Annotated in this window: 45 protein-coding genes and 6 pseudogenes (1 of these 51 running past the window's edge); 22 read left to right on the top strand and 29 right to left on the bottom strand. The window is 69.4% G+C overall.

From position 1 onward, the window contains the following. On the bottom strand, positions 1–215 hold the 5' end (the start) of the coding sequence (locus ACFY04_RS37090; protein WP_389124108.1) for a hypothetical protein. Its footprint begins 727 nt before the window's first position; the window shows 215 of its 942 coding nt (coding positions 1–215); the start codon lies at positions 213–215; the stop codon falls past the left edge of the window. Between the two features lie 93 nt (positions 216–308). On the opposite strand from ACFY04_RS37090, the gene ACFY04_RS37085 reads away from it, so the two are divergent. The 4 genes from ACFY04_RS37085 to ACFY04_RS37070 all read left to right on the top strand — a co-directional run bounded on the left by ACFY04_RS37085 (position 309) and on the right by ACFY04_RS37070 (position 6,425). After that, positions 309–1,745, top strand: a complete 1,437-nt coding sequence (locus ACFY04_RS37085) for a purine-cytosine permease family protein (RefSeq protein ID WP_389124105.1) — start codon at positions 309–311, stop codon at positions 1,743–1,745. A gap of 97 nt (positions 1,746–1,842) precedes the next feature. Then, positions 1,843–3,846 carry a hypothetical protein gene (locus tag ACFY04_RS37080; RefSeq protein WP_389124102.1) on the top strand — a complete coding sequence of 668 codons (2,004 nt, stop codon included), beginning with the start codon at positions 1,843–1,845 and terminating at the stop codon, positions 3,844–3,846. Positions 3,847–4,278: 432 nt separating this feature from the next. After that, complete coding sequence (locus ACFY04_RS37075; protein WP_389124099.1) at positions 4,279–5,328, top strand: GRAS family protein; 1,050 nt, start codon at positions 4,279–4,281, stop codon at positions 5,326–5,328. A gap of 857 nt (positions 5,329–6,185) precedes the next feature. Continuing rightward, positions 6,186–6,425, top strand: a complete 240-nt coding sequence (locus ACFY04_RS37070) for a hypothetical protein (protein ID WP_389124096.1) — start codon at positions 6,186–6,188, stop codon at positions 6,423–6,425. A gap of 322 nt (positions 6,426–6,747) precedes the next feature. Here the strand turns inward: ACFY04_RS37070 and ACFY04_RS37065 are convergent, their stop codons facing one another. The 4 genes from ACFY04_RS37065 to ACFY04_RS37050 form a co-directional block, all read right to left on the bottom strand. Beyond that, on the bottom strand, positions 6,748–7,179 hold the full coding sequence (locus tag ACFY04_RS37065; RefSeq protein WP_389124093.1) for a hypothetical protein: 432 nt from the start codon (positions 7,177–7,179) through the stop codon (positions 6,748–6,750). A gap of 26 nt (positions 7,180–7,205) precedes the next feature. Then, positions 7,206–9,014: an ATP-binding protein gene (locus ACFY04_RS37060; protein ID WP_389124091.1), complete on the bottom strand. Its 1,809-nt coding sequence runs from the start codon at positions 9,012–9,014 to the stop codon at positions 7,206–7,208. Beyond that, positions 9,011–9,538, bottom strand: a complete 528-nt coding sequence (locus ACFY04_RS37055) for a response regulator (protein WP_389124088.1) — start codon at positions 9,536–9,538, stop codon at positions 9,011–9,013. The genes ACFY04_RS37060 and ACFY04_RS37055 overlap by 4 nt, the downstream gene beginning before the upstream one ends. 67 nt (positions 9,539–9,605) lie before the next feature. Continuing rightward, the gene (locus ACFY04_RS37050; RefSeq protein ID WP_389124086.1) at positions 9,606–10,511 is read right to left on the bottom strand and encodes a class I SAM-dependent methyltransferase; all 906 of its coding nucleotides are present in this window, start codon (positions 10,509–10,511) and stop codon (positions 9,606–9,608) included. A gap of 208 nt (positions 10,512–10,719) precedes the next feature. On the opposite strand from ACFY04_RS37050, the gene ACFY04_RS37045 reads away from it, so the two are divergent. Then, the gene (locus ACFY04_RS37045; protein WP_389124083.1) at positions 10,720–12,609 is read left to right on the top strand and encodes a serine/threonine-protein kinase; all 1,890 of its coding nucleotides are present in this window, start codon (positions 10,720–10,722) and stop codon (positions 12,607–12,609) included. Positions 12,610–12,616: 7 nt separating this feature from the next. After that, the gene (locus tag ACFY04_RS37040; protein ID WP_389124080.1) at positions 12,617–13,258 is read left to right on the top strand and encodes a hypothetical protein; all 642 of its coding nucleotides are present in this window, start codon (positions 12,617–12,619) and stop codon (positions 13,256–13,258) included. A 14-nt stretch (positions 13,259–13,272) separates the two neighbouring features. On the opposite strand, the gene ACFY04_RS37035 is transcribed toward ACFY04_RS37040, so the two are convergent. The 3 genes and pseudogenes from ACFY04_RS37035 to ACFY04_RS37025 form a co-directional block, all read right to left on the bottom strand. Next, entirely contained in the window at positions 13,273–13,629 is a 357-nt protein-coding gene (locus ACFY04_RS37035; protein WP_389124209.1) for a transposase family protein, read from the bottom strand. 99 nt (positions 13,630–13,728) lie between these two features. Beyond that, positions 13,729–14,448, bottom strand: a pseudogene (locus tag ACFY04_RS37030) (ISAzo13 family transposase); the annotation flags it as partial. A 203-nt stretch (positions 14,449–14,651) separates the two neighbouring features. Beyond that, the gene (locus tag ACFY04_RS37025) at positions 14,652–16,916 is read right to left on the bottom strand and encodes a Dyp-type peroxidase (protein WP_389124077.1); all 2,265 of its coding nucleotides are present in this window, start codon (positions 16,914–16,916) and stop codon (positions 14,652–14,654) included. A 333-nt stretch (positions 16,917–17,249) separates the two neighbouring features. Here ACFY04_RS37025 and ACFY04_RS37020 point away from each other — a divergent pair, with 333 nt between their 5' ends. Then, on the top strand, positions 17,250–18,017 hold the full coding sequence (locus ACFY04_RS37020; protein WP_389124074.1) for a hypothetical protein: 768 nt from the start codon (positions 17,250–17,252) through the stop codon (positions 18,015–18,017). Between the two features lie 8 nt (positions 18,018–18,025). Beyond that, on the top strand, positions 18,026–19,228 hold the full coding sequence (locus tag ACFY04_RS37015) for a galactose oxidase-like domain-containing protein (protein WP_389124071.1): 1,203 nt from the start codon (positions 18,026–18,028) through the stop codon (positions 19,226–19,228). Positions 19,229–19,623: 395 nt separating this feature from the next. Here ACFY04_RS37015 and ACFY04_RS37010 read toward each other — a convergent pair whose 3' ends face one another. Next, positions 19,624–21,261, bottom strand: a complete 1,638-nt coding sequence (locus ACFY04_RS37010) for a carboxylesterase/lipase family protein (RefSeq protein ID WP_389124068.1) — start codon at positions 21,259–21,261, stop codon at positions 19,624–19,626. Between the two features lie 230 nt (positions 21,262–21,491). Here ACFY04_RS37010 and ACFY04_RS37005 point away from each other — a divergent pair, with 230 nt between their 5' ends. The 3 genes from ACFY04_RS37005 to ACFY04_RS36995 all read left to right on the top strand — a co-directional run bounded on the left by ACFY04_RS37005 (position 21,492) and on the right by ACFY04_RS36995 (position 24,915). Continuing rightward, a complete protein-coding gene (locus ACFY04_RS37005) occupies positions 21,492–22,460 on the top strand; it encodes a MerR family transcriptional regulator (RefSeq protein WP_389124065.1) in 969 nt (322 codons plus the stop codon). 240 nt (positions 22,461–22,700) lie between these two features. Next, positions 22,701–23,942, top strand: coding sequence for an NAD(P)/FAD-dependent oxidoreductase (locus ACFY04_RS37000; RefSeq protein WP_389124062.1), 1,242 nt, complete (start codon positions 22,701–22,703; stop codon positions 23,940–23,942). A gap of 19 nt (positions 23,943–23,961) precedes the next feature. Beyond that, positions 23,962–24,915, top strand: a complete 954-nt coding sequence (locus tag ACFY04_RS36995; RefSeq protein WP_389124059.1) for a sigma-70 family RNA polymerase sigma factor — start codon at positions 23,962–23,964, stop codon at positions 24,913–24,915. A gap of 76 nt (positions 24,916–24,991) precedes the next feature. Here the strand turns inward: ACFY04_RS36995 and ACFY04_RS36990 are convergent, their stop codons facing one another. Next, entirely contained in the window at positions 24,992–26,431 is a 1,440-nt protein-coding gene (locus tag ACFY04_RS36990) for a glycosyltransferase 87 family protein (protein WP_389124055.1), read from the bottom strand. A 114-nt stretch (positions 26,432–26,545) separates the two neighbouring features. Here ACFY04_RS36990 and ACFY04_RS36985 point away from each other — a divergent pair, with 114 nt between their 5' ends. Continuing rightward, positions 26,546–27,688 (top strand): molybdopterin-dependent oxidoreductase, encoded by a 1,143-nt coding sequence (locus tag ACFY04_RS36985; protein WP_389124053.1) that lies wholly within the window; start codon positions 26,546–26,548, stop codon positions 27,686–27,688. Then, positions 27,688–28,113, top strand: a complete 426-nt coding sequence (locus ACFY04_RS36980) for a hypothetical protein (protein WP_389124050.1) — start codon at positions 27,688–27,690, stop codon at positions 28,111–28,113. Before ACFY04_RS36985 ends, ACFY04_RS36980 begins: the two co-directional genes overlap by 1 nt. A 463-nt stretch (positions 28,114–28,576) precedes the next feature. Here ACFY04_RS36980 and ACFY04_RS36975 read toward each other — a convergent pair whose 3' ends face one another. The 3 genes from ACFY04_RS36975 to ACFY04_RS36965 are packed head-to-tail and all read right to left on the bottom strand — an operon-like array spanning position 28,577 to position 30,566. Beyond that, positions 28,577–29,236: a class I SAM-dependent methyltransferase gene (locus ACFY04_RS36975; RefSeq protein WP_389124047.1), complete on the bottom strand. Its 660-nt coding sequence runs from the start codon at positions 29,234–29,236 to the stop codon at positions 28,577–28,579. Then, positions 29,233–29,853 carry a DUF2064 domain-containing protein gene (locus ACFY04_RS36970; RefSeq protein ID WP_389124044.1) on the bottom strand — a complete coding sequence of 207 codons (621 nt, stop codon included), beginning with the start codon at positions 29,851–29,853 and terminating at the stop codon, positions 29,233–29,235. The genes ACFY04_RS36975 and ACFY04_RS36970 overlap by 4 nt, the downstream gene beginning before the upstream one ends. Further along, the gene (locus ACFY04_RS36965) at positions 29,850–30,566 is read right to left on the bottom strand and encodes a glycosyltransferase family 2 protein (protein ID WP_389124041.1); all 717 of its coding nucleotides are present in this window, start codon (positions 30,564–30,566) and stop codon (positions 29,850–29,852) included. Before ACFY04_RS36965 ends, ACFY04_RS36970 begins: the two co-directional genes overlap by 4 nt. 304 nt (positions 30,567–30,870) lie before the next feature. Here ACFY04_RS36965 and ACFY04_RS36960 point away from each other — a divergent pair. Together ACFY04_RS36960 and ACFY04_RS36955 are read left to right on the top strand one after the other, a co-directional pair. Beyond that, positions 30,871–31,047 (top strand): annotated as a pseudogene (locus ACFY04_RS36960) (two-component sensor histidine kinase); the annotation flags it as partial. Between the two features lie 161 nt (positions 31,048–31,208). After that, entirely contained in the window at positions 31,209–31,781 is a 573-nt protein-coding gene (locus ACFY04_RS36955) for a dihydrofolate reductase family protein (RefSeq protein WP_389124038.1), read from the top strand. A 60-nt stretch (positions 31,782–31,841) separates the two neighbouring features. On the opposite strand, the gene ACFY04_RS36950 is transcribed toward ACFY04_RS36955, so the two are convergent. After that, positions 31,842–32,906, bottom strand: a complete 1,065-nt coding sequence (locus ACFY04_RS36950; protein ID WP_389124035.1) for an NAD-dependent epimerase/dehydratase family protein — start codon at positions 32,904–32,906, stop codon at positions 31,842–31,844. Positions 32,907–33,031: 125 nt separating this feature from the next. Then, positions 33,032–33,448, bottom strand: a complete 417-nt coding sequence (locus tag ACFY04_RS36945; RefSeq protein ID WP_389124033.1) for a nuclear transport factor 2 family protein — start codon at positions 33,446–33,448, stop codon at positions 33,032–33,034. A gap of 78 nt (positions 33,449–33,526) precedes the next feature. Between ACFY04_RS36945 and ACFY04_RS36940 the strand changes: the two are divergent. Continuing rightward, positions 33,527–33,784: pseudogene (locus ACFY04_RS36940) on the top strand (hypothetical protein); the annotation flags it as partial. 116 nt (positions 33,785–33,900) lie between these two features. Here the strand turns inward: ACFY04_RS36940 and ACFY04_RS36935 are convergent. The 4 genes and pseudogenes from ACFY04_RS36935 to ACFY04_RS36920 form a co-directional block, all read right to left on the bottom strand. Beyond that, positions 33,901–34,080 (bottom strand): annotated as a pseudogene (locus ACFY04_RS36935) (hypothetical protein); the annotation flags it as partial. A gap of 126 nt (positions 34,081–34,206) precedes the next feature. Continuing rightward, positions 34,207–34,956, bottom strand: coding sequence for an MBL fold metallo-hydrolase (locus ACFY04_RS36930; RefSeq protein ID WP_389124031.1), 750 nt, complete (start codon positions 34,954–34,956; stop codon positions 34,207–34,209). Between the two features lie 105 nt (positions 34,957–35,061). After that, positions 35,062–36,042, bottom strand: coding sequence for a GlxA family transcriptional regulator (locus ACFY04_RS36925; RefSeq protein WP_389124029.1), 981 nt, complete (start codon positions 36,040–36,042; stop codon positions 35,062–35,064). A gap of 49 nt (positions 36,043–36,091) precedes the next feature. Then, a pseudogene (locus tag ACFY04_RS36920) lies at positions 36,092–36,280 on the bottom strand (hypothetical protein); the annotation flags it as partial. Between the two features lie 148 nt (positions 36,281–36,428). Here ACFY04_RS36920 and ACFY04_RS36915 point away from each other — a divergent pair. Beyond that, positions 36,429–36,797: an IclR family transcriptional regulator C-terminal domain-containing protein gene (locus ACFY04_RS36915; RefSeq protein ID WP_389124027.1), complete on the top strand. Its 369-nt coding sequence runs from the start codon at positions 36,429–36,431 to the stop codon at positions 36,795–36,797. Here the strand turns inward: ACFY04_RS36915 and ACFY04_RS36910 are convergent. Next, positions 36,770–38,632, bottom strand: a complete 1,863-nt coding sequence (locus ACFY04_RS36910; protein WP_389124025.1) for a ricin-type beta-trefoil lectin domain protein — start codon at positions 38,630–38,632, stop codon at positions 36,770–36,772. The genes ACFY04_RS36915 and ACFY04_RS36910 overlap by 28 nt on opposite strands. Positions 38,633–39,312: 680 nt before the next feature. On the opposite strand from ACFY04_RS36910, the gene ACFY04_RS36905 reads away from it, so the two are divergent. Next, complete coding sequence (locus ACFY04_RS36905; RefSeq protein WP_389124023.1) at positions 39,313–42,156, top strand: ATP-binding protein; 2,844 nt, start codon at positions 39,313–39,315, stop codon at positions 42,154–42,156. A gap of 34 nt (positions 42,157–42,190) precedes the next feature. Here the strand turns inward: ACFY04_RS36905 and ACFY04_RS36900 are convergent, their stop codons facing one another. The 6 genes from ACFY04_RS36900 to ACFY04_RS36875 all read right to left on the bottom strand — a co-directional run bounded on the left by ACFY04_RS36900 (position 42,191) and on the right by ACFY04_RS36875 (position 48,633). Then, positions 42,191–42,775 (bottom strand): RBBP9/YdeN family alpha/beta hydrolase, encoded by a 585-nt coding sequence (locus ACFY04_RS36900; protein ID WP_389124021.1) that lies wholly within the window; start codon positions 42,773–42,775, stop codon positions 42,191–42,193. After that, positions 42,772–44,055, bottom strand: a complete 1,284-nt coding sequence (locus tag ACFY04_RS36895) for an MFS transporter (protein WP_389124019.1) — start codon at positions 44,053–44,055, stop codon at positions 42,772–42,774. Before ACFY04_RS36895 ends, ACFY04_RS36900 begins: the two co-directional genes overlap by 4 nt. Before the next feature lie 105 nt (positions 44,056–44,160). Beyond that, positions 44,161–45,075 carry a TauD/TfdA dioxygenase family protein gene (locus ACFY04_RS36890; protein ID WP_389124017.1) on the bottom strand — a complete coding sequence of 305 codons (915 nt, stop codon included), beginning with the start codon at positions 45,073–45,075 and terminating at the stop codon, positions 44,161–44,163. A 48-nt stretch (positions 45,076–45,123) separates the two neighbouring features. Beyond that, entirely contained in the window at positions 45,124–46,098 is a 975-nt protein-coding gene (locus ACFY04_RS36885) for a quinone oxidoreductase family protein (RefSeq protein ID WP_389124015.1), read from the bottom strand. Between the two features lie 126 nt (positions 46,099–46,224). After that, complete coding sequence (locus ACFY04_RS36880; protein WP_389124013.1) at positions 46,225–47,277, bottom strand: 3-keto-5-aminohexanoate cleavage protein; 1,053 nt, start codon at positions 47,275–47,277, stop codon at positions 46,225–46,227. A 333-nt stretch (positions 47,278–47,610) separates the two neighbouring features. Beyond that, positions 47,611–48,633, bottom strand: coding sequence for an AraC family transcriptional regulator ligand-binding domain-containing protein (locus tag ACFY04_RS36875; protein ID WP_389124011.1), 1,023 nt, complete (start codon positions 48,631–48,633; stop codon positions 47,611–47,613). 439 nt (positions 48,634–49,072) lie between these two features. Here ACFY04_RS36875 and ACFY04_RS36870 point away from each other — a divergent pair, with 439 nt between their 5' ends. The 3 genes from ACFY04_RS36870 to ACFY04_RS36860 all read left to right on the top strand — a co-directional run bounded on the left by ACFY04_RS36870 (position 49,073) and on the right by ACFY04_RS36860 (position 53,829). Next, positions 49,073–50,566, top strand: coding sequence for a long-chain fatty acid--CoA ligase (locus tag ACFY04_RS36870; RefSeq protein WP_389124010.1), 1,494 nt, complete (start codon positions 49,073–49,075; stop codon positions 50,564–50,566). Positions 50,567–50,869: 303 nt separating this feature from the next. Next, positions 50,870–51,406: a hypothetical protein gene (locus tag ACFY04_RS36865; protein WP_389124008.1), complete on the top strand. Its 537-nt coding sequence runs from the start codon at positions 50,870–50,872 to the stop codon at positions 51,404–51,406. 101 nt (positions 51,407–51,507) lie between these two features. After that, complete coding sequence (locus ACFY04_RS36860; protein ID WP_389124006.1) at positions 51,508–53,829, top strand: bifunctional polysaccharide deacetylase/glycosyltransferase family 2 protein; 2,322 nt, start codon at positions 51,508–51,510, stop codon at positions 53,827–53,829. A gap of 102 nt (positions 53,830–53,931) precedes the next feature. Here ACFY04_RS36860 and ACFY04_RS36855 read toward each other — a convergent pair whose 3' ends face one another. Continuing rightward, on the bottom strand, positions 53,932–54,411 hold the full coding sequence (locus ACFY04_RS36855; protein ID WP_389124004.1) for a ricin-type beta-trefoil lectin domain protein: 480 nt from the start codon (positions 54,409–54,411) through the stop codon (positions 53,932–53,934). A 638-nt stretch (positions 54,412–55,049) separates the two neighbouring features. Here ACFY04_RS36855 and ACFY04_RS36850 point away from each other — a divergent pair. Beyond that, entirely contained in the window at positions 55,050–55,943 is an 894-nt protein-coding gene (locus tag ACFY04_RS36850) for a CinY protein (RefSeq protein ID WP_389124002.1), read from the top strand. 51 nt (positions 55,944–55,994) lie between these two features. Here ACFY04_RS36850 and ACFY04_RS36845 read toward each other — a convergent pair whose 3' ends face one another. Together ACFY04_RS36845 and ACFY04_RS36840 are read right to left on the bottom strand one after the other, a co-directional pair. Further along, positions 55,995–56,831: a class II glutamine amidotransferase gene (locus tag ACFY04_RS36845; protein ID WP_389124000.1), complete on the bottom strand. Its 837-nt coding sequence runs from the start codon at positions 56,829–56,831 to the stop codon at positions 55,995–55,997. A 418-nt stretch (positions 56,832–57,249) separates the two neighbouring features. Further along, a pseudogene (locus tag ACFY04_RS36840) lies at positions 57,250–57,671 on the bottom strand (carboxylate--amine ligase); the annotation flags it as partial.

Here is a 57,671-nt window from a genome sequence, read left to right as displayed (position 1 = left end):
CGGCTCTCCTCGCGCAGCTGGACGGGCTCGGTCGGCTCGTTGACGAATGCCTGCAGATCGCCGAGCAGATGGACCAAGTGGCCATTGTCACGGCCGCCAAGCCGCGCGGTCCTCGTACGCGAGTGCACGTCCACACTGCGAACAAGGGGGAATCGGCCGTGATCCGATGAGGAGCGGGTCTCCCGGATGCCGCCGGATGAGTAGTGCTTGCTCATGTGTCAAGGATCCCGCCCACGGTTGAGTCCTCCGTGGCAGCCAGCCGGTCGCGGTATGGCCGCTCTTCCCAGCTCTGAGCGCAAAGGACCCCCGTGCACGACCAGCAAGCCCCGCGCCGCGGTCGCACCCTGCTGACCGCCCCCGAAACGCGTTCCATCGACTACATCCCCGCGGACGAACGTCACGGCAAGCTCTGGCACCAGGGCCCGTTCTGGTTCTCCGGCAACTTCGTCCTGACCACTCTCGTCATCGGATTCATCGGCCCCTCGATCGGCCTCGGCCTGGGCTGGTCGGTGACGGCTGTGGTCCTCGGTGCCTGCTTCGGCACGTTCTTCATGGCGGTCCACGCCAACCAGGGCCCCCGTATGGGCCTGCCTCAGATGATCCAGTCCAGGGCCCAGTTCGGGGTCCGGGGGGCCGTCGTACCGTTCACGGCCGTCATCTTCGTCTACTTGGGCTTCAACGTCTTCAACACCGTACTCGCGGCCCAAGGACTGGGACGGATCGTCGGCGGCGGTCCCTGGCTCTGGTACCCCGTCCTGGCTGTGGTGTCGGTGGTGCTGGCCATGGTGGGCCATGATTTGATCCATTTCGTACAACGCGTCCTGACCGGGCTCCTCATCCTCGTGTTCGGGATACTTACCGTCGGAACCGTCGTTCAGTGGTGGGACGCACCGATCGCCACGCCTGCGACCGGCAGCCCATGGACGTCGTTCCTGACCGTCTTCGCGGCTGCGGCCGGCTACCAGATCAGCTATGCCGTCTACGTGTCGGACTACTCCCGATACCTGCCTGCGGACGCCAACTCCCGCTCGGTCATCTGGTGGACGTACGCGGGTGCGGCCGGCTCCGCGGTCTGGCTGATGTCCCTGGGCGCCTTCGTCGGCAGCCGCCTGCCTGCCGACGACGCCGTCACCGGCTTGCTCCGGACCGGGAACGGCATCGTTTCGGGCTTCGGCTCACTCGTGGTTCTGGTATCGGTTCTGGCCCTGATCAGCGTCATGGGCGTCAACACCTACGGTGCGATGCTCACAGCGGTGAGCGCGGTGGACGCCTTCCGGCGGGAGCAGCCGACGAGCCGTCTGCGAGCCGCCGTTGTCGTAACCGTCGGCGCCGTGGTGCTCGCGGTGGCCCTGTCCCTGCCCGACGACTACTTGGCCAGCTTCAGCAGCTTCGTCCTGCTGATGCTCTACTTCCTGGTCCCGTGGACCGCGGTCAACCTCGTCGACTATTACGCCATCCGCAAGGGTCAGTACGTGATCCGTGACATCTTCGACGACCAGGGCGTCTACGGACGCTGGTCCTGGCGCGGCCTGGCCTCGTACGTCATCGGTCTCGCTGCCATGGTCCCGTTCGTCACGACCACCTTCTTCCGCGGACCGGTCGCGAAAGCCATGGACGGCGCCGACGTCTCGTTCCTCGTGGGGCTGCTGGTGAGCGGCATCCTCTACGCCGTGCTGGCCAGGAAGCAAAATGCCGAGCCTCCCCTCGCGGAGACCGGACCGTTGAGGTCCGTACGGAGTCTGTGAGCCGTCTGCGGCCCGGCAGGCCGGCCACCGGACCGGGTGGATCGGGTGGATCGTCAGGACATGGCCGGGTGAGGCTCGGCAGGAAAGGAATCAGGTCATGCCCGTGGATCCCGAATCGGCGCACGTCGATCCGACGAGCCTGATCGATGACGTCAACTCCCGTATCGTCCAGGCGCTCAGCGCGCACGACCCTGCCGAACTGCATGCGGCCGCAGCGTGCACGGGTGTCAACGTCGGCGAAACCTACGCCGGTCGCCTCTGGACGGGCGGTGTCTGCCCTCTGGTCCGGCGCTACCCGACGGGCGAGGCGTTCACGGCGGCGCTCACGAACGGCAGCCCCGATGCCCTGAGCGCAGCCGTCGAGGTCCTCGCCGCGGTCGCGCCCGCCGCAGCGATGTCCTTTGCGTTGGAAGTGATGCGGATCGATCTCGACGGTTTCACCTTCGGACACAACCGCGTCCCGTTCGAACTCGTGATGCGGGGGCGCGCCGAGAAGATCATCAAGCGAGACCTCTGCTCGGCGCCACCTGAGATCCTCCTCGACATGCTCCGTCGCCGGTCACTGGCTCCCGGCGAGATCCCGAAGAGCAAGATCGCGGACATACCGGTCGCTGCCCTCATCGCCTGCGTGAGCGCCGGCGAGCTCCGCTTCGACCAAGCCGAGAGCGCAGGCCTCTTCAGCGAGCATCCAGCGCTTCGAGATGGCGCGGGGCTGCTCAACGCGCTCCTGAAGACACGCTTGTTCTCCACGGTGGACGGCCACGACGGAGGCCTCGCGCAATGGCTCGCACATCGCTTGGCCGAGACCCGCTACACACCTGCTGTTCCCGCGTTGCGCGAGCTGTTCACTCGGCAACGGCGATTCCTCACCACCGCTGGGGAGAGTCTGCTCGAGATCGGGACGCCGGAAGCCCTCGAGGCCGCAGCCTCGCCCCTGTCGCTGGAGGGCGTTCCGATCAACGAGTACGACCGTCACGATCGCCAGACGATCGCGATCGATGCGCTGCTGCGCGCCAGTCCCTCGCGCGCCTTTGACGTCCTGGCGCCCCTGTTCGAGGAGCGGGTGCTCCGTTCCGGCGACAACCGGAGCGAGTCCGCCGGGACCGTACTCGAAAAGCTCACGCCCGCGCAGGCGGCGGCCGAGCCGCGCTGGATCGAACGATCCCTGATGGCCGCGCAAGACCGCGAGCTCGGCGCGACGGCGCGAGCACTCCTCGACCAGCTCGACCCCGGGATCGTGGACCAGGCCGCGGCGCGCGTGAAGAAGCGCAAGCGGAAGGCGGCGGCCAGGAGCACGGTGAAGCCACCTGCGGGCTGTCTCATCGAGCGCTACCGCGCCGGCGAGCACGAGCGGGTGTGGGAGGAACTGGCCGCACTTGACCGGAGACCACCGAAGGCGCTCGCCGTGCAGGCCGAGGGCGTCGCGATGGAGACGATGGAGCGGGTGCGGTGCGGCTTGGAGGCTGTCGTCGAAACGCTGCGCGCCGAGGCGTACCCCTTCCACAAGAAGGCGCGCGCCCTCGTCCCGCCCCCGCTCGACGCACTCCGGTCCGTGAAGAGGTTGGAGAGGCTCACGGGCGGCGGACGCCTGCCGCTCTCGCTGCGCGCCTTCTATCTCGTGGTCGGCTCCGTGGATCTGTCGGGCAGTGAGGACAGGTTCCGCCATGACCCGAAGAAGCACGGCCCGAAGCCGAAGAGGAACGAGATCGTCGACGTCCCGGAGAAGTACCCGTTCATGTACCTCTCGCACTTCGATCCCCTCGTCGTCCTTCCCCTCGAAGAGGCTGTCGCCGAGGCGGAGAGGTGGGCCCACGAGGAGAGGGAACGGGTTGGCATGAATGCGCCCCTGGACCTGACGATCAGTCCTGGTCCGTCGTTCAAGGCGAACCCCCGCGACGCGCAGCCGGAGCCGGTCGACACCGTTCGTCTCCCCGGACCCTTCGCGGACGTGGAGCTTCACCGCGGGCGCGGTGGGACCGTCCCGTTCGTCGAACACCTGCGGGGCTGCCTGGCATGGGGCGGATTTCCCGGCCTGGCCGGCACGAATATCCGGCCACAGGCCGCCCTCGACGCGCTCGCGCAATCCGTCGCCCCCTTCTGACCACGTCGAGCCCTTCGAGGATGCCGCAGACCCGGGCCTTGGCCTCGGACAGGGCGCAACCCCATCTCCGGAGTTGTCGAAGTCCGGGCACTGTTGCGAGGAAACCAGGACTGAGGCTTCCGGCCTGGCATCGGGTGGTAACGGTCGGTGATCCCTGCGGTGTGCCGGTTGTATGCGTTATGGCGAGGGGACCCGACCGCTGAGCTTCGGACGCGTGTCGATGACGGCATGACCTGCCGCAAACGGGCAAACGGGCAAACGGGCACGGCCGATCTACGCGACACGCGGAAGTCAAGCCCTGAAGGATGAGAGGTTCAGCCAGCCGTCCTGCCGCCTCCTTCGGCTCGTATGTTGCCTCCCTGCCCGTGTTCACAGATGACTTGGAGGAACAGTGAGCGAAATACTGATCGATATAGGTTTCGGTGTCACGACATGAGCGACGTGTATTCACTTCTCAAGAAGGCCGCAGTCGCGGCCGAATCCGGCGAACTCGAGGCGCTTGCGACGTACTTGGACATGGCAGGCGAACCTTCCAAGGACAGCCCAGGCCTGAGCGACTACTTCCTCTCCGGATTGGCCGCCCGCCTCGGCCGGGACCAGCACGCCAATCTCTACCTGCGTGCCGAGGGCACGCCCCAGATTGACCTGTTCTACCTGATGTACCAGCACCTGCCTTTCCTGCGGGCGGGAACACTGGCAAACGACGCGCTGCTCCAATACTGCGTGGACCAGCAGGAGGCCACCGTTCTCGCCCTCGGAATCGGTCAGGGCCGTCAGGAGCTGGACCTGGTGACCCGCGCAGGGCTGAAGCAAGTGACCGTCGTCGGTGTCGATGTTGCCGCGCGGAGCCTCGAGGCCGCCGGCCGGGCCATGAGCGGACCGGAAGTCCCTGCCGGAACGCGGGTCGACTACCGTCAGATTCTCGCCGCAAGCGAAGACATGGACGAGAGCGTGTGGGCGATGATCGAACATTTGCCCCGCCCTCTGCTCGTCACGGCCTCCTTCGCGCTCCACCACATGCTGAACCACGCAGGTGAACAGGACGCACGCGCCGCACTCTTGCGGCGACTGCGCGCGCTGGAGCCGGCCGCGCTGGCGCTGTGTGAAGCCGACAGCAATCACCACCTCGTCCCGCTGCGGGTCAGGCTGGCCAACGCTTGGCACCACTACGGCACGGTCTTCTCCGCGATCGACGTCACCAGCGCCACCAGCGAGGAGAAGAACGAGATGAAGCGGTTTTTCGGCCGCGAGATAGAGAATGTCGTGGGCGCCACCTGCGAGACCACCCGCTACGAACGGCACGAACCGACGCGCACCTGGCTCAACCGTCTGACCGCCTGCGGTTTCGCCCCCGTGCCCCAGCCCCAGCCCCCTGCCGACCAGTTGGCGGGGTTTACGACCATCGCCCATCCCACCCACCTCGAACTGGCCTACCAGCAAACCTCCGTCGCCGCCGTGATCGTGGCCGAGCCCGCCCGCTGACCAGCAGCCGTCCCGTCACGGCGGCATGGCCAGCCGAGACGGGGTGCGTACAACAAACGGTTCTGGCTCACCGCCGGTGGTGGCGAAGAGTCAGGTCATCCCAGCAGGATGACCAGTTCCAACGATCCCTCGCCACCTAGGCCAGGACGTCGGGGTGGCGGGCGGCGGGCGGCGGGCGTTGCGTCGCTGCAAGGCAGCGTGCAACTCGCGGTCTGTACCGCGTGGTTGGGATGGTTGGCGTTCGCGACGATGAACTGCGGGTCCAAGGCCCCGCGTCGATGACTATCAGGAGGTCGAGGCCTGCGGGGCGCGGCTTGTCACCGTCCGCATCGACCGCGGCTCGTCCGGTCGCGGTCCGTACGGCCATCTCCGCATAGGAGGTCATCTGGCCATGAGCGGCGTCGACCGCCGTGTTCGAAGCCCCCGCCCCTGCAACCGTCGACCGGACATTGGCCGCCCAAGCAGCAGCACGCCGCCGACCAAGTCGGCCTGCCAGCCGCCGGGTGTGAGGGTACCGGGGCCGGACCCTGTCAGCAGCCGTCGGCGCACACTGGCTTCGCGTGGTCTGCGCCGAGGTCGGCAAACCGTGGAAGGGCCCGTCCACCTCCCCCCACCCTCCCCGCTTCGGCGCCGCGCCCCGACCTGTTCCGCATGCGGACTGGACCACCGGCTCATACGCGTGCCGGGCCGAGTTGTACGCCTTCGCCCCGGATTCGATCGTCTCCCCGCGCCCCGACCTCGAGTGATGGTCTCCTTAGGTTCCAGAGAAGTGATCTCGAGCCGCTGCACGCGGGCCCTCTGGGAACACCGTTCCCGCGCTGGCCCGCCTGGGCTTCTGGTCGAACTACCTTCTGGCGATGTGCAGTGACGGGGCATGTACCGAGCGGCCGGCTCCGGAGTGGTTCGGCGATGACGGCGCCGATGCCGATGCCGTGTCCGAGGTCCTGCTCGATCCCGAACACTCGCCGGCGTTCCGGGTGCCGACCGAAGGCGGTCCCGGAGCTGTGGTGATCTACCGCAACCTGGTCGGCGACGACGGCACCGACCATCTCCTCGCCCATCCAGACAGGAGCTACGCCCAGCAGATCGCCACCTGAGAAGGAGACTTCTCGGAGATTGGGCTGACGTGGCACGAACTGGTCCGCATCGCTGACATCCCTTCCACCGCGGCCGAAGGCGTCCAGGACACAACCGCCCGCCTCCTGCTGGTCCTTCCCCTGCTTGCCGACCCGGACCTTGCCCACCTGGTCAGAAGGTCCCGGAACGATCCCACGTGGGGAGTCTCCTCTGAGCAGCAGCCAAACAGCTTGCTGCGGCGTGACGGTGCGGACGCGGTCGAGCTGGATGTAACGCGTCGCGAGTCCGATCGGGGTGCCGATCGCAAAGGCCTGGCCGTGGGCAATGATGACATCGCCCCTCTCACAAAATCGTGTGGTCGAACTTCGCCGCGATGATCTCCTGCATCGTGCGAGCGAGTTCGGTCTCGATTTTGAGGGTGTGCTGGATGGCGGTCAACAGGCTCTCCTGCGCGCTACTCGCCTTCCCGGCTGCGTGTGCCAGCTCGAGGCAGCAGTGGAAAGTCTTGCGCCGCAGTTCCTTGGATTCAATGGCGTCGACGGAAGCGACGGCCCGGTCCAGACTGCCACGGGCTTCGGTGGCCTTGGCCTTGGCAGCCTGATAGTACTGCCGGAAGTCCCGCCCATGGAACTCAGGCAGGCCTTTTGCATACGACTCAATCAACGCAATCTGCTGCGATGCCATGGGTCCATCGATGAAGCAGACGAGCATCATGGCATGGACCATCGTCACCTTCTGGTGGGTCGCTTCGACGGACTCTGCGGGTATAGGCATGAAGGCCAGTATTCCTTTCGATGTGATCACGCCAGGGAGAAAGCATCGGGCGCGGCACCGCTGGGCTTGTCCTCGCACACGAGTGGGAAATCGATGGTGAATCTGGTGCCCTTGCCTGGAGCGGTGTCGCAAATGATCGAGCCGCCCAGAATATCGGCCATGATGTTGCGGATTATTGCTAGTCCAAGCCCCGTGCCGCCAATTTCCCGCCCTGACGTCACAAAGGGCTCGAACATGCGCGGCCTGATCTCTTCGCTTACGCCGCGGCCCTGGTCTGCAAAAATTACTCGGAAACCGCTGTTGCTGGGGCGGCGGCTGATATCGATGGTCACCGTTCCGCCCTCGCCGGGCTCATATGCATAACGGATGGCATTTTGAAGGAGGTTGACGACGACCTGGCTCAGGTGCCCGGGATAGCCCATCCATCGAAGGTCCTCAGCAGGCGCAACCGTAACCGTCACACTGACGTGGCTCTTTTTCAGCTCTGGCCCGATGGTCTCCACACAGTCGTCGATGATTGTCTTGAGATCGGTCTCGACGCGTTGGTCAGACATCTGGGAGGTCGACAACGAGCGGAAGCTCTGGATGAGCCTGTGGGCGCGGTCCAGGTTTTTGCTCATCAGCCGGACCGACTCCGTCAGGTCCGATACCAGTTCCTCCTCACGCCTCGCAGAAGAACCGTCCGAAACGACTGAAGACAGAAACTCTGCGGTCAGGTCTCCGATGACAGAGCCGGCCGTACGGGCTACGCCAAGTGGGGTATTCAACTCATGTGCGACGCCGGTCACCATGGCCGCGATACTCGCCAGGCGGTCGTGGTACATCTGCTCGCGCAACATCTGCTCCTGGGCCAGCCGCTCGCGAAGACGCAACGTGGAGTAGGCGATACACCAGTTCTCGATAAAGAGCCGGGCGTCAGCAACCAGGTCGCGTCGGGCGCTGTCTGAGATCGTCTCGGCGTTGGTGACGAACACCAGGCCGCCCAGCGCGGGGGGCACAACGGTGTCGCCCGCTGCCGCCGCAGCCGATCGGGGGTTTCGATCCATTCCCCCGTCCTCTTCCCGCGCCTCGAAGACGATCACGAAGTGGCAATCCTCCAGACCCAGCAGTGGGCCTGGGCGTTCACGCATCAACTCCAGTCGTTGCTCGTGGGCAGCACGCAGTGCGGCGTGAAAGCGGGGGCGTTGAAGATCCAGCTGGAGCGACTTCCCTGTGCCGATGACAGCGTCCGACTCGGCATACAGGTCGTAGTTGAAAACGGTAGTGCAGTTGTGCTTCAGCTCCAAGAATTGCAGGGCTTCACCCATGAAGACCTTGAGGTCGTCCGCGACGCTGACACGCTGAAGTGCTTTTGTGAAACTTTGGAGTTGTCTGCCGTAAGCCAGGAGCGTCGAGATGTCTTGCGAGCTGCGCAGACAGGCCCGTACGACGGAGAAGAGCTTGGCCGGATCCATGTCCAACTTGTGCATGTAGTAGTCGATGTCGTACTCGTTGAGAACCGTCTCCTCCGGGACGGAACCTGATTGGCCGGTACGCAGGATGATGCGTGTGGAACGCGGGCACGTCGATCGAATCGTGCGGCACAGTTCCAGTCCGGAGTCCTGCTTCTCCATGACAACGTCGACAAGCGCAACGTGATAGGAGACTCCGCCGGCCAGCAGGCTCTCGGCCTCGGCCTGACTGTAAACGCTGGTCAGCTCGAAAGCCTGGTTTCGCCAGAGCTTGTTCTTCAGCACCAGCCGGGTGACGGAATGGACGTCGGGGTCGTCGTCGGCGACCAGGACCCGCCATGCGTTATCCCGTGGGGGCGGCGTCCTGTGCTCGTCGCCGCTCAACACCGGGTCTGGTCCTCGAACGTGCCGGCGTCCTCCATACGGAAGTTCACCCAGGTGGAATCCGTGTTCAACTCGCGCACACTCTCGTGAACCGTCTCCAGGCAGCGGCGTCGCGACTCCAGGTCGACCAGCTCGTCGTATGCCTTGAGGGCGGTACGGACCATGGTGATCAGACGACTTGAGGTCAGTTCCGCCTTGGGCAGGTAGCCGTCGATCTCGTAGTCCTGTACCACTGTCTCCTCAGGGGCACTGCCAGGCTGTCCCGTACGCAGGAGAATGCGCACGAAGGTGTTGCCGAGCTGCTCTCGGATGAACCTGCTCACGTCCAGGCCCGAGTGATCTGATTCCATGACGACGTCGAGGAGGACCACCGCAACATCCGGGTTGTCTCGCATGCAGTGCCGCGCCTCGGCGGCGGAGCGGGCCGAAACCAGCCTCACGCGGCTTCCGCGGTGGGACAGCGACCGCAGGGAGATTCTGGTGATCCGGTGGACGTCCTCCTCGTCGTCAACAATCAGAACCACAGAAGGAATCTGCGGAGTCACGATCTCGGGGCTGGTACGCAAGGAACTACCTTTCGAATCGCGACGGTCAGCGCTTAGTGGCACACAGGAGAATCTGTGGGTACGTCGCGACGAACGACGTACCGTGGCGGTCCTGGTCCAACCGGAACTCGTCCTGGATACTGCTGAGTTCCTTGACGGTCAGCAGATCGGGACTGGTGTGGTGCAGTACCCGAGCGGCCTGGGTGAACAGGTCGATGAAGTCGTTGCCCATCTCCACGTTGTTGCGTAGAACGACGTCGAAATCGGTTACATCGAAGCCCGCCTCAGCGACGACTGCGGGAAGTTTGCGCCCCATGGCGCCGTCGCTGCCTCCGGCTGTGTAGACCCGAGACCATGCATCGGTGGCCAGGGAATAGGGCAGCCAGTAGGGCTCGGTGGTGAAGAAGGAATGGTCTTCTTCTATGATGTAGAGCTTGCCCCCCTGCGGCAGCGCGTCGTGGACCGCTTTGAGCAGTGGGCGCGGATCAGAGACATGCTGGAGGACGAAGCGCAGGAAGCACTGATCGAAACCAGCCGAGAGTTCTACAGGCAGCGGATCGTTGCCCACCCTGCAGATGTCGATGGCGTAGTTCTCCGGACATCGGCCGGTGTCGAAACGACGGACCAGATTACCGTTGGCCTCCAGACCGTGAATGCGGGCGTCGGGGAAGTTCCGCGCGAGGAAGGACCCGTAGCGGCCGTCACCGCTACCAGGTTCGACAATGTCGGCACAGTCACGACCGAAGCCCTTGGCGCGTAGCCACTCGACTTCCCTCGGGCCTAGCAGTCGGGTCTGGAGGTCCAGCATCCTGCCCCATTCATACAGAAGCGCGGGATCCTCAATTCTGTCCATGATGCCGAGCGTCAGCCAGGGGTTGTCCTCGTCCTCAAGGATGGCATTGAGGCGCCTACCCGATAGATCCAGTTCGGGCAGGTCTGACATTTCCTTCATGGGCCTCTGCCTTCTTCCATCTCCAGTGCCTTTTGGAGAGCATCGTCTGGCAGATGAAGGCCATCAAGAGTAATGGCTGCTCACATGGAGCCCAGGGCTTCGGTGTAGTCGTGGCTTGAGTGGGTTGCCCCGATGCGTGCGAGTGGCGGTTCGGGGACGCGGAGCAGGCGCGGGCTTCCAAGATCCTTCGGGTGAGTAGCAGTTGCTCATGCGCCTCGACGCAGCTGACCGGTTGACTGGCCGCAGCAGCTGGCCAGCCGGCTGCCGGTGCGGCGGGAGGCATGCTCCCGGGCGCCGCACGGCAACGATGCATGCGAGGGCACTGATGAACAACGGGGACACAAGCGCAGATCGACAGTGGGAGGTTCCCGGTTACATCCATGGCAGGGAATTGGGCGCCGGCGCCTGCGGGAGGGTCGTCGAAGCTCTGGACGAGGCTTCCGGTACCCCAGTGGCGATCAAGTATCTGACCCACGGCGCACGCACGGCCTTCCGTGCCGAGGCCCGTCTGTTGATGGGCTTGCGGTCGCCGTACGTGGTACGAATCGACGAATACGTTGAGCAGCCCGAAGGCGCTGCGATCGTCATGGAGTTGGTGGACGGCGTCTCACTCAGGACGCTGCTGCGCCAGGAGGGTTCCACGGGTCCCGAGGCGGCCCTCACCGTGCTCAAGGGATCGTTGCTCGGCCTCGCCGCAGCTCACGAGGCGGGACTGGTGCACCGGGACTACAAGCCGGAGAACGTCCTGGTCGACCTTGACGGCTGTTCCAAGCTGGTGGACTTCGGGATCGCGGTGGCCAGCGGGGATGCCTCCGACATCGCCGGCACCCCGCCCTATATGGCTCCCGAGCAGTGGACCGGACGCCCCGTCGCCCCCGTCACCGATGTCTACGCCGCGACGGCCGTCTTCTTCGAGTGCCTCGTCGGCTCCAAGCCGTACCCGGGCACCACGGCTGTCGAACTGGCGGTACAGCACATCGAGGCGCCCATACCCGACGACAGAGTTCCCGAGGCTTTGCGGCCGCTGATCCGCCGCGGCATGGCCAAACGGGCAGCGGAACGACCGCCGAGTGCTGCCGCGTTCGTCCGAGAGCTGGAAGCGCTGGCGCTCAGCGCGTACGGGGAGGACTGGGAGGTGCGTGGGCAGCGCAGGATGGCCGCGCTCCTCGCACTCCTGCCGATGCTGGTGCCCTCTCCGAACGACGCCGTGACCGCAACGACGGCCTTCGCGGACACCACCCTCGCCACGACAACCACAGGAACAGCAAAGCCACATGCCTCAGTGGCGGCATCCGGTCGGCCGCGATCCCGAGGCGGCGTTGTCGGCCGACGCAAGTTGACCGTCGTCGCCGCGTCTGCCGCCCTTCTGCTCACCGGGGCCCTCACGCTGTCCGCGATCGCTGAGGAGGAAGACGCGGAGGCCGGCGTCACAGGCTCCGCCCCGCACTTCGCCGACGCCCCCGACGCCGCCGACTCGACCGTCTCACCCGGCATGCAGGGCTCCCCGGCCGGCACCCAGACCACGGGGCCCAGCTCCACCGTCGCCCCCAATACTGGGCAGTCGGGGACTGCTGCTGGCCCCGGCCCCGGCGCCGGCCCCGGCCCCGGCACCGGCACGGAGACTTCCACGGCGCCTGGGGGTTCGTCGTCCACTCCGGGTGCAGGACCGGCTTCCACGGAACCCGCAGCGCAGCCAGTGCCCTCCACGACAAACGCGGCCCCTGGGACGCCGCCCGTTGCACCGCCCCCCGTGTCCCCCACCGTGCGGGTGCTGGCCGTGTCCCTTTCCCAGTACGGCTGCTCCGGAAGGTATGGCACCCAGGCGGTCGTATCCGTGAAAACCGACGGCGCCTCCACCGGAACACTGATCCTCACCTGGTTCCACAGCAACACCCGGGGACTGGGCCCGACCGTGGCGACAGACAGAATCACCATCCCTGCCGGGCAGACCTCGTTCAGCAGCACGTACGCCCACGCGTTCGGATCCGGCGATCGGTACCTGTACTGGGGTGTCCAGGTGTCGAGCAACCCGGCCGCAGCGACGGGCAACAGCACCTACAAGGTGCTCTACGCCGATGACTGCAGCCCGGTCCTCTGAGCCGACCATGGAACACAGAACGTACGACGAAGAGCTGACCGTCTTCCTCCCCCGCTCGCACCCGACCGACGAGGCGACCAGCGCCACCCTCATGGACCATGCGGTCTGGGGCATGCCTTCCTCCGAGGACGTGCACTCCACCGCGCCTGCGCCCAACGTTCCTCCGTCCGGCGGCCTGGGAAACCTCACGGAGGTGTGGCACGGCACCGTCCCCGAGCCTTCGGGTGCGCCGTACACCGCCGGTGCCCGACGTAGGCGCGGCGCCCTCCTGCGTCGGCTTGTCGTGGCGGGGGCCGCGCTCGCGGCTGTGCTTCTCCTGGTCCGGCAGCAGTACGGCGATCCGCTGTCGGTGACGGGAGTCACCGTACGTCCCAGCTCCTCGGCGGCTGGCTGCAACACCGTCGTAACAGTGCTGGCGACGATCCGCAGCAACGGGGAAGGCGGAACGGTGAGCTACCGCTGGCGCCGCAGCGACGGCGCAGTCACCAGCCCGGTGCAGCAGCGCATCGTCCCGGGAGCACGGCTGACCGAGGTTGCGCTCCGCTGGACCTTCAGCGGGCCCGGCTCCATGAAAGCCACCGCTGTGCTCGAGGTGCTGTCGCCGAACCCCGCCCGCGCCGAGGCCACCTTCACCTACACCTGCCAGTAAGGGCTCGCAGAGAATCAGCATGCTGACTTGATCTCTGTGGGGTTGCTGTTCGTGAGGAACGCGGTGACGTCGGTGGGTGTGCGGAACCTGGCTGTCGAGGGTCGAACGGTGTAGCCGTGGTCGGCGAGGAGGGGCTGGATTTGGTGAACGGCCCTGGTGATGGTGCTGCCGTTGACGCCGAAGAGCTGCGCGATCAGGTCTCGGGTTCCGAGTTTGCGCAGGTAGAGAACGGTGGTCAGCTTGTCCTTGGCGCCGGCTCCGCGACCCCGGATACGGTCTCCTCCTCGCTGCTGTGACCGCCCGTGTTCGCGTAGCTCATCGAGTTTCTGAGACAGCTGGTCGACGAGTTCGTCCAGTGCCGGTCCAGTCATGCCGGTCAGTTCCGGATTGGGCAGACCGCTGGCGCGGGACCGAGGCGGCAGGCCCTCGGCTGACCGCGGGTCCTCGGTCGCGCTGGCCGTGTCGCCGTGTCGTGGATGGAGGGTGTAGTTCCAGTCGCCGTGGAAGCGGTGGCGGTGCAGGGGTAGAGCGTCGATGTCTGTGTCGGTGACCTTGATGCCGGTGTCGTAGGTGCCCGGGTCGAGTTCCGCGTGGACTCTCAGCCAGTGTGGGTAGTGGTCGCCTTGATGCTGTTCACGATGACGTCGTGGCTGGTCAGTGGCTTGCCGCGCCAGCTCATGGAGATGTGGGAGAACAGCCGGTGCTCGATCTTGTTCCACTTCGAGGTGCCCGGAGGCATGTGGCAGACCGTGATCTCCAAGCCCGTCTCGGCGGCCAGGGTGGCAAGTCCAGGCGCGGGTGCGGTATCCGTTGGAGCCGCCCGCGTCCGCGGTGATCAGCAGCCGGGCGGCCTGAGGGTGGTCGTGACTGCCACGGGCTTGTCACCAGCGGCGGATCGAGGCAACGGCGAAGGCTGCCGTGTCGTGGTCGGTGCCGACGCTGACCCAGCCGGTGTTCGCGGCGACGTCGCAGATCCCGTATGGGATCGCCTTGCCGGGTCCCTGCCGGTCCAGGAAGTCATGGGTCTTGACCTGGGCCGGAGCTCCCTTCGGCTCCCACTCACGGCCACCGTTCTCGTAGAGGCCGACCAGTTCCTTCTTCTTGGTGTCCACGCTGATCACCGGGTCGCTGGCGCCCATATGCTCCTTGGCCCGGTCGTTGACGTAGTGGAACTGGGCATCCCGGTCGGGACCGTTCGCCATCAGCGGCCGGTGCGGCGGTTCGGCGCGGCCGCCATGCGCTCGTGGGGAGGAACTGGTCGACAGCCACGGCGCGACTACCTGGCCGGAACACGCCGCGACCGCACCCGCTTCTGGCCGCCCGCGGTGGCGGCCGTCGCGGGGTGCGGCCATGGTCCAGCGGCCGCTCCCGAGGGCCAAGGGCAGGGCACCCGTCAGCCCGTCAGGGACGTCCACATGGTCAGGGGCCGGTCCTCGACCGTGATCTGGTCCTCGTGGCCGTGGCCGTCGCGGATCACGATGATCCGGTACTGGTCCTGGTGGAACACCCAGAACAGACTCATGCCGTTGATCCGCTGCATGTCCGGGACCGCGAGGAATTCGTCGACCCGTGTGATCCCGGTCAGTGATCGCCACAGGTCGAGCCCTCGGTCGCCGCGCTCGAGGGCGTCCTGGTGCATCCTGCCGTCGGCGACCGAGATGAGCCGGTAGACCTGACGACCCATGAGGGTGTGGAAGACCCAGTAGCGGCTCTTGCCGTTCACCTGCTGCATGTCGGGCACCGGCAGGAAGGCGTCCACCCTTTCGATGCCGCTGAACGAGGCCCAAGCGGAGAGCGAACGGTCCGGCAGGTCGGTCCCGGCCGCCTGCTCGGGAGGGAGTCCGGACTCGGCACCGTCGGCGATCCAGATCCGCCGGTAGACCTGCCGGCCCTCGACGGTGTGGAACAGCCAGAACCGGCTGCGGCCATTGATCCGCTGTTCGTCCGGGACGGGCAGGACCGCGTCGACCTTCGTCACTCCGATGTAGCACGGCCACATGGTCAGCGGCCGGTCGGGGCGCTCGATGACGTCCGTGTGCTCGTCCCCGCCGGCGATGGAGACGGTTCGGCAGACAGCGCCGTCACTGCCCGCCCCATACGCCCAGTACCAGCTCTTGCCCTTGTCCCGTTGCATGTCGGGGATGGGCAGGAAGGCGTCGGTCGGCCGGACTGCGGTGGGCGGCTTGTCGGTGAGCCGGCCGTCACCGAGCAGCCGTAGCAGGGTCAGCGAGGGAGCGAAGGCGTAGACGGACCCCTCGGTGAAGACGAACTGGCTCAGGCTCAGCTGCGTGGTCTTGCCGGGGGTCTCGTAACTGAGCTTGCCGGCGGCGCCGACCATTCCGTCGGGGCCGGGCTTGTTGGTCCGGTTGGGTGGGAAGTCCGGGCTGTCGATCCATGCCTTCTGGATGAACTCGAACTGCTGCACAAGGTCCGACTGGTAGCAGACGAAGAGCAGGCCGCGCTTCTCGTCGGGCCCTCCGGGGCCCTCCGAGGCGGGGTCGAAGGGCGCGCCGTACGGGGCGCCGCGGCGGATGATCCGGCGGCGGTCCATCACCGGATTCTCGTCGAACGGCGGATCACCGGGCTTCTCCTGCAGGCCGTCCCGGGGGTTGGTCTTGCGCAGGTGCGAGAAGAGCGGGGTGATGAAGCCCTCGGGGTCGTTGCGGTAGCCGAAGTCGTTGTCCTCCCCGGCCAGCGCGCTGGAGGGCCGGTCGGCATTCGGGCACGTGGCGACGGGGGTGCCGGACCGCCACCGGCCGACGAGCCGGGCGGCCAGCCACTCCGTGGTGGCCTCGGGCGGCACCACCTTGGCCTGCTTGAGCGCCTTCAGCTGTCCGGCGACCTGGAACCAGAAGCCGGGGACGTCCTGGCCGAGCCGGCGCACCACCTGGAAGCTGCCGTTGTCAGCCCAGTCGGGCGTCTCGTGCGGCACGCCGCCGACCCGGTCGTGCCCGACGACGAACTCGCCGGGCGGGATCAGCCGGGTGCCGTGATGGCCCTTGACGTACTCGGGCTTGACGGGGTCCGGCTCGTCGAAGCCGATGACACCGGGCTCGCTGACGCCGTCCTTGAAGCCGAAGTGCTCCTTCCCCCTCCGGCTGCCGGACAGGGTGGCGGCGTCCTGCTGGAACACGATCACGATCTTGGCCGCGGCGCACGCCTCGCGCTGCTGTCTGACCGTCGCCTGGAGGTCCTGGACGGTGTCCGAGGCGACGGTGAGCACGGCGTGGACGACCTGGCCCTTGCCGTTGCCGAAGAGCCACATCTCCGGCGAGCTGTCGCCGGTGTCCCCGAGTGCCCGCTTGTCCGAGCCCTGCTTGAAGGCCTCCAGACCGCTGCCGGGCCCGACGGAGGGCAGCGGGTCCTTTCCGGTCAGCTCCCGCAGGCCCGCGCAGGTGAAACTGACGTTGATCCAGGTGGCCTTCAGCGCCTTCGGGTCGTCGCCGGCCGAGGCCTTCCTGGCCTTGCTGAAGGCGGCATTGAAGGTCGCCACCTGCCTCGTCGTGGAAATCTGCGGTTCCAGCGCCTTGACCCAGGTGCGCGCCCGCGCTGCATCCTCGAACTTGAGGAACAGCAGGGTCATCTGGTCCTTCTTGAAGCCGGCGATCACATCGCCCTGGATGTCGTCGCTCTCACGCAGCTTGAGATCGTCCACCATGCTCTCCCTAGAAGATCGACACCTCCACGCCGACGCTGCGCAGAGTAATCAACAACGTATGCGGCACTCCCGTGCCCTCCCGCCGACCGACTGGCCGATTGCGCCGACCGCCACCCGTTTACGCCTCGAATGTGCTGGTAGAAGGCGTGTAGAAACCTTTGGGTTGGTCGGAGTCACCCGCCTGCACGTCTCGGAGTGACAGCCGACCGGCGCGCCTCAACACTGAAGATCGTCACTGTGCGTGAACATGTGGCAGTCCTGGTGCAGCCCGTGTCAGCCGACGTGTCCCCCAGCCGGGGCCGCTGCGCCTTCCTCTCGCCAGCAAGGAGTCCCATGTCCCGCAGCAATCCGCGCCTACCCGCCCGCCGGAGGCTCGCCACGGCGATCTCGGTCTGCGCCGCCACCGCGATGGCCGTATCCATGGCCCTGGCGTCGGCAGGCCCCGTACTCGCCCACACCGGTCACGGAGACGAGGGCGATGCCGTCCCGTACGGCCCCGCCTCCCGGGCGGCGAGCGCACCGGTCACCGTCGACCCGGAGGAGGCTGCGACGCTCGGCAGGGAACACGCCGAGGAGCACGCCCGCACCCGGATGGCCATGGCCGGCGTCGGCGAGTACCCGCAGACCACCCGTACGGAGCGGCTCAAGGCGCTGACCGCCTCCCAGGAGAAGGCCAACGCGTCCTTCGACGCGGCCGAGTTCGGACGGTTCCAGGAGTACTTCCAGTCCCCGGACTTCGCGGCCCACGTCGCGCTGCTGCCCACCGGCAAGGTCCTGCTGTTCTCCTTCGAGCGGATCGAGACCAACCCGCAGAATGAGCCCGCCCCCACCCAGACCATCGGCAAGGAGAACGCCGGCCGTGCCTGGATCTGGGACCCCGCCAAGGGGACCGGCGCCGGCGCGTTCACCGAGAAGAAGCCGCCGGTCATCAACATGCCCGACGGCAAGAACGAACCCCGCCCGGCCCCGTTCTTCTGCGCTGGCCACTCCTACCTGCCCAACGGCATGCTCGGCGTCTTCGGCGGCAACCTCGGCGGCAACGGAGGCAGCGGCGCCAAGCTGTCCCTGGTCTTCGACCGTGGGCGGAGGAGTGGTACCTGAACAAGGACATGTCCGTCGGCCGGTGGTACCCGAGCGTGGTCACCGGCGCCGACGGACGCCAGGTGATCATGTCCGGTCAGTCGGAGCTCGGCTGGGGCACCCCCACCCCCGTCGTCGAGCGCTTCCCCGCTGCGACCCACCAGGTGCCCTTCGAGAAGTCGGTCAAGCCGATCGGCTGGGGAGTGGACCAGCTCAAGACCGAAGCCCCCTTCAAGTGGGACTATCCGCAGCTGTTCTCGCTGCGCGACGGGAAGATCTACGGACTCGGCCGCTCCGTGGACCAGCAATGGCTCTTCGACACCGCCGCCGACACCAAGACCGACCTGCCGAACCGCCCGGACATCAACAAGGGCAAGCCGGGCCCGGACGGCGGGGAGTGGAGGCGCAACTACGGCTCCGCCGTCCCCCTGCCGGCCGGCTTCAGAGGCCCCGACTCGGTCCTGGTCCTCGGCGGCGACCGCAACGACCCGAACACCTACCGTCTGGCCGGCGGCAAGTGGAACACCGAGAAGCCCCGCGCCTTCGGCCGCACCCAGGACGACACCCTGCTCCTGCCCGACGGCAACCTGCTCACCGTCAACGGTGCCTTCGACATCCGCGACTACGGCAACGGACCGTACAACCCCAACGCCGACCTCAAGTACCGCCAGGTCGAACTGCGCGACGAGAACGGCGACTGGAAGCTCGGCCCCGTGCAGCGGCTTCCGCGCGGCTACCACTCCAACGCCGTGGTCCTCCCGGACGGCCGAGTCATGGTCACGGGCGACGAGCTCCAGCAGCTCGCCAACGACCCCGACATCACCGACAACAACAACGGCAGCATCGAGATCTACGAGCCCGCCTATCTCCACCAGGGCAGCCGCCCCGCGCTCGGCCTGATCTTCAACCCCAGCGTCGCCTACAACGAGAAGATCACGGTCAGCACCAGCACGCCCAACGACGTCACCCGCGCCGTCCTACTGGCCCCGACCACCGCAACCCACTCGATCAACACCAGCCAGCGTCACCTCGAACTGCGCATCAAGAGCCGCAGCGGCAACTTCCTGGAGCTCCAGGCCCCACCGACCGCCGCCGCGGCCCCACCCGGTCACTACATGCTCTTCCTCCTCAACGAGGAAGGCGCACCGAGCAAGGCGGGCTGGATCCAGCTCAAGCCCCCGACGACCGCCGCCACGGGTGCCACCGCCACCAAGGTGAAGCCCGGCGACTGACACCCGTCGGCGCTCCGGGACGAGCCCCCAGCCTGGTCACGGGACACGGCTGGGGGCTCAATGCGGACAAGCCCGCGCACAGTGGACGTCGTGCGCCGGGACGCCGACGACGGCGGCCGCGCCCCGAGCGAGCGGCTGCGGGCGGGCTGAGCGCGAGCACGGCGGCGTCGGCTGCATGGGAGGCGCGGCTACCTGGAGGGACCTGCATCCATGCATGTCGCAGCTGATCGGCGGCGGCACGACGCAGGGTACCGGCAGGGCACAGGCCCGCGGCGAACTGGGCACCATGCGGCCCGAGGCATCCGGATCCGCCGAACTGACCTGGGCCGTCCGGTGGTTGACGGGACCGATTGGCTTCTGCGCCGGGGTCGTCCTGATCCTGTACGCGCAGAGGCTCACCGAGGCAGGCGGTCCCAGAACGAGCAGTGATGTGCGGAACGCGCATCGACGGGGTGGATTCCGCCTGCTCCGGGAGCCAATGACTGCACCGACCGCGCGAGAGGTGACGAAGGGCGGAGGAGAGGCCAGAGCGGTGCGTTGGAGGCGTTCGGGTTGCCGGTGCGCGCGAAGTTCGTCCAGTAGCCGACCATCCGGTCCGACAGCGCGCGCTGGGCGTCGGTCAGCGGTCGCCCGGTCGGGAGGGAGGAGAAGAGGAACGGCATCTCGAAGCCGTGCGCCGCACCGTAGGGGAAGCCCGGGTTCGCCGGTAGACCGGTGAGGACAGGAGCATCCGGATCGCTGAACTCGTAGCCGTAGAGGGGGAGGCCAGGGGCATGAGCGGCGATGGCTCGGCCGGCCGCCAGTGTGGTGCATGCGAGGGATCGATCGGTCAGCACCGTGGCCCATGCCAGTGCGGGCGTGGGGTGGTGTGCTGCCGGATACTGCGCCTCGACGGCTGGGGCAGCGAGCCCGAAGGCCTCCACCAGACGGGCGCGATAGTCGCTCTCGGTGCGGATCGGGAACGCGGCGAGCGTCAGGCCGACGAACATCCGCATCTCATCGTGGTTGGTGCCCAGGATGACCGGCACGCGGTGGAAGCGTCCCGATGCCAACGCCTGGTCCGGTGCCACGGGCAGCAGCGCATTGCCGAAGGCGGGCCGGTTGAAGGACTGCATCAGCTGCGCGGTGGCGAGGCGATCCGTGCTCTGCCCGCGCAGGCACGCCAGCACCTCGTCTCCGCCGCCCACTGGGCAGGCCAGTTGCCGGGCGGCTTCCGCACCGGCCGTCTGGACATCGTGCTGTGAGGCGAACGGCTCGTACGCCGGTATTCCGGGTCCGAGAGCGCCGCGTGGGAAGGACGTGAGGCAGGAACCGCTCTGGAGTACGGCCCGCTGGAAGAGTCCGACGGCCGTCGGCGAGGTGAGGTGTGCACAGATGCTGAGGGCGCCTGCGGACTCACCGAACAGCGTGACACTGCGCGGATCACCGCCGAAGCGCTCCGCGTTCGCCCGCACCCAGCGCAGAGCGGCCTGTTGGTCCGCCAGGCCGAACGGTGGGGCGGAGCCCAACCCGGGGTGGCCGAAGTAGCCGAAGATCCCCAACCGGTAGTTGACCGTGACGACGACCGTGTCACCCCGGACCGCCAGTTGTTCGGCGCTGTAGTCACTGCCGGAACCGCCCAGGAATGCACCGCCGTGCATCCACACCAGCACGGGCCGCTTGTGTCCTGCCGGCCTCGGCGTCGGCACGGTGACGTTGAGGTAGAGGCAGTCCTCCGATCCGAGGACCGCGCTCGTACCTGGTGTCGGCATCTGCACGCAGCGTTCAGCTGCCGTCGTCGCATCCCGGACACCGTGCCACGTGGCGGCGGGCACCGGAGCGCGCCAGCGCAGCGGTCCGGTCGGCGGCGCAGCGTAGGGAATGCCGTCGAAGGTGGTGTACGGGCCGTGTGACACACCGCGTACCAGGCCGTGGTCGGTCCGTACAACGGTACCGCTCTGCTTCGCGGAATGCGGGGAACCGGGTTGTGCGGCGGTCGCCGGCACGGCGGTGGCCGTGACGAGTGCGACCGCACAGAGCACGGGGAAGAGCACCCCACGGATCCTGGCTCTTCGGCATGGACGGGGTGCTGTCGTGGTCGGGGACATACGTACCCACCGTTCTTGGTCGGGGACGGGACCGGACGAGGCCGCACGAGGCCGCGAGGCCGCGAGGCCGCACGGGCCGGAACGAGGCCTGAGCGGTGGGGGGCTGGTGCGGACCGACGCGGTCGGTCGGTGCTCAATACGCTAGGACCTCCCGCGCACTGGAGGTTCAAGAGGCTGTGACGCAAGACACGTGGAGCATCGGTGAACTCGCCGCCGGAACGGAGGTTCCGGTGAAGACCCTCCGCTACTACTCCGACAGCGGTCTGCTGCCCGTGGCCGGCCGTAGCGCCGGTGGTCATCGGCGCTACGGTCCTGAGGCGTGGGAGCGGATCCGACTCATCAGACGCCTACGGGCCCTGGACACCCCGATCGCGACCATCACGCAGGTGGTGACCGGTGAGTGCTCCCTCGGTGAATTGGTGGCAACCGAGCTCGAAGTGGTGCAGGAACGACTGACCGAACTGCGGTGGCGCCAGGCCACGCTCAAGTCCCTGGACGACTGCACGAGCGAGGAGCGGCTCCGGCGTCTGGAGATCCTCTCCCGCGTGCAGCGGCTTCCACAGGCGCACCGCACTCTCACCGATCACTGGTATCGCGAGCTGTCCGCGACCATGCCCGAGCGCCGACTCGACATCATGATCGCCATGCTGTCACCCGCCCCGCCGCAGGACCCCGATCTCGGTTCGGCCCTGGCCTACGCCGAGCTTCATCTGCTCATCGCCACGCCCAGTTTCACCCGCTGGACTCAGGACCACGACGAAGAGATGAGGGACGCCCCGGCCTTCTACGGGGAGATCGACGATGCTGCCGTTCTGACGGCCGCCGCTGTGGCCCAGGGTCTCCCGCCCAGCGACGGGGATGAAGTGAACGCATTCGTATCCGCCCACGCACGAGCCCGGCGGGAGTCGGACACCCCCGCCTTCCGCGCATACCTGCACGGGCTGGTGTCGAGGTCATCCGGCTTCGACCCCCGCCTGGAGCGGTACTGGGCCCTCGTCGGCACCGCCACCGGCGGGCGCGTGCTGAACATGACGGTGGCTCATCGATGGCTGACCGACGGACTGTCGATTTCGATAGCCGAGAACGAGCTTTCGGAGTCGAGGGGACGGAGCTCCAAGCAACCTGCAACTGGGCACGAAAGCTGAGGGAAGCGGTGACGGCGAAGTCCTCGTCGTCCGGGCGCCGGCGCCGGAGGGAAGCGTGCCGAGGCAGGCGCCCAGGGGCACTCGTTCAGCTCGGCCTGTATCTGCGCCTCCTGGGCGTCGCGCGCAGCGATGGACGACACCCTTGCACCCTGTGGTCCATGTCACACGAGGTTCCTGTCAGCAATCGGGGCGCTGTTCCGCTCAACTCACCGAGAGCAAGCGAACCGACAGGAGCATCACATGAAGCACCGCATCGTCGTCCTCGGCGCCGGCTACGCCGGGGCCTACGTGGCCGGGACCCTGGCCCGCCGGCTGTCCCCGGCGGACACCGAGATCACCGTGGTCAACGCCGAGCCGGAGTTCGTCCAGCGGCTGCGGCTGCACCAGCTCGCGGCCGGCCAGGAGATCGAGGCTCCGAAGCTCGCCGACGTCTTCGCGGGCACGGGGATACGGCTGCGCCTGGCCCGTGTCACCGCCGTCGACCCCGAGCGCCAGGTCGTCGCCTTGGCTGGCGCTGGCGCTGGCGCTGGCGCTGACGCTGACGCCGACGCCGACGCCGACGGCGGCGGCGAGCTCGGCTACGACACGCTGCTCTACGCGCTCGGCAGCCGCGTCGCCGACCACGGCGTCCCCGGCGTGGCCGAGCACGCCCTCCACGTCACCAGTCGTCCGGAGGCGCTGCGGCTGCGCGAGCGCCTGGACAGCCTGGGCGGGCGGGGCGAAGGAGGAAGTGTGCTGGTCGTCGGCGACGGCCTGACCGGCATCGAGACCGCCACCGAGATCGCAGAGTCCCGGCCCGGCCTGTCGGTGGCGCTGATCGCCCGCGGAGAGCTGGGGGCCCCGCTCTCCGCCGGGGCCCGCAGCCACCTGCGCCAGGCCTGCGACCGGCTGGGCATCACCGTCCTGGAGCACACCAGCGTCGAAGCCGTCGAAGCGACGCGGGTCCTGTGCGCCGACGGGACCGCCCTGGCGTCCGACGCGACCGTGTGGACGGCCGGGTTCGCCGTCAACCCCATCGCCGCCGCAGCCGGGCTGGAGGTCACCGACGACGGTCGGATCGTCGTCGATCGCACCATGCGGTCACTCTCGCACCCGAACGTCTACGCCGCCGGCGACAGCGTCTACACCATCGGCGACAACGGCCGGCCGCTGCCGATGTCCTGCGCTTCGGCCGGCTTCACCGGCATGCAGGCCATGAAGGCCATCGTGGGAAGCCTGACCGGCAGCAAGGCGGCGAACGTCAAGCTCAGCTACCCGGGCAACCACATCAGCCTCGGCCGACGGGACGGGATCCTGCAGATGGTCGACGGGGAAGCGCAGGCCAAACCGAAGTGCGTGGGCGGCCGTAAGGCCGCGCGGATCAAGGCGGGCATCCTCAAGTTGTCGCTCTGGACCACCTCGCACCCGACCTTCGGCCTGCCCCAGCGCAAGCGCCGCCTGGCCGCCGCGCCGGATGGGGCCGCCGCAAGGGTGGCCGCGTAGCCCGCCTAGGGTAATCCCCGTGGACAGCACCGCCATTGACCGCTTCGACACCAGTCGGTTCGAGGCCAGCCGCAACCGGCTGGCCTCGCTCGCGTACCGGCTGCTGGGATCCGCCGCCGATGCCGAAGACGCCGTGCAGGATGCGTTCTTGCACTGGCAGGCCGCCGACCGGCAGCGGATCAAGGTGCCTGAAGCATGGCTGACCAAGGTCGTCACCAACCTGTGCCTCGACCGGCTCCGCTCGGCACAAGCCCGCCGCGAACGCGCCGTCGGCGCCTGGCTGCCCGAACCGCTCCTCGACGGCGACCCGATGCTCGGCCCGGCCGACACGTTCGAGCAGCGCGAAACGGTTTCCCTGGCCGTGCTCACTCTCATGGAACGCCTGTCACCCCTAGAGCGGGCCGTCTACATCCTGCGCGAGGCGTTCTCCTACGGCCACGCCGAGATCGCCGAGATCCTCGACATCACCGAGTCCGCAAGCCAGCAGCACCTCCACCGGGCCCGGCGCCACATCACCACGGCGCGCCGCGGCGGCGGCGAACTCGACCCGGCAGCCGCCCGCAGGGTCGTCGAGGAATTCCTCGCCGCCGCCTCCTCGGGCCGCACCGAACGACTGGTGGCGCTGCTCACCGACGACGCGACCGCGATCTCCGACGGCGCCGGCCTGACCAAGAAGCTGCTGCAGTACGACACTCCGGAGCGCATCGCCGCCATCGCAAGGGCCGGGTTCACATCCACTCCCGCGAAGCAGCGCCTTGCCGGCGGCGTCTCCGCCGTGCACTTCGCACTCGTCAACGGCGCCCCCGCCCTCCTCTTCGTGCCTGGCGGCAAGGTCGTCGGCGCGGTGACGTTCGACCTCACAGACGGCAAGATCGCAACCGTGCGCGGCATCGCCGCCCCTGCCCGCCTCCTCCGCCTCACCGACGCCTGGCGGCAACACGAACCGGACGCGCCGCTCATCACCGAGTGGTGACCCGACGCCGACCGCGGCCAGGCGCAGCACCCGCGCTGCGTTGAACCGTTCCCGGATTACCAGGCCGGGCGGGGGTTCAAGCCGGGTGCGGATGCCGTGACGCCGTGGCCGGGGCCTCGGCCCCCCGCACCCTGGCTCGCCGCCGGAACCAGGTCATCACGAGGACGAGGGCCGCTGCTGCGCCGTACGCGATGTTGCTCAGCGACGGCTGGAAGTGGAGCGTCGGGGCGAGGACGTAGACGGCGGCGCCCGCGAGGGGGATGCCGAGCCATTCCCAGCGTCCGTCCAGGGCGACAAGGGCGACCAGGAGCAGCGCGTACCAGGAGTAGCCGGGGGTGAGGAGGGCGAAGGACCAGCCGGTGACCAGGAGGGCGCCGCTCCAGGGGCGTCGAGGGTCCCCGCGCCACATCACGTACAGGGACACGCCCGCGATGACGGCGAGCAGTACGGGGAAGGCCCAGGTGTCTGGCAGGACCAGGCGCAGGAGCGAGTAGCGGGACCCGGCCGAGGGGTCGTCGTAGCCCTCCTCCTCGACGTAGCCGCCGAGGTATCCGAAGACCGAGCCGTGCGAGAGGAGGACGTACGGGAGGTAGGCGACGACGACGAGGGCCGCGGCGGGCAGCAGTACGACGGCCGCGTCGCGGACGCGGCGGACCCCGGACAGGGCGCCGGGGAGGACGACGGCCGGCATCAGCTTCGTGGCGATGGCGGCGCCGATCAGCACTCCGCCCGCCGCCCGCCGGGTCAGGGCCCGGGAGGCGACGAGGCCGAGGCCGGTGACCGCGAGGAGCACGCCCAGGACGTCGGCGTGGGCGTTGTTGACCGCCTCGATGGGAACGGCCGGGCACCAGGCCCAGTACGCGGCTTTGCGGAGGTCGTCGCCGCGCCGTCGCAGGATCGGGAGGAGTGCGCCCGTGACGCCGAGGGAGATCAGGGCGGCGCCGATCTGGAGCGGCTTGTGGCGGGAGTTGGCGGGGGAGAGGCGGTCGACGGCGAGGAAGTACGCCTCGGCGACGGGCGGGTAGATGGTGTGCACGGCGGGCCTGTTGATGCGGGTGCAGTGGCGCGTGCCGTCGGTGGGCGGGATGGCCGCAAGATCCGGGCCGGTGCAGGCGGCGCCGGTGGGGAAGAGCCAGGGGTCGCGGAGCCGGGTGAGTGCCGGGTCCTGTGGGGCGTGGTCGTAGGGGGAGACGCCGGCGGACTGGACCCGGCCGTCCCAGGCGTAGCGGTAGGAGTCGGTGCTGGTCCGCGGCGGCCCCATCAGCCCGGTCAGCGTGACGGCGACGGCCCCAGCGGCGATCAGCCACGCGGCGTGGCGGGCCGGGACCCGGCGCAGAGCCAGCAGCGCGACGGTGAAGAGCACCCAGCAGGCCGCGTACCGGCAGAACAGGCCGACGGGGCCGCTGAAATAGCCCCCGTACACGATGGTGCGGGCGAGGAGCGTCGTGAGTGCGGCAAGGGCGAGGGCGGTGGTCACCAGCGCGGTGCGAGGAGTGACGGCGGTAAGGGCTTTCACCTGCGGAATCGTTCCAGGGATCGGCTCTCCCGCAGGCCGTGCCGTCTCGGATGTCCGTGTTTCGTAAGGTGTTCCGGCAGCCTGCTCGGGCCTCGTCGGGGGTGTGATGGGGGCATGCGTTTCACCCTGCCCTCCGGGCCGCCCGTCACCTTCAAGGCGCGCCTGCACGATGCCCGTACCGCGACCGCCATCGGCCGCTGGCTCGGCCTGGCCATGGCCGTCTGCTTCGCGACCGGTGTGCTGAGCCACTACCTCCAGCACCCGCCCGGATGGCTGGCCGATTCGCTGCCGAGCCGCCCGTACTGGGGTTACCGGCTCACCCAGGGGCTGCACGTGGCCTCCGGGATCGCCGCGATCCCGCTGCTGCTCGCGAAGCTGTGGGCGGTCTACCCGCGGCTGTTCGCCTGGCCTCCGGTGCGATCGGTCCTCCACGCCCTGGAGCGGATCTCGGTGGCGGTCCTGGTCGCGGCCGGACTGTTCGAGCTGTTCACCGGGCTGCTGAACACCTTCCAGTGGTACCCGTGGCCCTTCAGCTTCGTTCCCGTGCACTACGCGGTCGCCTGGCTCCTGCTGGGATCGCTCCTGCTGCACGTCGCCGTGCAATGGCCGAAGATCCGCGACCACTTCACGCTCCGTTCCCCCGGAACCCTGACCCTGCCCGAGGCCGACGGGCCCGACCGCCGGCAGCTCCTCCTCGGCGTCACAGCCGCGGTCGGAGCAGTCACGCTCACCACGGTCGGACAGTCCGTCACCGCACTCGGCTCGCTGGAACTGTTCGGCCCGCGCAGCCCCGCCCACGGGGCCCAAGGGCTCCCTGTGAACCGAACGGCCGCCGCCGCGCGCGTCTCCGAGGCCTCCTTGGCCGACTGGCGGCTGACCGTGGACGGGCCGCGTCCCTACAGCCTCACGTTGGAGGAGCTGCGCGCCCTGCCGCAGCATGACGTCACCCTGCCCATCGCCTGCGTCGAGGGCTGGAGCAAGTCCGCGCACTGGACAGGGGTACGGGTAAGGGACCTCCTGGAGCGGGCGGGCGTCGGCCCGGACGCTCGGGCCCGGGTGGTTTCCCTCGAAGCGGCGGGCGCCTACCGGGTGATGGAGATGGGACGCCTCTACGCGCAGGACCCGCTCACGCTGCTCGCGCTGCGGCTGAACGGCGAGGTGCTGTCCCTGGACCACGGCTACCCGGCGCGGATCATCGCCCCCAACCGGCCCGGCGTCCTGCAGACCAAGTGGGTCGGCCGACTGGAGGTCGCGTGATGAACTTCCGATACGTGATGGGCGGATTCGGGCTGGTGTGCGCGGCCTGGGGCGGGTACCTGCTCCTCCAGCAGCCCGAGCCGTTGCGGATCGCCGCCTGGCTCGGGGGAGCGGTCGTGGTGCACGACGGGCTCGTCGCGCCCGTCGTGATGGCGATCGCCGCCCTCGTCGCCGCCGTGGCGGGCCCGCGCCTGCACGGGGTCATGCGCGGAGCTCTGATCGTCGCGGGCTCCCTGACCGCGATCGCGCTTCCTCCGCTGCTGCGTCCGGGGGGCGTGGCCAACCCCACCGTCCTGCCGCTCGACTATCTGCGCAACTGGCTGCTCGCCCTGGCCGCCATCGCGCTGTACACCCTCGCGCACGTCGGTGTGCGTGCCGTGGCGCGCCGGGTGGGCCGGGAGAGCCGGGAGAGCCGTCGGGCCTGATCGGGGCGGTATCGCGGAGGAGCCGCGGGGCTCGTCGATTGTTCTCGAATGGCCGCTCATACAGCTACTTCGACGGACTGGTCCGCGATCTGCTCGGCCCCGAAGGCCGGCAAGGCTGCCTGCTCGTCAACGGCGATCGAGCACGCCGCCGAGGACGACGAGGCGGCGGCCGTCGTCCGCGGTCACCTGGCCCGGTTGGAGCGGTGCATGACCCACGCGCTGGAGAACGCGGCCCGCAGGGGGCAGGTGCGCGCCTCACTGGACTGTGCCGGGAGCGCCAAGCTGCTGGTCGCCACCTGCCAGGGGCTCATGGTCGGCCAACCCGGAAGATGGCCGTCACCGTCGGCTGAAGCCCCAGACCTTCCGTCAGCCCGCCGAGGGGCGCCTGACCGAGGGTCTGGGACTCCGGGGTGGGATCCGCAGTGCTGCGGATCCCACCCGGCTGTTCGCCGCTCGGCAACCGTCAGCGCGTGAGGTGTACGAAGTGCCGGCCTGCCGTCTGCCAGGTGTCGTACGGGGTCCAGCCCGCGGACCTCGCCTCGGCGCACAGGGCGCGGGTGCCGAGCCGAGCCCACCAGAAGCAGGCTCCGCGGCCACCGGTGCCGTCCTCGACGTACACCTCGACGCGTTCGTCGACATCGGCGGTCGCCACCTCGACCAGCAGGGAGCCGCCGGGTGCGGTCAGTTCGGCGGTCCGGCGCAGCAGGGCGGCGGGGTCCCCGCCGATGCCGATGTTGCCGTCTATGAGGAGGACCGTGCCCCAGCGGCCTTCGCGGGGAAGCGGGTCGAACACCGACCGGCACAGGGCGCTGCCGCCCGCCCGCTCGGTACGGGCCACGGCCTCGGGGGTGACGTCGACACCGAGTGCCGTTTGGCCGAGCCCGGCGAGGGCAGCGACCAGGCGGCCCGGTCCGCAGCCGATGTCGAGGACGGGCCCGGTACACCGTGCCAGGACGGTGTCGTCCGCCGCGTCGGGCTCGGCGCACCACCGCTCGACGTCGAGCGGGAGCAACCAGCCGTCGCGCCGGCGGAGGAACAGCGGCCCCTGCCCGGTACGGAGGGCGTCCGCGTACGGGTCCGCCTGCCAGGTACGGGTGGCGGGCTCGGCGAGCTGGGCGGTCATCGGGCCACCGCGCACAGGCCGTGGTGCAGGGCGGCGAAGCGCGTCCGCGGGGCCGCGGCCGCGACCCGTTCCGCGTCGGCGGGCGTGTCCACGTCGCACAGCTCGGGCAGGTCCCGTACGGAAAGCCCCGCATCGGTCAGGCGCTGCCGCTGGACCTCGCCGGTGTGGGCCACGGACATGGGGACGCCGAGCAGCAGGGCCGGGTCGGGGTCGGCGAGGCCGAGGGCCCAGAACCCGCCGTCGTCGGCGGGCCCGAACCAGGCGTCCGCCTCGGTGAAGTCCAGCCCGGGCGCCAGCAGTTCCGGGGTGACCTGCGGGGTGTCCATGCCGATCAGCAGGGCCGGCCCTTCGGCCAGGGCGAACGCGGCGCCCAGCCGGACGTCCAGGCCGCCCGTACCCTGCGGGACGACCTCGATGCCGTCCGGGATCCAAGACCCCGGCTCTCCGTCGAGGACCAGGACGCGGCGCCGGGCCGGCGTGGCAAGGACCACGGCGAGGGTGTCCTGGAGTGCGGCGAGGGCCAGGTCGGCGGCCTGCTGCGGGGTGAACTGCGTGGTCAGTCTGGTCTTCACGCGCCCGGCGACGGGAGCCTTGGCGATGACGAGGAGGGTGCTCATGCGGAGATCCCCTCGGCCGGTGCGGGGCGGGCGCCCGGCGGCTCGGCCAGGACCTTGCGCATGTCCCTTACGGCGTTCCAGGTGCCCCGCCAGGTCCCGGTGACCTTGGACTTCCCCGAGCGGGGCAGGTACGGGATGTCCGTCTCGGCCACCCGCCAGCCCGCGTCGGCGGCCCGCACGACCATCTGGAGCGGATAGCCGCTGCGCCGGTCGGTCAGGCTCAGGCCGAGCAGTGCCTCACGGCGGGCGACCCGCATCGGTCCGAGGTCGTGGAGCCGCAGTCCGGTGCGGCGGCGCAGCATGCGGGCCAGGGCGATGTTTCCGGCACGCGCGTGCGCGGGCCAGGCGCCGCGGCCCTGCGGGCGGCGCCGACCGAGCAGGAGATCCGCCTCGCCGGCCGCGACCCGCTCGGCCATGGGCGCGAGCAGGCCGGGGTCCATGGAGGCGTCGCAGTCGCAGAAGCAGACCAGCTCGGCGCGTGCGGCGAGCAGGCCGGCGTGGCAGGCGGCGCCGAAGCCGCGCCGGGGCTCGTGCACGACGGTGGCGCCGAGGGAGCGGGCGATGTCGGCCGAGCCGTCGGTGGAGCCGTTGTCGACGACGATGGCCCGCCACCCGGCCGGCACCCGCGCCAACACCCAGGGCAGGGCTTCCGCCTCGTCGAGGCACGGCAGTACGAGGTCCGCGCGGGGCGGACGGCAAGCAGAAGGAGTCACCCTCCACACCGTAGGAACCGAAGGGAGGAGAAAGGTGCCGGAAGACCTTACGAAACGCGGACACCGCGTCGCACGGCGGCAGGCCCAGGTCCACGCGGCACCGCACGGTGTCACTCTGGAGGCATGGCATCCAGCAACGAAACCGACCGGGGCCCGGCCTCCGGCGACGCCGCGGACCGGGTCTTGGCGGTGGACGGCGACCCGCCCGTCCTGCGCCGGGCATCGTCGGCCGTCCCGGCCGGCGAGCCCCTGCTCGTGGCGGCCGGCCTGACCGTAGACCCCGCTGCCCGGCGAGCGACACGGGTTCGACACCGGCTGGCGGGGCAGTCAGGCCCGTACCCCTCCCTCGGGCGTGGGCCTGGGCCTGGGCCTGGCCCCGGCGATCGTCCGGGGCATCGTCGAGGCCCACTCCGGGCGCGCGGACGTTCATCACGTGCCCGGCGGCTGCCGCTTCGAACTGAGCCTCCCCGCACCTGCGTAGGCCGTTCCGGTCGGATCGCGGAATCGAAATCGGCGACGACCGATGAGTTCCTTCATGATCCACAGTCAGAGATCATGGTGGGTGTGCGGCAGGCGGGTATGTGCCCGGCGCCCATCGACCTAATCTGCTGAGAACCGGACACCAGATACCGAGGAACCCAGATGCGTACCTTGATCAGCACCGCCTTCATCTCCCTCGACGGCGTCGTGGAGGGCCCGGGTGGGGAGCCCGGCTACCGCAACTCCGGATGGACCTTCAAGGACGTCGAGTTCCTCCCCGAGGCATTCGAGATCAAGGGGCGGGAGCAGAAAGAAGCCGCCGCGATGCTGCTGGGCCGGAGCAGCTACGAGGCGTTCAGCCCAGTGTGGCCCGACATGGCGGACTTCGCCGACTACAAGGTGATGCCGAAGTACGTCGTCTCCACCACCCTCGCCGAGGACGACCTGGTGTCGAACTGGGGCGAGACCACGATCCTGCGCTCCCTCGACGAGGTCGCCGCGCTGAAGGAGACCGAGGGCGGCCCGATCATCGTCCACGGCAGCGCAGCGCTGAACCAGAGCCTCTCGGACGCGGGCCTGATCGACCGCTACCACCTGCTCGTCTTCCCGCTCCTGCTCGGAGCCGGCAAGCGTCTGTTCAGCGGCACGGACAAGGACACCCAGAAGCTGAAGCTCGTCGAGCACGAGGCCTACGCCAACGGGCTGCAGAAGAACGTCTTCGACGTCGTCCGCTGAGACGGCCTTCACGCGCAGCCCGTTGCGGAACCGGCCGACGACGTCGGCCGGTTCCGGGACTCAGCCGGTCACACCGGCCGACTCGCGCTGGCCGGCCCGGGCGAACTCGGTCATCCCTTCGGCGAAGCCGACCGTCGGACGCCAGCCCAGCTCCTTGCGCAGGCGGGCGGAGTCGGCGGTGATGTGCCGTACGTCGCCGAGGCGGAACTCACCCGTCACCACCGGAGCGGGTCCGCCGTGCGCCGCGGCGAGCTCGGCGGCCATCTCGCCGACCGTGTGCGGTTCCCCGCTGCCGGTGTTGTACGCGGTCAGAGCCCCAGCCTCCCGGGTACCGACCGCCTCAAGTGCCACGGCATTGGCCGCGGCCACATCCGTGACGTGGACGAAGTCCCTTCGCTGCGCGCCGTCCTCGAAGACCCGCGGGGCTTCGCCCCGGGCGAGCGAGGAGCGGAAGAAGGAGGCCACCCCGGCGTACGGGGTGTCGCGCGGCATCCCCGGCCCGTACACGTTGTGGTAGCGCAGCGACACCGCCCGACCCTCCACGCACCGGGCCCAGGACGCCGCAAGGTGCTCCTGGGCCAGCTTCGTCGTCGCGTAGACATTGCGCGGATCCGTCGGGGCGTCCTCGCCGACCAGGCCCGGCGCGAGTTCGGCTCCGCAGTCGGGGCAGCGGGGTTCGAACCGGCCCGCCGTCAGGTCCTCGGTCCGACGCGGCCCGGGGCGTACCGTTCCGTGCCGTTCGCACGTGTACCGGCCCTCCCCGTAGACCACCATCGATCCGGCGAGCACGAGTTCCAGCGCCCCGGCGGCCGCCATCTCCGCGAGCAGCACCGCCGTCCCGAGATCGTTGCAGCCGACGTAATCGGGGGCGTCCGCGAAGTCCTTGCCGAGGCCGACCATGGCCGCCTGGTGGCACACCGCGTCGATTCCGCGGAGCGCGGCCCGGACCGCGTCGGCGTCCCGTACGTCGGCGCGAACGAACTCGGCGTCGGGCAGGGGCGGTGTGCCGGGGTGGGCGGCGGGCAGCAGGGCGTCGAGGACGACGGGCTCGTGCCCGCGGGCCGTGAGGGCGGTGACGATGTGGGAGCCGATGAACCCGGCCCCTCCGGTGACGAGTACGCGCATGCTCCGGACGCTACGCAGTGGGGAACCCACGAGGGGGCTCCCACGCCTGCACGTAAGACTTCCGTCATACGGGAGCGGCGCAGACTGCGGCGAGGCGTGACGGCCAGGTGGCTTCCCACGGGAGGTCAGTGGTGACCGAGGTGGTCGTGGTCCTTCCAGATGCCGTCGCCCGGCATGTCGAGGCGGGCGGTGAGCGGTCGGCGCCACGGGGGAGTGGAGGTGGGTTCGCCCCAGTAGTCGGTGACCCGTACGGCCCGGCCGTCGCGGAGCTCGGCGATGGTGACGTTGCGGTAGAGGCGGCCGTCGCCGTAGTCGCAGGTCCATTCCACGACGATCACGTCGTCGTCGAGGCGCAGCCGTCGTCCCACTTCGAGCGTGAGCTCGGGGAAGTTCCCCTCGACCTCACCGATGAGCTTGCTGCCGCGGACGACCTCGCCCATCTGGGGCCACTGCCGCTCGACCTCCGGGGCGAGCGGCACCCCGAGGATGTAGGCGAGGCGGGTGCGGCCGTTCGATTCCGGTGTCGGCTCGTTCATTGCCATCAGACCTTCCTGTGCGGTGGGCGGCGTACCGGATGCGGCGCGTGTCGTGGAGCGCCGGAGCCGTCGACCACGCTGCCGATGTGGAGGCGGACCCGGCGGCCGGTGCCGCCCTCATCGTCGTCGGAGCCACCAGGAGACCACTCCAGGAATGCGGTGCCGGACAGGTGCACGGTGTGCCCCGTGGCGAAATCGGCGAACAGCAGGGCCGCGTCGGGGTACGGGCCGGTCGCGCGGGTCCAGGTCAGCGCCGATGGGGGCCGCACCTGGACGGAAGCCGAGGTGGCTCCGAGGGAGCGGCGCGCGTGGGCATGGCAGGCATGGCACTGCGACTGGACGGCCACCCCAGGGACGCACACCCTCATCGCGCGCGCCACGGATGCCGAAGGACACGCCCAAACCGCGAGGGCTTCGCCGACAACCTCGTCCAGCACGTTCCGGTCCTGTGCTGCTGATCAAGGCCGTTCCGCGTCCGCCGGTCGAAGGGTGTGCCGGGCCGCGGGACGGTCCGGCGTACGGCGGGGGTCGGCAGTCCGGGTGACGGCGGACTCGACGGAAGCCACGCGGTCCGCCAGGAGCCCGAGGGCGGCGACCGCGCGCGTGAGCGGGTCGGCTTCGGGGCCGCCGAGGCTCCGGGGCGGGGTGGCGAGATCATGGTCTGACCGGGGTGCGGGGCGCTTGTAAAAAGCGGCGGCAGTCGCGGAATGGCCGGTCCCGCGCGGGACGACGGCTTGAAGGGAGCCGTAGGCGAATCGTCTATGTCAGCTCTTCGTGCGGCTTCGGAGGCGCCCCCGGGAGTGGAGGCGTGCCAGCCGGCGTTGCTCCCGCCGTGCCCACCGGCGGACGCGCTCGGGGTCCAGAGGCGTGCCGTGGCCGACGTGGAGGCGGCTGGGGCCGAGATCGAGCATGGCGCGCAGGCTCGTGAGGTTGCCCAGGGGGTCGTCATGGAAGGGCGGGTTCGCCGGCTTGCCGGGGATGAGGCCCATGAAGGAGTTGGCCACGAGGTCACCGGCGACGAGGTCCCCGTCCTCGGTGAGAACGGAGACGGAACCTGCGGTGTGGCCCGGGGTGGGCATGATCCGTCCCGCCAGCCCGAAGTCCGACAGGTCGGTTTCGCCGCTGATCAGGATCCCGGGTTCGAACGGGTCCGCCGCGACGTGGAGCTTCCTGTTCCTGTTCATCAGGCGACCCATCGGCCCCGTCGGGAGGTACGGCATCAGCGGCCGGCCGGTACGGAAGGGTTCGAGGTCGGCCGTGTGCCCGGCGACGGGTGCGCCCGTGAGGCGGTGCAGTTCCGCTGCGGAGCCGAAGTGGTCGATGTGGCCATGGGTGATGACGATCAGGGCGAGGTCGGCGGGGTCCACTCCGTGATCGGCGATCCGGTCGTGGATGAGGCGTCCGCTGCCCGGCGTACCGGCGTCGACGAGGACGGGGCGTCGGCCCAGCAGCAAGTAGGCGTTGACCGCGTGATTGCCGAGCACCGGAATCGGAATGATCTTCGTGCCGGACATGATGGCCTTTCGTGTAGGGGCCGGGCGTGGGCATGCCTCGGCATCCGCCGGCCGCGAGCAGAGCCGGGCGGGCAGTGAGGGTGGGCGGTAAGGGATGGGCCGGCTTCAGCGGAAGCGGCGGCGGTATTCGGCGGGGGTCGTCCCCAGATGCCGTTGGAAGCACCGGTGGAGGGTCTGCAGGGAGCCGAGGCCGCTGGCGGTGGCCACCTGCGGCAGACCGGCGTCGCTCTCCTCGAGGAGGCGCCGTGCGGCCTCCAGCCGGGCCGACTCCACGTAGGCGGCGGGCGTGGTGCCGGTGCGCTGCGCGAAGAGCCGGGAGAAGTGCCGCGTGCTGAGGCTGAGGCGCTGGGCGAGAGCCTCGGCGGAGAGGTCCGCGTCGGGGTGTTCGGTGATCCACTGACGGAGTTCGCCGATGCGGTCGTCAGCGGGTGCCCGGACGGAAAGGGGCACGCTGAACTGGCTCTGGCCGCCGGAGCGTTTGACGTACATGACCATCATGCGCGCGGTGGCGAGCGCGAGGGCCTGACCGTGGTCCTCGGCCACCATCGCCAGTGCCATGTCCATCCCCGAGGTGATCCCGGCACAGGTCCATACCGAACCGGAGCGGATGAAGATCGGATCGGGGTCCACGTCGACCTCTGGATGCGCGGCGGCCAGTTGCGCCGCCGTGAGCCAGTGGGTGGTGGCGGTCCGGCCGTCCAGCAGACCGGCCGCGGCCAGCAGATGGGCGCCGGCGCACACCGATCCGGTACGCCCCGCCCGCGGTGCCGCCGTACGGAGCCAGCCGGTGACCACCGGATCGACGACGGCCTGGACGCCACCCCCTTCGTGGTGAGAGACCGCCCCGGACACCAGGAGGGTGTCGACGCGGCCGGTCACCTCGTCCAGCCGCAGGTCGGAGTGGACCCGCAGGCCGCTGGAGGTGGCCACCGGACCGCCGTCCTCCGTGGCGACCTGGACGGAGTAGCCGGGGAACCCTCCCTCGGAGACCCTGGACGCGACCGAGAACACCTCGGCGGGACCTGTGATGTCCAGGAGCTCCACGCCGGGGAAGGCGACGATGACGACACGGTGGGCTGCGGGCATGCACTGATCCTCGTTCCCCTGCCCTGGTGTCTGCAATGACGAGGTTGTCTCAGATCCGGCCATCGGCTCGGCTGGGCGCGGGGACGCCGCGGCCGAGGAGCTCGGCCAGCCCACGCCGGGTAGCGGCCAGGACGACCCGGTCCTCCGGCTTGAGGACGTACCCCGGGTGCAGTTCCCAGACCGGCCCCGACTGCGGGGCGGGCCCCTCCGTTCGGGCGGCGGCCAGGTCGGGTGATTTCTTCTATTTCTTCGTATTTCGCCAGCCAGAAGAACATGCCGCACCGGTACCGCACCTGCTCCGGCGACACGCCAGGTGGGAGAAATCCCCGCCGAGCCCACGCGGCGAGGCCCACGTCGAGGATCTTGGCGGCTTTGCCGATGGAGCCGTGCGTGAAGTAGCAGTAGATCTTGAAGGTGACAGCGGGTCCGCCCACGCAACCTCGGCTGGAACAGCGCACACAGGATCAGCGCGGCGATGGCCGTCTTCCTCACTCCGCGCGTGCTCTCAGTCGGGTATCGCCGGGCTTCCCGCGGGCGAACGCACGGCGTATCCGGCCCGTACCGGATTCCGCCCCCGCACCTCCCGCACCGTCACAGAACCCCATTCGCTCCGCGCGCTCCTCGTGCGTGTCCGGCACGACGGCTACGCCATGGCCGGCGAGGAGCTGGAGGGCGCCGGTCGCGCACAGAGCCGCACTCGGCGAGTGCGGCTCTGCGGACTGTCGTCTCAGCTGATCGCGATGTCGTCGATGTAGCCGCGGTAGCTGCCGGAGCCCGGGTTCTTCTGGTCGTAGCCGACCAGGATCCGGCTGATCTGCTTGCCCGCGTTCTGGTCGAGGCTGACCGTGACGTAGTTCCAGGTGTCGAGGGTGAGGGCCGTGCACTGTTCGGCGGGGCCGGCCCGGTGGCCCCTTTGGTCCCAGGACCAGCTGTCACGCAGGGTGCTGCCGTCGGTGAACACCAGGTCCACGGCGGCGCATGCGCTGTTTCGCGACCCGTCGGCGACCGCGGCGGCGGTGGCGTGGCTCTGCGGGTAGATCCAGTAGCTGAGGGTCTTTCTGTCAGGCATCGCGGTGCCGATGGCCAGCGGGCTGCTGCTCAGGTCGTAGATCTTCATGTAGGCGTCGGCATGGTCTGTGCCGGTCCGGGTGGATCCGGAGTACACCAGTGCGCCGGTGCCGGTGTGGGAGGTTCCGTCACTGCCGATACCTGCCTGAGGGCCGTCGACGTGGTGGAGGCCTCCACCGGCCGTGTCGACCGCGTGGGTCCAGGCCGGGACCGGGTCGCTCGACTCGAAGCCGGAGCGGAAGCTGCCGGCCGGGGCCGGCTTCTGCGGCCGTACGGGAGCCGGTGCGGGCTGCTCCGGTGCGGGCTGATCCGGTGTGGTCATGCTCTTGGTCGGTCCGTCACTGATGCAGGCGGGCTGCCGTACCCAATTGCCGTTCTCGTCGAGCTTGTCCGCGGCGACACCCGAGTCGTACATCATGGTCGCCCCCGACCCGGCGGGGTAGGCGACGGTGATCTCGGCGTCGGTGGAGTAGGTCCACTCGTCCCAACTGCCCTTGGCGAAGACGAACCGGCCGGTGTAGGTCTTGCTGACCGGGAAGGCCTTCACCCAGGTCGTGGAGTGTGCAGGCGCCGCGGGGACCACGGCGCGGTAGGTCTTCTCCTCCGTGTTGGTCGTACCGGTCTGGACCGAATGGGTGATCAGCTGGGATGCCTCGACCGCGAAGTCGGCGTGCCAGAAATCACTGGAGGAACCCAGCTTGACGGTGATGGTTTCCTTCGTGCCGTTGGCGATGGAATCCGTCGTGATGGTGGAGGTGCTGTTGGTCACCTTGTAGTCGACGGTGGTCGACGGGATCGCTGCGTCGGTGTGCTGCACCTGCAGGCACAGGGCCACCCCTGCATCGTTGCCGGTCACCGCCGCCTGCGTCTGGCTGTAGCTGCAGTACGGGTAGGCCGAATGCGCAAGGACGGCGGCATCGCATTTGGTCAGCGCGTACTTGGCGGCCCAGTCGGTGGTGAAGTCCTTGCCGCCGCCGAAGCGGGAGCCCCACAACTGGTTCTCCTTGCCGTGACACGGCCACATGTTCAGGTAGTCGGAGTGGCCGGCGAGCCAGCTGCTCGCCACGTCCATGCATTGGTCGTCGACCACGTTGCGGATCATGAACTTCGTTCCCGAGTCTTTGAGCTGACCCGGCTGGAAATACCAGTACTGATACTTCTGGGAGCCGTCGCACCGCTGCTGCTCCACAGGCCGGATCCGCCACGTGGAGTCCCACCATCCCGGCATCAGACACAACCCGGAATTCGTCTTGATCTGGAAACTTCCGTCACCTTGCGGTCGCAACGAAAACACCTGGTTGGAGCCGTCGTTGCGGTCATAGGCCTGTAGCCACGCCCCGGAATCGGACGAACTCCAGGGCACGTCCATCGCCCGCTGGTCCTTGGCGAGCATGAAGACACAGTCCTCGGCGCTCTTGCCGTCACCGGTGTAGCGGCACTGGTGGGACGTCTCGCCGGCCGCCTGCGCCTGCTGGGCCCCCGCCCCCAGTAGGGCGGCAACCAGTGCCAGAATCGTCGACACGAGGACCCCGATGGGTACCGGGGGTCTGGGGCGCCGCCTTCTGGGCACGTGAGCCCGAACGGCATCGCTGCTGTGCATCTGCCACTTCCTCCTTCGTCGTGGCACCCTGCACGGTGCGCCTCCGCCTCCAGGGGATCAGAAGCGGCCCCAGGACTTCGCCGCACTGCGTGAGGGTCCATTCGTTCGATCCGACGGTCCTGCGAGGAGGGAGCCGTCGTAGCACCGCCAAAGTAGGAACGCGCAGCTGCCGATACATCCGTCACCTGACGTAGGAATGCTTGGGGTCGGCGGGTGTCCGGGCCAGGACGATCGGGTGTGGCAGGCCGACGCCGGAGAAAGGCGCCCCCGGATTGACTGTCCGGCCTCCGAAGCCTCTTATGAAGCTCAAATGTGCGCCACCCGGTACGTATCGGAACGGGACTGCGTCTATTGTCTGCTGTCGTGGAGTCAGCTCCACGAGTCGCAGCACGGCGCGTGTGACGTGCAGAGGTGCGGCCTTGGCCGAATGCGGGAATGCGACCGTCACCACCTGCTGTCGGGGAAGGGCAGTCAGTCAGAGGCCGTTACCTCTCGTCGGGCAGCTGACTCATCTGGAACCGACACCGCGGCACCACCGGCCGGGTCCGGCGCAAGGCTGCCTGATTCAGCAGGCAGATGGCATCACTACGGGAGAGACGGCCGTGCAATTCTTGGGGCCTCGCCTCGTCGGACGCGATGCCGAAACGGCGATCCTCACCACTCTGGCGGTACGTGCCGCGCGCGGCTCGGGGCAGGCCGCGTTCATCGCCGGCGAGGCCGGGGCGGGCAAGACAGCGCTGCTTCGGTGCGCGGCGGCAGGCGCCGAAGACGCCGGCCTCCAGGCGTTGTGGGGCTCGGCTCGGGAGCCGGAGGCGCATCGCCCGTTCGCGTTGATATCGGCCTGCCTGGGGATCGATGACGGTCCTGTGGATCCGCTGCGGGCGCGGGCCGCCGAAGTCCTCCTGGGGCAGGCCCGGTACGGGCTGCCTGGCACGCCGGGAGGCGCGGATTTCGCCACCGTGGAGGCCATGTGCGTTCTGGTGGAGGAGATTTGTGCGCAGGGGCCCGTAGCGCTCTTCCTCGATGATCTCCAGTGGGCCGATCGGGCCAGTGCGCTGGTACTGCAGCGGCTCGTGCAATCGGTGGCACAGTTGCCGCTGCTGATCGTCGGGGCGCTTCGCCCGGTTCCCCGGGTGGTCGAGGTCGACGTACTCGCCCGCGGGCTGCGAGGCGGCAATCGCACGGTGCTGCAGCTCGGTCCGCTGGCCTCCTCGGCCGTGCCCTTGTTGGTGGCGAACATGATCGGGCATGAACCGGGCCCTCGGTTGCTTCGGCTGTGCGAGGGGACGGCAGGCAACCCGCTGTACCTGGGGGAGCTGATCGCCGCCCTTCAACGGGAAGAGGCGATCACGCTGCACGGGGCCGTCGCGGAGGTCACGGGTGATTGCCCCGTTCCGGCGATCGACACGCTGATCACTCACCGGCTGGCGTACCTGCGTGACGAGGTCTTGCAGGTGTTGCGCGCGGCGTCCGTACTGGGAGCCGGCTGCACGCTCCACGACCTGGCAGCAGTACTGGAGGTGCCGGCCCATGTCCTGCTCGCCGGCGTCGCCGAGGCCGAAGCGGCCGGAATCCTGACTCCCGACGGCCCACGTGTCGTCTTCCGTCATGACCTGGTACGCCAGGCTCTGCACGACGCCGTGCCGGGTTCGGTCCGCTCGCTGCTGCACATCCGGGCCGCGCAGGCTCTGACCCGTGCCGGGGCGGCACCCGAGCGAGTCGCCGGACATCTGCTGGAAGCCGCTCCCCCGGACGGGGAGTTCCTGGTCCCCTGGATCACCGGGGCCGCAGCCCAGCTCACCGCGCGTGCGCCCGGTCTGGCCCTGCGGCTGCTGGGCACGGCGCTGGAGATCGCCGATCCCGCCGACCCACGCTACGAGCAGTTACGTCTGCACCGTGTCGTCGCACAACTGTCATCAGGTCTTCTGGCCGAGGCCGAGGAGAGCGCCCGCATCGCTCTGGCCAGACCTGCCGATCCCGGTCTGGAGGATCTGTTTCGCTGGATCATCGTGCAGGCCGCGTTCGCGCGCGGCCGTCCTGACGTCGCTCTGGCAGAAACCCGTCTTACGTGCGGAACAGCGGGTGCGGCCACACTCGATGCGGTCCGGTTCCAAGCATTTGCCTCGGTATGCCTCTTCGCCCTGGGGCGCCTGCCGGAAGCGGGAGCCGTGGCTGCCGCTGCGCGGCGAGCGGCTGCCGAGCTCGGCGACGCAACGGCCTTGGCCTATGCCCTGCAAGTGCTGGCCGCCAAGCATTTTCTGGAGGCTCCGGGCCTTGAAGCACTGGAGCTCGCCCGTCAGGCATCGCGTCTGACACCCGAGACGATCCATCCGGCGCAGTGGCTCGGGCTGCAGCTCGCGCTGGCCAACTGCTACATGGAACTGGACCTGACCCCGGACGCGGAGCGCACCTTGGCGAGCGTCCGCCCGAGCGCCGAGCACCTCGGGGGTGTGTTCCTGCCGTGGTACCACCTGTCCTGTGCGCTGATGGCGTTCCATGCCGGCCGGTGGGAGGACGCGCAGGCAGAGGTGGACGCCGGCCTCGACCCCGGCGTCCACTTTGCAATGAGCCGGGCGTTGAGAGCGCTGGCGGGGGCGATAGCCGTCCATCAAGGCCGCCGGGACGACGCCGAGACCCACATGCGCCAGGCTGCAGCGGCACAAGACAGCGGAACGGTCTCCTGGTTCTACGAGTACGTCCTCTTGTGCACCCAGGCCCTGCTGGACGAGGCGCAAGGACACCCAGAGCGCGCCTTCCGCCGCCTGGCGCACAGCTTCGATGCCGGAATCGGGCATCTGCCCGGTCAGCTGATCCTCAGCTTCCTGACACCCGATCTGGTCCGACTCGCGCTTGACCAGGGCGACTCGCCGGCAGCCCGGCGTTACGCGCAGGCGGCGCGTTCGCGCGCCGCACACAGTAGCGCTCCCTATCATCTGGGGGACGCCTGCCGGTGCGAAGGGCTCATCGCGCAGGATCCGGAGCTGCTGCTGGAAGCAGCCCGTCACTACCGTGAAGCCACACGGCCGCTGAACCAGGCGCACGCCCTCACCGACGCCGCCGAGCTGCACGCGATACGCGGCCGGCCCTCCGACGGCCGCGCCCACCTCGAACGAGCCCTGGCGATCTACGTCGGCTTGGGCGCAGTCTGGGACGCGGCACGTGCCACCGCCCGCCTTCGCGCGGTCTCCGTGAGCCGCGGCACCCGCGGCCCCCGCAACACCGCCCGCCTGGGATGGGAAGCACTCACCTCCACCGAGCGCATCATCGCCGGTCACGTCGCTGCCGGACGCTCCAACCCCGAAACAGCCGCCCGCATGTGCATCTCGCGCCGCACCGTCAGCACCCACGTCTCCAACATCCTGCGCAAGCTCGGCCTGACCTCGCGAGTAGAGCTGGCCACCGAGGTGATCCGCCGCAACAGCCCGCCCGAACACCAGCAGCCCTGAACGTCGATCAGTCGGCAGAGCGCTCCTCCAGAGATCAGCTGTGGTCGAGCTCGCGGAGGAGTTCCTCCGCCCTCGGCCACGGGCCATGGCCGGAGGAGGGGTTGAGGTGGCCGACATCGCCGAGTTCCACGAGGCGGCCGCCCCAGTTCCGGGCCAGCTCGGCTACTCGCCCGACGGTGCCCAGCGGGTCGTTCGAGCTGGCCGCGACGATGGTGGGGAAGGGCAGCGGCGAGCGGGGCACCGGGATCCAGCCGTGCTCGTCGAGCACGTCGGTGGTGGGGTAGCCCTCCGGCAAGGGCTGCTCGAAGTCCGGCGGCGTCACCAGCAGCGCCCCCTGCACCTGCACCTGCGTCGGGTGCCGCCGGGACCAGTGGACGGTGGTGATCACACCGGCGCTGTGGGCGACCAGTACGACGGGCCCGGCGATCTGCACCATCACCTGGTCCAGTGCGGCGACGCCTGCCTCGCGGCTCAGCCGGTCCTGCGTCAGCGGGGGAACGGTGCGGACGGTACGCCCGGCCTCGGTCAGCCGATCCGCCAGCAGGGTCTGCCAGTGCTCCTCGACGTGGTCGCGCAGGCCGGGGACGATCACGACCACCGGCTCGGTGGTAGCGCTCATGAGGACACCTCCGTCTTCTGCGGCTCCGCCTCCGGGGCGACCCCGGTCAGGCGGAGCACGTCACGGTCGTAGGAATGGCGGCCGATCAGGAACGCCGCGGTGGCCGCGATCGCCACGAGCGGGACGAGCCGGAGCGCGCCGAGCAGACCGAGCCGGTCCGCGAGCATCCCCGTGACCGCGGGGCCGGGGGCGAGTCCGAGCAGGCTCTGGGCCAGCGTGAGCGTGGCGAACGCCGTCGCGGCGATGGCCGCGGGGGTCAGGTTCGCCACCATGGCGGCCCCCGGCCCGGCCGTTCCGGCGCACAGCAGGGATCCCGTCGCGAGTACCAGCAGTTGCACCGGGCCGGCCGGCAGGCGGAACGCGGTCATCAGCAGGACGAGGGAGCCCATGCTGCAGCTGATGGCGACGGCCCACTTGCGGATCGGGGCGCGACGGCTGATCCGGTCCGAGGCGATGCCGCCGGCGATCATGCCGATACCGATCACCAGGGCGAAGAGGCCGGCGGTCGCACCGGCCTTCGCCGTCGGCATGTCGTAGTAGCGGTTGAAGTAGCTGGGCAGCCAGGCGATCAGGGCGCCCGCGATGAACAGCTGCAGACCGCTGCCGATGTAGGCGCTGACCACCGAGACGGAGGAGAACAGCTTCGGAAGGAGTGCTCGGAGCTGGCCCCGCCTCTCCGCATCCGCCCTGCCCGGGGCTGGGTCCGATCCGGGAGCCAGCCGCTTCTCGGTGACCACGATCGCGTAGATGCCGGCGAGCACCAGTCCGAGGACGCCCATCACGGCGAACGCCCAGCGCCAGCCGTACGCCTGGGCCACGGCGCCGCCGATGGATATGCCCAGGACCGAGCCGAAGGCCCCGCCGGCGATGAAGGCCCCCGAGAGCGTCGCCCGCAGGGCGCGCGGGAAGACGCTGAGGACCACGGCGATACCGACACTGCCGTACGCGGCCTCGCCGACGCCGACGAAGAGCCGGCCGGCGAACATCTGGTCGTAGCTCGCCGCCACCGCACAGCCCAGGGTTGCCAGGCTCCACATCGTGGCCGCGATGACCAGGGATCTCACCCTGCCCCATCGGTCGGCCAGCAGCGAGAGCGGGAGGGTGAGCAGACCGACCGCCAGCGCCACGATGCCGCTGAGGGAGCCCAGTTGGGCGTCCGAGAGCAGCCAGTCGGCCTTCAGCATCGGGAAGACGGCGTTGAGGACCTGCCGGGACATGTAGTCCGAGAGCAGGAGTCCGAAACTCAGTGCAAAGACCACCCAGGCGTAGCGCCGGGACACGGGCCACTCCGAGGAACCGGAAACGGTTCTGCCCGGGGCGGGTTCCGCAGTGGTGAGAAACCCCATTGTCATCACCTCAACTGCTCTTGGCGGAAAGGGAAAGGGTCAGAACGGTCTGTCGCCGACGATTCCGGCGCGCTCCATCTTGCGGACGGCGGGCCAGTAGTCCTGCACGGCGTAGTGCTGGGTGGAGCGGTTGTCCCAGATGGCGACGCTGTTCGGCGTCCAGCGCCAGCGCACCTGGTACTCGGGGACGGCGGCCTGGCTGATCAGGTAATTCAGCAGGAGGCCCGCGCCGGGGGCGTAGTCCGTCCCGAAGCGCACGTTCCCGGGGGTGTGGTAGTTGACGAAGTGCGTCGTGAAGGCGTTGACGAAGAGGATCTGTTCGCCCGTCTCGGGGTGGGTGCGCACCACCGGGTGCTCCGCGTCGGGGAACCGCGCTGCCAGCGCGTGACGCTTCTCCTGCGGCATGGCGGCGCCGAAGGTGGCCTCGATGCTGTGCCGGGCCCGCAGTCCCTGGATCTGTGTCCTGATGTGCTCCGGCAGCCGGCGGTGGGCCTCGGCCATGTTGACCCAGATCGTGTCACCGCCCACCGGGGGCGACTCGATGCAGCGCAGCACGGCGCCCATGGGCGGGTTCTCGCGCCAGGTGGCGTCGGTGTGCAGCGCGTTCTCGTAGTGCTCGGGCGCGCTGTCCAGGTCCTTGTAGATCCGTACCAGGCCGGGGTTGTCGGGGTCGCTGCCGGCCACCGGGTGGTCCTCCAGCGCGCCGAAGCGCTCGGCGAAGGCGACGTGTTCGGCTCGCGTGATGTCCTGTTCCCGCAGGAACAGCACCTTGTACTGCAGGAGCAGGGCCTTGATCTCGGCGAACAGGTCGTCGTCGCGCACGGCGTCGCCGAGGTTCACTCCGGAGAGTTCGGCGCCGATGGTGCAGGTCAGCGGCTCGACCTTGATCGAGCCGCGGGAGTGGGCGCGCACCGACGCGGGTGCGCCTTCCAGCGAAGAGACGGTCTTTTCCATGGTGCTTCCTCCTGGAGAGGGTGGAGACGCGCGTGCTGCGGCAGAGGCTCAGAGGACGAAGACGGACGATCCCGTGGTCCGTCCCGACTCCAGCTCGCGGTGTGCCCGTACGGCGTCGTCGAGCGCGTAGCGCTGGTTGATCTCGATGGCGATGCGTCCGGAGGCGACGTGGTCGAAGAGCTCTCCCGCCAGCGACGCTCGCTCCGCCGGGTCGGCGATGTAGTCGGCGAGAGCCGGCCGGGTGACGAACAGGGAGCCGCTGACCGCCAGTTGCATGGCGTCGATGGGCGGGACCGGCCCGGACGCCGTACCGAAGCAGACCAGCAGACCGCGGCGCCGTAGCGAGGCCAGCGAGGCGGCGTAGGTGGTCCTGCCGATGCTGTCGAAGGCGACCGGGACGCCGACGCCGTCCGTCAGTTCGCGTACCCGCTCGGCCACGTTCTCGCGCTGGTAGTGGATGACGTGGTCGCAGCCGTGGGCGCGGGCGAGCTCGGCCTTCTCGTCGGTGGAGACGGTGCCGATGACGGTCAGCCCGAGCAGCTTGGCCCACTGGCAGACGATCAGGCCGACACCACCCGCCGCCGCGGTCAGCAGGATCGTGTCCCCGGCCTTCAGCGGGTGGATCCTGCGCAACAGGTAGGCGGAAGTGAGGCCGCGCATGGTCATCGCGGCGGCCGTCTCGAAGCCGATGCCGTCCGGCAGCCGGATCAGGGAGCCGGCGGGCATGACCCGTTCCGTGCTGTAGGCACCGAGCGGGCTTCCGGTGTACGTGACCCGGTCGCCCTCGGCGACGTGGGTGACGCCTTCGCCCACCGCCTGGACCACCCCCGCGGCCTCGACGCCCAGTCCGGCGGGCAGCGGTGCGGGATACAGGCCGCTGCGGAAGTAGGTGTCGGCGAAGTTGAGTCCGACGGCTTCGTGCCGGATCCGTACCTCGCCCGGGCCGGGGTCGCCGACGACGACCTCTTCCCGGCGCAGGACGTCGGGACCGCCGGTCTCCTTGAAGCGAATGGCGTGAGCCATGGGCGTGCTCCGTTGTTCGTGGGAGGTGGGGAAGAGAGGAAGGGGCCGCCGGTGCCGGGGGCCACGGCAGCCCCGTGGGTCCGCAGCCGCACGGCGGCACGGCGGCGTGGTGGTCCCGTGCCGCGATCAGACGACGCGCAGCATGGGCCCGCGCTGACCGGGACGGCGGTTCGGCACCATGCCGAGACGGGCCAGCGTCTCGTCGGCCCCGGAGTAGTACTCGCCGAGCTTGTAGATCTTCTTGGCCTCGGCGCCCGTCGCGATGTCGCGGCCGAGCGCCTCGGAGATCTGCACCATCTGCTCGATCTGCTCGACGGTGGTCATGCGCTCGCCCTTGCGCCGCCACAGGTTGTCCTCGTTGCCCACGCGCACGTGCACACCGAGCGCGATGCCGATCGCGTTCATCGGCGCCACCGCGCGCATGGAACTCTCGATGGTGAGGACGGCCCCGTCCGGGGTGCGACGGACGAACTCGATCAGGTCTGCCGGGTGCCGGCCCGCGAAACCGCCGCCGATGGCCACGTAGTTGAGGATCAGCGGGCCGGTGTGGACGCCGGCTCGGATGAGCCGTTCCACGGTTTCGAGCTGAGCGAGCGTGGCGAGCTGGAAGTGCGGCTGGATGCCATTCTCGCGCAGGCGCTCCAGGTGCTCCAGATAGAAATCGGGGCCCGCCTCGACGACCATGTCGCGGTAGGCCTTGTAGTACTCGGGCTTCGCGATCGAGGTGCCTGCCAGGTCGTCGTCGGTCATGATCTCGACGATGTTCATCTGGCTGGTGTTGATCGCGATCGTCACCTGGTCCGGCGCGGGGTCGAGGTCGGCCAGCAGGTGGCGGGTGTCGTAGCTCAGCCACTTGGCCTCGCTGCCCTCGTCCTCCGGAGCGAACGAGATCGAGCCGCCGATCTGCAGGACCATGTCCGGCACGGCCTGGCGCAGCCGGCCCAGCAGCTCGTTGAACATGGACATCCGCTTGGAGCCCTTGCCGTCGAGCTCTCGTACGTGGATGTGCAGCACGGTGGCCCCGGCGTTGTAGCAGTCCACGGCCGCCTGTACGTGTTCGTCCATCGTCAGGGGGAGGTCGTCGGCGTCGCCGGGCAGCCACTCCGGCCCGTAGGGAGCGGCCTGGATCACCAGCTTCTCCTGGTTCTCCGGGAAGAGTGAGTCGTCGTGGAAATGCACGGTCCGTCTCCTTCGTGCGATCGGTGATCACTCGCCGGAAGCATCGCCGCGTGCGATGCGAGGGGTTGTGATGTCCGGCGAGGATGGATGCGGGTCACCGGGGACAGCGGGCGCATGGCGGCCCTCGTACGATCGACCGGTCCGGAGGAAGCGTGCATAGGGGAACCCGCTCCCGTCCGGCGGCCGACCGCGTCTCTGCGGTGGTGCCAAGGTAGGGGCGGGCAACGGTGATCGCTTGACTCTCAGGGACAGAAAATTTGTCATTTGGGGACATCGCGTGAGCCGTGCCGAGTGGGCCGGCACGGCTCGGCCGAGCCCGTCCGGCCCGCGGTGTCAGTCCTGGCCGGGGAGTCGGTGCCGGTTCCTGGCGCTGCGCCATGCCCTGGGGCTGCACCCGAACTGCTCGTGGAACCAGCGCGAGAAACCGCTCAGCGACGAGAAGCCCAGCAGGTCGGAGATCTCCGTGAGCGAGCGCCGTGGGTTCGCGACGAACTGCTCCGCGAGGTGCCGACGGGTGGCGCCCAGGAGCGAGGAGAACGTCTCGCCCGAGGAGGCCAGGTGCCGGTGAACGGTCCGCCGGTCGACGCCCAGGCTACGGGCGACCTGCTCGATCGAGCAGCGCCCCGTCGGCAGCAGGACCTCGATCAGCTCGCGCACCCGGTCCGCGGCGGTGGTGTCCCTGGGCACGGCGATCGCCTCGAAGTACTGGTGGGCGTACTCGCGCAGCACTGGATCCGCCATCGCGTTGGGCGCGTCGAGATCGCCCGCGTAGAAGACGATGCCGTCGAACTCGCGGTCGAACTCCACGATGGGGCCGAAGGCGCGCCGGTGCGTCGAGACGTCCGCCGGCGCAGGGTGCCGGAACCAAACGGAGAGCGGCTGCCACCGGGTGTGCAGGAAGTCGCGCAGGATTCGGTGGTAGGCGGCGATGGCCAGCTCCGTGGCCTGCCGGGTGTCCATCGCTTCGCCGAGACGCAGGTCGACCTTCAACGTGGCCAGCCCGTCCCCCTCGGACAGCCGGGTGTCCAGGACCTCGTTGTACATGTGCTGGTGGCGGATCAACAGCCCCAGGGCGCTCCGCACATCGGGTTCCTCACGGACGACCAGACTGATGGGGCCGAGGTTGGAGAAGCGCCGGAACTCCGCCATGAGCAATCCGAAGTCCTCGTGACCCGTGGCGGCTGCCGACAGTTCCAGCACCTGGACCGCGGCGGAGCCGGAGATCCACCGGTCCTGGACCGCGAGGGCGGCGGTGTCCAGGCCCACGCGCTTCATCAGCGGCTGAGGGTCGATACCGAGCGATCGGCACAGCTCGACGTAGCCGCTGAGGGCTGCGGTGCGGACCAGGGGCCTCATGTGCACGCTCCAAGACTGTCCCGAAAAGAAAAGTCTCATGTCACGCCAGGACAAGCACGGCGGTGAGTGGGCAACCTAGCATGGCGCCGTTCGCCGGCCCGGTCCGCTCGTGGCGACCGCCCTGGGCCGGCGAACGCGCGAGGGCACGGAGGCGGACATGAACGGTGTGACGTGCGCAGTCGAGCCGCTGCGCGCACCCTGCCCGGGCCCGTCGCTGCACCGGGGCGGAACACCCGCACGATCACGGACGCGCGAGCTGACTTCGTGGACCACGATCAGCCCGAGCTCAGGCGCCATCGCTGCGGCTCCGGTCGGCCCGGTCGGCCCGGTCGCACGGCACCGGTATCGCCCGCGCTCGCGACGGGGTCACCCCTCATGACGTGATCCGCCCTCGGGCTGCCTCGTCGCAGGCCGAGACGAACCCAAGGAGATTGCCGACATGACCAACCTTGCCACGTTCCTCGTCGACTCCGCCGCGGCACAGGGCGATCGCATCGCCGTCCGCCACGACGACAGCACGCTCACCTACGCCCGGTTGGACGACGCGAGCGCCAGGGTCGCAGCCCTCCTGCGCGACCGCGGCGTCCAGCCCGGCGACCGCATCGCGCTGACGATGCCCAACGTGCCGTTGTTCCCGGTCGTCTACTACGGCATCCTGCGGGCCGGCGGCGTGGTCGTCCCGATGAATCCGCTCCTCAAAGCCCGTGAGGTGGCCTTCACCCTGCGCGACTGCGGGGCACGGATCGCGCTGGTGTTCCCTCTGTTCGCGGACGAGTTCGCGAAGGCCGCTGCCGAGACCGGAACCGAATGCCTGGTGACCGAGCCCGGGGACTTCGACGACATGCTGCGGGCCCACGAACCGGTGCCCGGCGTCGTCGACCGTACCGACGAAGACCCGGCCCTCATCCTCTACACCTCGGGCACGACCGGGACGCCGAAGGGGGCCGAACTGTCCCACCGGAACCTGGCCACCAACACCGCCACCGCGGCCGAGACGCTGCTTCAGGTCGGACCTGACGATGTGCTCTTCGGTGGCCTGCCCCTCTTCCACGCCTTCGGCCAGACCTGCGCGCTGAACACGGCCGTTGCCGCCGGCGCCACACTGACCCTGTTGCCGCGGTTCGAGCCGCAGCGCGCCCTGGAGATCATGGCCCGCGACGGGGTCACCGTGTTCCTCGGCGTGCCGACGATGTACGCGGCGCTGCTCCATGCCGAGCTCCCCGAAGGCTTCAGCGCCCACGGGCTCCGCCTGGCCGTCTCGGGCGGCGCCTCGCTTCCGGTCGAGGTGCTGCACGGCTTCGAGCGGCGCTTCGGTGTCACCGTCCTCGAAGGATACGGACTCTCCGAGACCTCACCGGTCGCCGCCTTCAACCACCCGGACCGCCCGCGCAAGGCGGGCTCGATCGGACAGCCCGTCCGCGGAGTCGAGATGAAGCTGGTCGCCGAGGGCGGCGGCGCGGTGCCCTCGGGAGAGGTCGGCGAGATCGCGATCCGCGGCGAGAACCTCATGACGGGCTACTGGAACCGCCCCGAGGCCACGGCGGAGGCGGTCCGCGACGGGTGGTTCCACAGCGGTGATCTGGCGCGTGTCGACGAGGACGGCTTCTACTTCATCGTCGACCGCAAGAAGGATCTGATCATCCGCGGTGGCTACAACGTGTACCCGCGTGAAGTCGAGGAGGTGCTGTACGAGCACCCGTCCGTCGCCGAAGCCGCCGTCGTCGGCGTGCCGCACTCGTTCCACGGGGAGGAGATCGCAGCGGTGATCGTGCTCCGGCCCGGTGCCGAGGCCACGGCCGAGGAGATCCGGGAGTACGCCAGGGACCGGGTGGCGGCGTACAAGTACCCCCGGATCGTCGCCTTCACGGCCGAGCTCCCCAAGGGCCCCACCGGCAAGATCCTCAAGCGCGAGATCGTGGTCACCGGTCGGTGAGACCTCCGGACGGGCTCGGCCTCGGTCCGGCTCCCGAGGTCGGCCTTCCTCTCCCGCCTCCCCTGGACGACGAGGAGCCCTGCCCGAACGGGGCGGCCGAGCCCTGCGGGGCGTCAGGGTTCTCGTTCGATTGCTGTCGTCGGAGACCGGGCATCCCGGTCGGGATCGTACGGAATGGGACCGGTTCGGCACCGGGAGTGACACCGACGGCGGATCCAACGCTGAAGGGCATGGGTCGCCATCCCGGCCGCCCACGACCCTGGCACCGACGCCCCGTCCCCCGATCCCCAGAGGCCACCGCGCATGCACCCACCCATCGGCAACCCGGATCACGACACGATGGAGCTCTTCCTCGGTGATGCGGGTGCACCCGGTACGGCGCCGGAGCCGCCGGCCCCGGTGTTCGTGGACACGTCGGGGCGCAGACAGCGCCGTGTGCGCCGCTGGGGTTACCTGCTGGTGGCACCGGCCGCCGCCTACGTCGTCCTGCTCATCAGCACCCTGCTGGGCGGCCCCACCCTCCAGTCGCCGTTCCTCCCCTCCGCCCAGGCTCCGCACACTCCCGCGCCCGAGGGGACGGCCGGGGGCCGCACTGCGGGCCCGTCCCCCCGCGGTGCGGCGAGCGGCGGCCCGCGCCCCAGCCCGGCGGCCTCGCGTGGCGGTATGCCCTCCCCGGCCGCCGCGACCGGGACCAGCCCGACGACAGCCGGCACCGGACCGGGCGCGACGAAGGCCGCCACCGGACCGGCAGACCCCGCTTCGGCGCCTCCCGGCGAGGGGCGCGGCCGTGGCACCGAGCCGCCGGGCCGCGGCGGTGGCAAGCCCACCGGCCACCCCTGAGCCCGGCACGCCGGGCGCGGTCCACACCGCCGACATCGCATGGCCCGACACCGCACCCAACCGCACCGCACCGCACCGCAGCAGGCAGGAAGCCCCGTCCCTTGTCGAAGAACCGCCGCCGCCCCCACGGCAGGCACAGCTCCGTACGCAACGTCCCCCTGCGCACCCACTGGCTGCTGCTGACCACACTCGTGCTCACGCTCTCGGCGGCGCTGCTCCTCCAGGGCTACACCCAGCACCTGTTCGACTCCACTCCCGACGGGGCTCCCCGTGAGCGGGGTCGGGCCACCTCCGTCCCGGCGGGCGTCAGCTCCGGCGGGCCGGTGATCGAGGGGGCGGCCGGCCGCACCGCCGCCCCGGCGGCCCGCACCCTCGCGCTGACCTTCGACGACGGCCCCGACCCCGTCTGGACGCCGAAGATCCTCGACGTGCTGCGCCGCAACGACGTGCCCGCCACCTTCTTCACCGTCGGCACCCGGGTCGCCGAGAACCCCGGACTCGCCCGCCGGATCGTCGACGAGGGCCACCAGATCGGCCTGCACAGCTTCACCCACACCGATCTCGGCACCGCGTCCGCCTGGCGGCGTTCCCTGGAACTGCGCGAGACTCAGCTCGTCATCGCCGGCGCCACCGGCGTCACCACGCCGCTGCTGCGCCCGCCTTACTCCTCCACCAACAAGGCGCTCGGCGACGCCGACTGGAACGCCGTCGTCCAGGCCGGGCAGGAGGGGTACCTGACCGTCCTGACGACCCTGGACAGCCAGGACTGGCGACGCCCGGGCACAGAGCAGATCATCGCCGGCGCCACCCCGAAGGACGCCGCCGGGCAGATCGTGCTGCTGCACGACGCGGGCGGGGACCGTACGCAGACGGTCGCCGCGCTCGAACAGCTCGTGCCGCGGCTGAAGGCGTCCGGCTGGACGTTCGTCACCGTGGGCGACGCGGTCGCCCTCCCCGAAGCCGTGCAGCCGGCCGGGACCATGGACCGGTGGCACGGCCTCGCCCTCATCACGGCGATCCGCACCAGCGACTGGATCATCGAAGCCCTCTCGTGGCTGCTGTGGGCGGCGGGCGCGATCAGCCTGCTGCGTGCGGTCGCCGTCTTCGTCGCCGCCAGGCGGCACGTGCGGATGCGCCGCAGGCCCTGGGGTGCTCCGGTCACCGAACCCGTGAGCGTCATCGTCCCCGCCTACAACGAGAGCGCCGGCATCGAGGCCGCCGTCCGTTCCCTGGTGGCCTCCGACCACCAGGTCGAGGTCATCGTCGTGGATGACGGCTCCACGGACGGCACGGCCGACATCGTCGAGGGCCTCCGGCTGCCCGGCGTACGGGTCATCCGGCAGCAGAACGCCGGAAAGCCGGCCGCCCTCAACACGGGCATCGCCGCGGCCTACTGCAATCTGCTCGTCATGGTCGACGGCGACACCGTCTTCGAACCGGACGCCGTCCGCATGATCGTCCAGCCCTTCGCCCAGCGCCGCGTGGGGGCGGTCTCCGGCAACGCCAAGGTGGTCAACCGGGGCGGGCTGCTCGGACGCTGGCAGCACATCGAGTACGTCGTCGGCTTCAACCTCGACCGCCGCCTGTTCGACCTCGCCGAGTGCATGCCCACCGTCCCCGGTGCCGTCGGAGCGTTCCGCCGCGAGGCGCTGCTGCGGGTCGGCGGCGTCAGCGACACCACCCTCGCCGAGGACACGGATCTCACCATGGCCCTGTGCCGGGACGGCTGGCGCGTCGTCTACGAGGAGCGGGCCAAGGCCTGGACGGAAGCCCCCGCATCGCTCGGTGCCCTGTGGAAGCAGCGCTACCGGTGGTGCTACGGCACCCTCCAGGCGATGTGGAAGCACCGGGGCGCCCTCACCCAGCGGGGGCAGGCCGGAAAGCTCGGCCGACGCGGTCTGGGCTACCTGCTGATGTTCCAGGTCCTGCTTCCCCTGCTCGCGCCCGTCGTGGACGTCTTCGCGGTCTACGGCCTGATCTTCCTCGACCCCCTGCGCATCCTCGGCCTGTGGACGGCGTTCCTGCTCCTCCAGGTCCTGATGGGGCTGTACGCGTTCCGCCTGGACGGGGAGCGGCCGGGACCGTTGTGGAGCCTGCCCCTGCAGCAGTTCGTCTACCGCCAGCTCATGTACCTGGTCGTGATCCAGTCCGTCTTCACCGCTGTCGCCGGGTCCCGCCTGCGCTGGCAGCGAATGGATCGCTACGGCAGCCTCCAGGTGCCCGTCACCCCGTCCGAGCCTCCGCTGCCGGACCGCTTGCCCGTGCCCGAGGCCCCGTCGGCCCCCGAGCCCTGGACCGTACCCGCGGCCGCGCCGTACGGCGGCCACGACGCGGACCCCGCCTGGACGTCCCACCCTCCTGCGCCGGTCCCGCACAGCTCGCAGGACCACATCTGGCCCTCGCAGGGGCCCCGCGACCTGTAGGCGCCGGTTCCGAGGTGTTCCGCGTGGAGGACCGAGCCCAGCGTGTCGCCGCCGCACCCGGGGCTGTCCGGGCAGAGACCGGGCGCGGCGGTGGGGCAGGGGTCAGGCTGCGGCGAGGCTGATCTGGTCGTTGAAGATCACCAAGCGCTGGCCGCGGTCGGCGGAATCGCACGGCTTGGTCGAGATGTTCGGGGTCTGCCAGGCGTTGGCCAGGCAGTAGGCCGGAGCGTAGGTGAGGGAGATCTGCTGGCCCGAGACAGTCCAGTACTGCCCCTGGTCCTTGGGGTTGCACGGCTTCACCGAGACGTCCTGAGCGTTCCACGTGTTGGCGAGACAGTAGCCCCGCGCGTTGCTGAGAGAGATCTGCTGGCCCGAGACGGTCCAGTGCTGGCCGCGGTCGGCGGCATCGCACGGCTTCGTGGAGACATTCGGGGTTTCCCAGGCGTTGGCGAGGCAGTAGAGGCCGGGAGCGCGCAGGGACGGGGCGGCGGTGTCCAAGGCCTGTGCCCCGACGGCCGGCAGGAGGGAGGCATTCAGGGCCAGCGTCGCAACGGCGAGCGTCTTGCGGAGTGCGATTGCCATGGGGCGGAATCCGTTCTTGCGGTAGGGGTGGGATTCGCGCACGACCACGAGGTGATTTCCCAACTCGGACCCGAACGCATGGCAATGGGTAGCACCAGCCGTCGGTGGGCCAACGGTTTCTGCGCGGCATATTCATTCCAAGGAGTCTGCATGTGCGATGATCCGACGGATATCCGAGAGTGGCGGAGCGGGCTCGGCAGCATGCGGGGATATCCCGCCCTGAAGCGCTGAACGGGCAGGTCAAGGCCGCACGCAGACTTGCCCACCCCCAACCCTGTCGTGCCGGAACCGGAGGTCAGAAGCCCCGTTTAAGGGTCACGAAAGAGACAACGAATGCGGGGCCGGGGACGGACGCGCAGCATGGAGGCATGGTTGTCCTCTCGCGGCCGGGTCACCCTCTGAAGGCCTCCGCGCCCAGCCACCGACCGGGCTCCCCGTCGAGCGGCTCCCTTTCGGGTGCAGACCAGCAGAGCTCTGGAATCCGTCGACGCCTGGACCGAGGCATCAGGGGTCATGCTGCCCCGCCGTCCACGAGCCCGGCACGCCTGGAGCCCCGTGTGCCCCGCCGGATGCCGCCGGGCCTGCCCCGAGCGTCCTGCACGGCTCTCGCAGCCCTTCTTGCGGCACTCCTGACCACCGTGCCGATCGGCCAGGCCCACGCCTTCACCGGTGCCAACCACGAGGACATCACCCGGGCCGCACTGCCCTGGGAGCCCGTCACACTGACCGAGATGGCCGATGCCCACGTCGGGGCGATCAACGCCAACGACCGACCGCCGTACTTCGATGTCGGCCCCCTGCACTGCGACAACGCCGACTACCTTGCTCCCCGCTACGCCCCCGAGTACCCGCGGACCCGGGACGAGGCCACCACCGAGCTCCTCGCGTGTATCCGTACCTCCGTCACCCGCTTCCGCAACGCGGTCGAGGCCGCCGACGGCCTCGTCGACGCCGACGGCAAGGTGCGTGCCGACCAGAGTGACCTGTCCTCGCACTGCACGTGGGACGGGAAGCCCGGGCGGGCCAAGTGCGCCATCCTCGAACAGCTCGGTCGCGGGTGGCACCAGATGGAGGACTTCTACTCGCACTCCAACTGGAGCGACCGGCCCGCGACCGGCCCGGTCGGCCTCGACAACCCGCCCGGCCTGGAGCGTACGGATGTGGCGCCCTTCCTCGACATCCGCCGCTACAGCGCCATGAAGGACGCCGATTGGACCCAGGACGCCCGTGAGCGCATCCCCGCGGACCTCGCCACCGGCTGCTACACCGACATCGATTCCACCGGTGTCAAGCCCGCCGACTGCGACGGCCGGGTCGCCCACGACCGCGCCCTGAACAAGGACACCGCCGCATCGGCGCGCTCCAAGACGGGCGACAACTTCCGTCACGCGACGGCCGGGGCCACCGCCGAGATCACGCGCCAATGGAACGACTTCAAGGCCGAGCTGATCGCGAAGTACCCCGATCACCGGCGCGGCGCCCAGATGGTCTGCGCCCTTGTCCACGACGACCCGGCCGGCGCCTGTCCCTGACGGGGGCCGTCTGCCGGCCGTGACGGGGGCGGCTGACCATACGCCGCCGCGTCATACCGGTTCCGGGGTGAAGGGACACAACTCGTCGGCCCCGGCCCGTACGATGCCGTAGCTGCTCTCCGGTACCTCGTTCCAGGCACCGGGCAGATCGCCGAGGGGTTCGGACACCACCAGGCGGGTTTCGTCGGACACTTCCTGAAGGAAGGTGATTTCGGGGTGCAGCCTGCGCAGCGAGTCCACGCGGGTGCTGTAGAAGAGTGACCGTGAGGAGCCCTGGCTGGAGTAGCGGAAGGCCCACACGGTCGTCCCGTCACTGACGGCGACCGTCATCTGCATCGGGTACTCCACGCCGTGTTCGCGTCCGACGCGTTCCACCAGCCCCACCATCTTGGCGACGGCGCCCGGCGGGTCCTCCTCCAGGCCGAAGGTGAGCGCCAGGTAGAACATGGTCTCCGAATCCGTCGTCCCCTCGATCTCGGAGTACAGCGCGGGGTCGACGAGCAGCGTGAGGTCCCGCCGCATGGCGTGGAAGCCGGCGACGGAGCCGTTGTGCATCCACATCCAGCGGCCGTGCCGGAACGGGTGACAGTTCGTCTGCTGCACCGCCGTACCCGTCGACGCCCGGATGTGGGCGAAGAACAACGGGGAGGTGACGTGGTCCGCGAGCTCCCGCAGGTTGCGGTTGTTCCAGGCAGGGCCGACGTCCTTCATGAGGGCGGGGGTGCCGTCGCTGCCCTCCGGGTACCACCCGACGCCGAAACCGTCACCGTTCGTCGTCTCGACACCCAGCTTCGAGTGCAGGCTCTGATCGATCAGCGAGTGGGCCGGTTTGTAGAGAATGGTGTCGAGCAGCTGGGGCGTTCCCGAGTATGCGAGCCATCGGCACATGTGCGATCACCTGTTTTCCTCACCTGAACCTGCCCAAACACCTCGTCGCGCTCGCCCCCGGCCTGCCGGAGTCTGCAATGAGTTCGCCGGTCATATCGCCACGCACTCCACTGCCCTGTCTTCGAGCGCGCTGAGAGTGGAGTGGCGCTTTTTCCCCGTGCTGTGGGCGAGGCCGTGTTCGCTGATCGGCTCTTACTCCGGCCAACCCTATTTTCGCCTCCTGCGCCGCGCATCGCCATGCGGAGCGGATCGGAGGGGCGGTCGCTCCGAGCCGGTGCGATGGAATCAGCCGGGCCGTCCGCTCCACCGTCGGGGCTGTGTACGTTCGGCCGCACGGCCTCCGGCCGCGAGCAGATCCGTCCGGCCCCGCACTGCCCCGCGCCGGTCCAACGCGCCTTGATCCTCAATCCCGGCAAGCTCACGCGGTAGTGGCTCCCGCGGTGATCAGGGCACGGATCGCCGGCAGGCCGGCTTCGGCCAGGGCGCGGCGCTGGCGGTCGGCCGCCGTTCCCCGCCGGCGCAGCCGGTCGACGAGCGAGGTCACCTCGCGGTGATCACCGTTCTCTTCGAGGGCGGGGCCGATGTACCGGAGGAGCGCGCCCAGCACGTCCCCGCTGCTCCGTAGCCGGCCCGTCGGGTCCACCAGCGTGCTGCCCAGTCCGTGTCTGGCCGCATGCCACGTCGCGGCCTGCAGGAGCTCCGGGCGGCACGGCACGAGAGCGACGCCGGCCTTCTCCTCGGCGACCGCGGTGGCGGCGAGCCCGCGGACGACGCCGGCGAGTATCACCGCGTCGTCCGCCTCCAGCTGCACGTCACAGCAGCGCACCTCGACCGTCGGAT

The sequence above is a fragment of the Streptomyces sp. NPDC001549 genome (assembly GCF_042894025.1).
In the GTDB taxonomy this organism is placed as follows: domain Bacteria; phylum Actinomycetota; class Actinomycetes; order Streptomycetales; family Streptomycetaceae; genus Streptomyces; species Streptomyces kutzneri.
This window is presented reverse-complemented; position numbering and strand designations above follow the sequence as displayed.

Excerpts from the sequence above, each read along its gene's own strand:
- ACFY04_RS36930 (WP_389124031.1), bottom strand. The coding sequence starts at position 34,956 with ATGTCCGGCACGAAGATCATTCCGATTCCGGTGCTCGGCAATCACGCG.
- ACFY04_RS36865 (WP_389124008.1), top strand. The coding sequence starts at position 50,870 with ATGCACCCACCCATCGGCAACCCGGATCACGACACGATGGAGCTCTTC.
- ACFY04_RS37075 (WP_389124099.1), top strand. The coding sequence starts at position 4,279 with ATGAGCGACGTGTATTCACTTCTCAAGAAGGCCGCAGTCGCGGCCGAA.
- ACFY04_RS36970 (WP_389124044.1), bottom strand. The coding sequence starts at position 29,853 with ATGAGCACCCTCCTCGTCATCGCCAAGGCTCCCGTCGCCGGGCGCGTG.
- ACFY04_RS37070 (WP_389124096.1), top strand. The coding sequence starts at position 6,186 with ATGTGCAGTGACGGGGCATGTACCGAGCGGCCGGCTCCGGAGTGGTTC.
- ACFY04_RS36875 (WP_389124011.1), bottom strand. The coding sequence starts at position 48,633 with ATGAGGCCCCTGGTCCGCACCGCAGCCCTCAGCGGCTACGTCGAGCTG.
- ACFY04_RS37015 (WP_389124071.1), top strand. The coding sequence starts at position 18,026 with ATGTCCGTCGGCCGGTGGTACCCGAGCGTGGTCACCGGCGCCGACGGA.
- ACFY04_RS37080 (WP_389124102.1), top strand. The coding sequence starts at position 1,843 with ATGCCCGTGGATCCCGAATCGGCGCACGTCGATCCGACGAGCCTGATC.
- ACFY04_RS36900 (WP_389124021.1), bottom strand. The coding sequence starts at position 42,775 with ATGAGCGCTACCACCGAGCCGGTGGTCGTGATCGTCCCCGGCCTGCGC.
- ACFY04_RS36845 (WP_389124000.1), bottom strand. The coding sequence starts at position 56,831 with ATGTGCCGATGGCTCGCATACTCGGGAACGCCCCAGCTGCTCGACACC.
- ACFY04_RS36950 (WP_389124035.1), bottom strand. The coding sequence starts at position 32,906 with ATGCGCGTACTCGTCACCGGAGGGGCCGGGTTCATCGGCTCCCACATC.
- ACFY04_RS36975 (WP_389124047.1), bottom strand. The coding sequence starts at position 29,236 with ATGACCGCCCAGCTCGCCGAGCCCGCCACCCGTACCTGGCAGGCGGAC.
- ACFY04_RS37035 (WP_389124209.1), bottom strand. The coding sequence starts at position 13,629 with ATGACTGGACCGGCACTGGACGAACTCGTCGACCAGCTGTCTCAGAAA.
- ACFY04_RS36980 (WP_389124050.1), top strand. The coding sequence starts at position 27,688 with ATGAACTTCCGATACGTGATGGGCGGATTCGGGCTGGTGTGCGCGGCC.
- ACFY04_RS37065 (WP_389124093.1), bottom strand. The coding sequence starts at position 7,179 with ATGCCTATACCCGCAGAGTCCGTCGAAGCGACCCACCAGAAGGTGACG.
- ACFY04_RS36945 (WP_389124033.1), bottom strand. The coding sequence starts at position 33,448 with ATGGCAATGAACGAGCCGACACCGGAATCGAACGGCCGCACCCGCCTC.
- ACFY04_RS36870 (WP_389124010.1), top strand. The coding sequence starts at position 49,073 with ATGACCAACCTTGCCACGTTCCTCGTCGACTCCGCCGCGGCACAGGGC.
- ACFY04_RS36925 (WP_389124029.1), bottom strand. The coding sequence starts at position 36,042 with ATGCCCGCAGCCCACCGTGTCGTCATCGTCGCCTTCCCCGGCGTGGAG.
- ACFY04_RS37050 (WP_389124086.1), bottom strand. The coding sequence starts at position 10,511 with ATGAAGGAAATGTCAGACCTGCCCGAACTGGATCTATCGGGTAGGCGC.
- ACFY04_RS37020 (WP_389124074.1), top strand. The coding sequence starts at position 17,250 with ATGTCCCGCAGCAATCCGCGCCTACCCGCCCGCCGGAGGCTCGCCACG.
- ACFY04_RS36890 (WP_389124017.1), bottom strand. The coding sequence starts at position 45,075 with ATGGAAAAGACCGTCTCTTCGCTGGAAGGCGCACCCGCGTCGGTGCGC.
- ACFY04_RS36955 (WP_389124038.1), top strand. The coding sequence starts at position 31,209 with ATGCGTACCTTGATCAGCACCGCCTTCATCTCCCTCGACGGCGTCGTG.
- ACFY04_RS36855 (WP_389124004.1), bottom strand. The coding sequence starts at position 54,411 with ATGGCAATCGCACTCCGCAAGACGCTCGCCGTTGCGACGCTGGCCCTG.
- ACFY04_RS36885 (WP_389124015.1), bottom strand. The coding sequence starts at position 46,098 with ATGGCTCACGCCATTCGCTTCAAGGAGACCGGCGGTCCCGACGTCCTG.
- ACFY04_RS37040 (WP_389124080.1), top strand. The coding sequence starts at position 12,617 with ATGGAACACAGAACGTACGACGAAGAGCTGACCGTCTTCCTCCCCCGC.
- ACFY04_RS37045 (WP_389124083.1), top strand. The coding sequence starts at position 10,720 with ATGCGCCTCGACGCAGCTGACCGGTTGACTGGCCGCAGCAGCTGGCCA.
- ACFY04_RS37025 (WP_389124077.1), bottom strand. The coding sequence starts at position 16,916 with ATGGTGGACGATCTCAAGCTGCGTGAGAGCGACGACATCCAGGGCGAT.
- ACFY04_RS36985 (WP_389124053.1), top strand. The coding sequence starts at position 26,546 with ATGCGTTTCACCCTGCCCTCCGGGCCGCCCGTCACCTTCAAGGCGCGC.
- ACFY04_RS37000 (WP_389124062.1), top strand. The coding sequence starts at position 22,701 with ATGAAGCACCGCATCGTCGTCCTCGGCGCCGGCTACGCCGGGGCCTAC.